The organism is Chromobacterium sp. CCUG 30098, assembly GCF_059916605.1.
On the sequence record NZ_JAUCGS010000009.1, the window covers coordinates 114,314 to 170,628 of the forward strand.

At 64.4% G+C, this 56,315-nt stretch carries 51 protein-coding genes (2 of these 51 running past the window's edge); 28 read left to right on the top strand and 23 right to left on the bottom strand.

The window, feature by feature from the left end:
- The 3 genes in view from QUG03_RS18850 to dhbC are tightly spaced (each overlapping or abutting the next) and all read right to left on the bottom strand, a layout consistent with a single transcriptional unit that may run on beyond the window.
- Positions 1–595, bottom strand: partial view of an isochorismatase family protein gene (locus tag QUG03_RS18850; RefSeq protein WP_107798852.1) — the 5' portion only. The gene continues 296 nt to the left of window position 1, outside the view; only the first 595 of its 891 coding nucleotides appear in the window; it begins with the start codon at positions 593–595; the stop codon falls past the left edge of the window.
- On the bottom strand, positions 592–2,238 hold the full coding sequence (locus QUG03_RS18855; RefSeq protein ID WP_235088450.1) for a (2,3-dihydroxybenzoyl)adenylate synthase: 1,647 nt from the start codon (positions 2,236–2,238) through the stop codon (positions 592–594). The genes QUG03_RS18850 and QUG03_RS18855 overlap by 4 nt, the downstream gene beginning before the upstream one ends.
- Entirely contained in the window at positions 2,235–3,419 is a 1,185-nt protein-coding gene (gene dhbC, locus QUG03_RS18860; RefSeq protein WP_107798854.1) for an isochorismate synthase DhbC, read from the bottom strand. Before dhbC ends, QUG03_RS18855 begins: the two co-directional genes overlap by 4 nt.
- 377 nt (positions 3,420–3,796) lie before the next feature.
- Here dhbC and QUG03_RS18865 point away from each other — a divergent pair, with 377 nt between their 5' ends.
- Positions 3,797–4,642, top strand: a complete 846-nt coding sequence (locus tag QUG03_RS18865) for a hypothetical protein (protein WP_500820660.1) — start codon at positions 3,797–3,799, stop codon at positions 4,640–4,642.
- Between the two features lie 7 nt (positions 4,643–4,649).
- Here QUG03_RS18865 and QUG03_RS18870 read toward each other — a convergent pair whose 3' ends face one another.
- The 10 genes from QUG03_RS18870 to QUG03_RS18915 all read right to left on the bottom strand — a co-directional run bounded on the left by QUG03_RS18870 (position 4,650) and on the right by QUG03_RS18915 (position 14,790).
- Entirely contained in the window at positions 4,650–5,555 is a 906-nt protein-coding gene (locus QUG03_RS18870; RefSeq protein WP_500820661.1) for a GGDEF domain-containing protein, read from the bottom strand.
- Between the two features lie 75 nt (positions 5,556–5,630).
- On the bottom strand, positions 5,631–6,968 hold the full coding sequence (gene gntU, locus QUG03_RS18875; RefSeq protein ID WP_253313630.1) for a gluconate transporter: 1,338 nt from the start codon (positions 6,966–6,968) through the stop codon (positions 5,631–5,633).
- Position 6,969: 1 nt separating this feature from the next.
- Positions 6,970–7,497 (bottom strand): gluconokinase, encoded by a 528-nt coding sequence (gntK, locus tag QUG03_RS18880; RefSeq protein WP_488905594.1) that lies wholly within the window; start codon positions 7,495–7,497, stop codon positions 6,970–6,972.
- A 206-nt stretch (positions 7,498–7,703) separates the two neighbouring features.
- Entirely contained in the window at positions 7,704–8,705 is a 1,002-nt protein-coding gene (locus QUG03_RS18885; RefSeq protein ID WP_227103352.1) for a substrate-binding domain-containing protein, read from the bottom strand.
- Positions 8,706–8,924: 219 nt separating this feature from the next.
- Positions 8,925–10,391 (bottom strand): GDL motif peptide-associated radical SAM/SPASM maturase, encoded by a 1,467-nt coding sequence (locus QUG03_RS18890; protein ID WP_253313631.1) that lies wholly within the window; start codon positions 10,389–10,391, stop codon positions 8,925–8,927.
- A gap of 80 nt (positions 10,392–10,471) precedes the next feature.
- Complete coding sequence (locus tag QUG03_RS18895; protein WP_500820662.1) at positions 10,472–11,074, bottom strand: DUF1842 domain-containing protein; 603 nt, start codon at positions 11,072–11,074, stop codon at positions 10,472–10,474.
- Between the two features lie 45 nt (positions 11,075–11,119).
- Entirely contained in the window at positions 11,120–11,743 is a 624-nt protein-coding gene (locus QUG03_RS18900) for a DUF1842 domain-containing protein (RefSeq protein WP_500820663.1), read from the bottom strand.
- A gap of 47 nt (positions 11,744–11,790) precedes the next feature.
- Positions 11,791–11,979 (bottom strand): DUF1843 domain-containing protein, encoded by a 189-nt coding sequence (locus QUG03_RS18905; protein ID WP_107798863.1) that lies wholly within the window; start codon positions 11,977–11,979, stop codon positions 11,791–11,793.
- 292 nt (positions 11,980–12,271) lie between these two features.
- The gene (locus QUG03_RS18910; RefSeq protein ID WP_500820664.1) at positions 12,272–13,222 is read right to left on the bottom strand and encodes a M14 family metallopeptidase; all 951 of its coding nucleotides are present in this window, start codon (positions 13,220–13,222) and stop codon (positions 12,272–12,274) included.
- Positions 13,210–14,790, bottom strand: coding sequence for an ABC transporter substrate-binding protein (locus tag QUG03_RS18915; protein WP_488877022.1), 1,581 nt, complete (start codon positions 14,788–14,790; stop codon positions 13,210–13,212). The genes QUG03_RS18910 and QUG03_RS18915 overlap by 13 nt, the downstream gene beginning before the upstream one ends.
- A gap of 134 nt (positions 14,791–14,924) precedes the next feature.
- On the opposite strand from QUG03_RS18915, the gene QUG03_RS18920 reads away from it, so the two are divergent.
- From QUG03_RS18920 to QUG03_RS18950, 7 genes are all read left to right on the top strand, one after another.
- Complete coding sequence (locus QUG03_RS18920) at positions 14,925–16,148, top strand: D-amino acid dehydrogenase (protein WP_500820665.1); 1,224 nt, start codon at positions 14,925–14,927, stop codon at positions 16,146–16,148.
- 34 nt (positions 16,149–16,182) lie between these two features.
- A complete protein-coding gene (locus QUG03_RS18925; RefSeq protein WP_227103338.1) occupies positions 16,183–16,794 on the top strand; it encodes a M15 family metallopeptidase in 612 nt (203 codons plus the stop codon).
- A gap of 270 nt (positions 16,795–17,064) precedes the next feature.
- On the top strand, positions 17,065–18,252 hold the full coding sequence (locus tag QUG03_RS18930; protein ID WP_500820666.1) for an O-succinylhomoserine sulfhydrylase: 1,188 nt from the start codon (positions 17,065–17,067) through the stop codon (positions 18,250–18,252).
- 202 nt (positions 18,253–18,454) lie between these two features.
- Positions 18,455–19,102: a TetR/AcrR family transcriptional regulator gene (locus QUG03_RS18935; protein WP_019102939.1), complete on the top strand. Its 648-nt coding sequence runs from the start codon at positions 18,455–18,457 to the stop codon at positions 19,100–19,102.
- 90 nt (positions 19,103–19,192) lie between these two features.
- Positions 19,193–21,646, top strand: a complete 2,454-nt coding sequence (locus QUG03_RS18940) for an acyl-CoA dehydrogenase (protein ID WP_253313636.1) — start codon at positions 19,193–19,195, stop codon at positions 21,644–21,646.
- A 126-nt stretch (positions 21,647–21,772) separates the two neighbouring features.
- The gene (locus QUG03_RS18945) at positions 21,773–22,150 is read left to right on the top strand and encodes an acyl-CoA thioesterase (protein WP_107801726.1); all 378 of its coding nucleotides are present in this window, start codon (positions 21,773–21,775) and stop codon (positions 22,148–22,150) included.
- A gap of 185 nt (positions 22,151–22,335) precedes the next feature.
- Complete coding sequence (locus QUG03_RS18950) at positions 22,336–23,790, top strand: OmpP1/FadL family transporter (RefSeq protein WP_500820667.1); 1,455 nt, start codon at positions 22,336–22,338, stop codon at positions 23,788–23,790.
- On the opposite strand, the gene QUG03_RS18955 is transcribed toward QUG03_RS18950, so the two are convergent.
- A complete protein-coding gene (locus tag QUG03_RS18955) occupies positions 23,787–24,116 on the bottom strand; it encodes a hypothetical protein (RefSeq protein ID WP_486637282.1) in 330 nt (109 codons plus the stop codon). The genes QUG03_RS18950 and QUG03_RS18955 overlap by 4 nt on opposite strands.
- 149 nt (positions 24,117–24,265) lie before the next feature.
- Between QUG03_RS18955 and QUG03_RS18960 the strand changes: the two genes are divergently transcribed.
- Together QUG03_RS18960 and QUG03_RS18965 are read left to right on the top strand one after the other, a co-directional pair.
- Positions 24,266–26,641, top strand: a complete 2,376-nt coding sequence (locus QUG03_RS18960) for a 3-hydroxyacyl-CoA dehydrogenase/enoyl-CoA hydratase family protein (protein WP_500820668.1) — start codon at positions 24,266–24,268, stop codon at positions 26,639–26,641.
- Between the two features lie 193 nt (positions 26,642–26,834).
- Entirely contained in the window at positions 26,835–28,037 is a 1,203-nt protein-coding gene (locus QUG03_RS18965; protein ID WP_500820669.1) for an acetyl-CoA C-acyltransferase, read from the top strand.
- Between the two features lie 81 nt (positions 28,038–28,118).
- On the opposite strand, the gene QUG03_RS18970 is transcribed toward QUG03_RS18965, so the two are convergent.
- Positions 28,119–29,552 carry a cyclic-di-GMP receptor FimW-related protein gene (locus QUG03_RS18970; RefSeq protein WP_227103326.1) on the bottom strand — a complete coding sequence of 478 codons (1,434 nt, stop codon included), beginning with the start codon at positions 29,550–29,552 and terminating at the stop codon, positions 28,119–28,121.
- Positions 29,553–29,863: 311 nt separating this feature from the next.
- Between QUG03_RS18970 and QUG03_RS18975 the strand changes: the two genes are divergently transcribed.
- From QUG03_RS18975 to QUG03_RS18985, 3 genes are all read left to right on the top strand, one after another.
- Entirely contained in the window at positions 29,864–31,999 is a 2,136-nt protein-coding gene (locus tag QUG03_RS18975; RefSeq protein ID WP_500820670.1) for a patatin-like phospholipase family protein, read from the top strand.
- A 297-nt stretch (positions 32,000–32,296) separates the two neighbouring features.
- Positions 32,297–33,226, top strand: coding sequence for an esterase/lipase family protein (locus QUG03_RS18980; RefSeq protein WP_500820671.1), 930 nt, complete (start codon positions 32,297–32,299; stop codon positions 33,224–33,226).
- Positions 33,226–34,137: a lipase secretion chaperone gene (locus QUG03_RS18985; RefSeq protein ID WP_500820672.1), complete on the top strand. Its 912-nt coding sequence runs from the start codon at positions 33,226–33,228 to the stop codon at positions 34,135–34,137. Before QUG03_RS18980 ends, QUG03_RS18985 begins: the two co-directional genes overlap by 1 nt.
- A gap of 11 nt (positions 34,138–34,148) precedes the next feature.
- Here the strand turns inward: QUG03_RS18985 and trpC are convergent, their stop codons facing one another.
- The 3 genes from trpC to bluB form a co-directional block, all read right to left on the bottom strand.
- Positions 34,149–34,955: an indole-3-glycerol phosphate synthase TrpC gene (gene trpC, locus QUG03_RS18990; RefSeq protein ID WP_227103318.1), complete on the bottom strand. Its 807-nt coding sequence runs from the start codon at positions 34,953–34,955 to the stop codon at positions 34,149–34,151.
- Between the two features lie 79 nt (positions 34,956–35,034).
- On the bottom strand, positions 35,035–35,547 hold the full coding sequence (locus QUG03_RS18995; protein ID WP_227103316.1) for a prolyl-tRNA synthetase associated domain-containing protein: 513 nt from the start codon (positions 35,545–35,547) through the stop codon (positions 35,035–35,037).
- A gap of 31 nt (positions 35,548–35,578) precedes the next feature.
- A complete protein-coding gene (bluB, locus tag QUG03_RS19000) occupies positions 35,579–36,220 on the bottom strand; it encodes a 5,6-dimethylbenzimidazole synthase (RefSeq protein ID WP_227103314.1) in 642 nt (213 codons plus the stop codon).
- A 336-nt stretch (positions 36,221–36,556) separates the two neighbouring features.
- Between bluB and QUG03_RS19005 the strand changes: the two genes are divergently transcribed.
- The 6 genes from QUG03_RS19005 to aroF all read left to right on the top strand — a co-directional run bounded on the left by QUG03_RS19005 (position 36,557) and on the right by aroF (position 43,239).
- Complete coding sequence (locus QUG03_RS19005) at positions 36,557–38,011, top strand: aminoacyl-histidine dipeptidase (RefSeq protein WP_500820673.1); 1,455 nt, start codon at positions 36,557–36,559, stop codon at positions 38,009–38,011.
- Between the two features lie 266 nt (positions 38,012–38,277).
- Positions 38,278–39,486 (top strand): MFS transporter, encoded by a 1,209-nt coding sequence (locus QUG03_RS19010; protein ID WP_500820674.1) that lies wholly within the window; start codon positions 38,278–38,280, stop codon positions 39,484–39,486.
- A 395-nt stretch (positions 39,487–39,881) separates the two neighbouring features.
- Positions 39,882–40,955 carry a prephenate dehydratase gene (pheA, locus tag QUG03_RS19015; RefSeq protein ID WP_227103307.1) on the top strand — a complete coding sequence of 358 codons (1,074 nt, stop codon included), beginning with the start codon at positions 39,882–39,884 and terminating at the stop codon, positions 40,953–40,955.
- A gap of 81 nt (positions 40,956–41,036) precedes the next feature.
- Positions 41,037–41,618, top strand: a complete 582-nt coding sequence (locus QUG03_RS19020; protein ID WP_500820675.1) for an LOG family protein — start codon at positions 41,037–41,039, stop codon at positions 41,616–41,618.
- Between the two features lie 18 nt (positions 41,619–41,636).
- Complete coding sequence (locus QUG03_RS19025; protein WP_199225839.1) at positions 41,637–42,200, top strand: hypothetical protein; 564 nt, start codon at positions 41,637–41,639, stop codon at positions 42,198–42,200.
- Between the two features lie 22 nt (positions 42,201–42,222).
- Positions 42,223–43,239 carry a 3-deoxy-7-phosphoheptulonate synthase gene (aroF, locus tag QUG03_RS19030; protein WP_107798883.1) on the top strand — a complete coding sequence of 339 codons (1,017 nt, stop codon included), beginning with the start codon at positions 42,223–42,225 and terminating at the stop codon, positions 43,237–43,239.
- A gap of 73 nt (positions 43,240–43,312) precedes the next feature.
- On the opposite strand, the gene QUG03_RS19035 is transcribed toward aroF, so the two are convergent.
- The 3 genes from QUG03_RS19035 to QUG03_RS19045 all read right to left on the bottom strand — a co-directional run bounded on the left by QUG03_RS19035 (position 43,313) and on the right by QUG03_RS19045 (position 46,551).
- Entirely contained in the window at positions 43,313–43,957 is a 645-nt protein-coding gene (locus QUG03_RS19035; protein WP_107798884.1) for a TetR/AcrR family transcriptional regulator, read from the bottom strand.
- Positions 43,958–44,053: 96 nt separating this feature from the next.
- Positions 44,054–44,920: a mechanosensitive ion channel domain-containing protein gene (locus tag QUG03_RS19040; protein WP_107798885.1), complete on the bottom strand. Its 867-nt coding sequence runs from the start codon at positions 44,918–44,920 to the stop codon at positions 44,054–44,056.
- 20 nt (positions 44,921–44,940) lie between these two features.
- Positions 44,941–46,551, bottom strand: a complete 1,611-nt coding sequence (locus QUG03_RS19045; RefSeq protein WP_227103300.1) for a peptide chain release factor 3 — start codon at positions 46,549–46,551, stop codon at positions 44,941–44,943.
- Between the two features lie 196 nt (positions 46,552–46,747).
- On the opposite strand from QUG03_RS19045, the gene QUG03_RS19050 reads away from it, so the two are divergent.
- The 9 genes from QUG03_RS19050 (at position 46,748) to ypfJ (ending at position 55,169) form a co-directional block, all read left to right on the top strand.
- The gene (locus tag QUG03_RS19050) at positions 46,748–48,907 is read left to right on the top strand and encodes a TonB-dependent receptor domain-containing protein (protein WP_253313645.1); all 2,160 of its coding nucleotides are present in this window, start codon (positions 46,748–46,750) and stop codon (positions 48,905–48,907) included.
- Positions 48,908–49,007: 100 nt separating this feature from the next.
- Positions 49,008–49,625: a riboflavin synthase subunit alpha gene (locus tag QUG03_RS19055; RefSeq protein ID WP_107798888.1), complete on the top strand. Its 618-nt coding sequence runs from the start codon at positions 49,008–49,010 to the stop codon at positions 49,623–49,625.
- Positions 49,622–50,284 carry a Dph6-related ATP pyrophosphatase gene (locus QUG03_RS19060; RefSeq protein WP_474456833.1) on the top strand — a complete coding sequence of 221 codons (663 nt, stop codon included), beginning with the start codon at positions 49,622–49,624 and terminating at the stop codon, positions 50,282–50,284. The genes QUG03_RS19055 and QUG03_RS19060 overlap by 4 nt, the downstream gene beginning before the upstream one ends.
- Positions 50,285–50,473: 189 nt before the next feature.
- Complete coding sequence (ribBA, locus tag QUG03_RS19065) at positions 50,474–51,580, top strand: bifunctional 3,4-dihydroxy-2-butanone-4-phosphate synthase/GTP cyclohydrolase II (protein WP_500820676.1); 1,107 nt, start codon at positions 50,474–50,476, stop codon at positions 51,578–51,580.
- Between the two features lie 79 nt (positions 51,581–51,659).
- Complete coding sequence (gene ribH, locus QUG03_RS19070) at positions 51,660–52,130, top strand: 6,7-dimethyl-8-ribityllumazine synthase (RefSeq protein ID WP_081547190.1); 471 nt, start codon at positions 51,660–51,662, stop codon at positions 52,128–52,130.
- A gap of 64 nt (positions 52,131–52,194) precedes the next feature.
- Positions 52,195–52,641, top strand: coding sequence for a transcription antitermination factor NusB (gene nusB / locus QUG03_RS19075; RefSeq protein ID WP_081547192.1), 447 nt, complete (start codon positions 52,195–52,197; stop codon positions 52,639–52,641).
- Between the two features lie 80 nt (positions 52,642–52,721).
- The gene (thiL, locus tag QUG03_RS19080) at positions 52,722–53,672 is read left to right on the top strand and encodes a thiamine-phosphate kinase (RefSeq protein ID WP_107798891.1); all 951 of its coding nucleotides are present in this window, start codon (positions 52,722–52,724) and stop codon (positions 53,670–53,672) included.
- Entirely contained in the window at positions 53,656–54,168 is a 513-nt protein-coding gene (locus QUG03_RS19085) for a phosphatidylglycerophosphatase A family protein (protein WP_107798892.1), read from the top strand. The genes thiL and QUG03_RS19085 overlap by 17 nt, the downstream gene beginning before the upstream one ends.
- Before the next feature lie 149 nt (positions 54,169–54,317).
- Complete coding sequence (gene ypfJ / locus QUG03_RS19090) at positions 54,318–55,169, top strand: KPN_02809 family neutral zinc metallopeptidase (protein WP_500820677.1); 852 nt, start codon at positions 54,318–54,320, stop codon at positions 55,167–55,169.
- A 64-nt stretch (positions 55,170–55,233) separates the two neighbouring features.
- Here ypfJ and QUG03_RS19095 read toward each other — a convergent pair whose 3' ends face one another.
- Both QUG03_RS19095 and QUG03_RS19100 read right to left on the bottom strand, forming a co-directional pair.
- Positions 55,234–56,091, bottom strand: coding sequence for an efflux RND transporter periplasmic adaptor subunit (locus tag QUG03_RS19095; RefSeq protein ID WP_253313649.1), 858 nt, complete (start codon positions 56,089–56,091; stop codon positions 55,234–55,236).
- 43 nt (positions 56,092–56,134) lie between these two features.
- Positions 56,135–56,315, bottom strand: the 3' portion of a protein-coding gene (locus tag QUG03_RS19100; RefSeq protein ID WP_500820678.1) for a DUF1656 domain-containing protein. The gene runs 17 nt beyond the window's last position; 181 of the gene's 198 nt are visible here — the last part of the coding sequence; its start codon lies beyond the right edge, outside the window; the stop codon is at positions 56,135–56,137.

The window sequence follows — 56,315 nt, forward strand, 5'->3', positions numbered from 1 at the left end:
GGGTCACGCCGCAGCGCTGGGCCACGTATTCCAGCGCCATCGCGTGGCGGTCGGCGGAGAAGTCGGCCAGGCCGTCGGCGACGAAGAAGGGCTGGATGTCGTACATGAAGGCGTCCAGCGCGGTGCTCATGCAGCCGATGTGGGCGTAGATGCCGCAGATGATCAGCTGGTCGCGGCCTTGCTGGCGCAGCAGATTGAGGAAGGGCGAGCGCTGGAAGGCGCTGTAGCGCCACTTGGTCAGCACGGTGTCGTCGGCGGCCGGGCTCAGGCTGGCGACGATGGGATGGCGTTCCGGACGCGCCGGCAGGCCGGGGCCCCACATATCGTTGAGCAGGCCGCGGTCGCTGTCGGCCTGTTCCGCCGGCTGGGCGGTGTAGAACACCGGAATGTTCAGCTCGCGGCAGCGCGCGCGGATGGCGGCGATATTGCGCAGCGCGGTGGCCACCGGTTCGGCCTCGCGGTCATAGAAATCCAGGAAGTATTCCTGCATGTCGTGGATCAGCAGCGCGGCGCGCTGCGGCGCCACCGTCCAGTTGACGCGGTTGTCCGGCAGTTGCGACGGGATGGCGTAGGGGGCGATGCGGGGAATGCTCATGCTTGTGACCTTTGGGTGGACTGCGCGGCCAGTTTCTGTTCCAGCATCTGGCGCAGGGTTTTCTTGCTGACCTTGCCGACGCTGGTTTGCGGCAGGGTGTCGACCAGCTCCAGCCGGTCCGGAATCTTGTAGGCGGCGAGGCCGCGCTCGCGCAGGAAGGCGGCCACCTGGGGCAGGCGGATCGCCTGTTGCTCGCGCGGGATGATGAAGGCGCAGGAGCGTTCGCCCAGATAGGGGTCGCTCATCGCCACGATGGCGACGTCGCGCACCAGCGGGTGAGCCAGCAGGTGGTTTTCCACTTCCTCGGCGGAGATTTTCTCGCCGCCGCGGTTGATCTGGTCCTTGGCGCGGCCTTCCACTGTCAGATAGCCGTCGGCGTTCATGCTGACCAGGTCGCCGGTGCGGTAGAAGCCGTCGGCGGTGAAGGCGCGCTGATTGTGGTCGGCGGCGCGCCAGTAGCCGCGGATGGTGTAGGGGCCGCGCGTCAGCAGGTGGCCGACTTCGCCCGGCGCCACCGGCTGGTCCTCGTCGTCGACGATGCGCACTTCGTCGTCGGCGCTGATCGGCCGGCCTTGTGTGTTCAGCACCTGTTCCGGACCGTCGTCCAGCCGGGTGTAGTTGACCAGGCCTTCGGCCATGCCGAACACCTGCTGCAGCTTGCAGCCCAGCGCGGGCTCGACGCGGGCGGCGAGCTCGGGGCCGAACTTGGCGCCGCCCACTTGCAGCAGGCGCAGGCTGGCCAGCTTGCCCGGCTGCTTGGCGGCGGCGTCCAGCCACAGCGGCACTAGCGGCGGCACCAGGGCGGCGATGGTGACGGCCTCGGTCTCGATCAGCTCGAAGGATTCGTCGACGCTGGGGCCGGAGGCCAGCACCACGGTGCCGCCGGCGTGGAAGACGCCGAAGCTGCCGGGCGAGCTCATCGGGAAGTTGTGGCCGGCCGGCAGCACGCACAGATAGACGCTGTCGCGGCTCAGGCCGCAGATTTCGGCGCTGGCGGCGAAGCTGTACAGATAGTCGTCATGGGTGCGCGGAATCAGCTTGGGTACGCCGGTGCTGCCGCCGGAGAGCTGGAAGAAGGCCAGGCCGCTGGGATCCGGCTCCGCCGGCAAGGGCTGGTCCATCAGGTAGAGGCTGTTGAGCGGGGTGTAGTCGCCGGCGTCGCCGGCCACGATCACCTGCTGCAGCGAGGGCGCCAGCGGCAGCAGCTCGGCCGCCAGCGCGCGGTAGTCGAAGCCGGCGTGCTGGTCGGCGCAGATATAGACCGCGGCGTCGGTGTGCTGGCAGAAGTAGGACACTTCGGCGCGGCGGTGCGCCGGCAAAGCGAACACCGGCAGCATGCCGAGGCGGAACAGCGCGAAGGCGACGATGAAGAACTCGGCGCAATTGGGCAGCTGCACCACGGCGCGCTGGCCGGGACGCAGGCCGCGCGCGTACAGGCCGGCGGCTAGGCGTTCGGCGTAGAGCTTGAGCTCGCGGTAGTTCAGCCGCTGCTTGCCGGCCACCAGCGCCAGCTTTTCCGGCTGCTGCTCGGCCTGGGCCGCCAGCATGGAAAACAGGGTCTGGCCTTGCCAATAGCCGGCCTCGCGGTAGCGGCGGGCGAAGTCTTCAGGCCACGGCGTCCAGTCCAGTTGTTGCTCGCTCATGCCGCCTCCGCCAGATCGGCCAGGCCCATTGCGCGCAGCATGGTGCGGAACTTGGCCGCGGTTTCGGCCAATTCGCTTTCCGGCAGCGAGCCGGTGACGATGCCGGCGCCGGCGAACAGGCGCAGCGTGCGTTCGGCGATTTCGGCGCAGCGGATGGTGACCGCCCATTCGCCGTCGCCCTTGCCGTCGCACCAGCCCACCATGCCGGTGAAGAAGCCGCGATCGAAGGGTTCGATCTCGCGGATCAGGCTGCGCGCCGGGTCCGCCGGGAAGCCGCACACCGCCGGAGTGGGGTGCAGCGCGCGCGCCAGTTCGAAGGAGCCCACCGCCGGATCGATCAGCTCGCCGCTGATGCGGGTGGACAGATGCCACATGGTGGCGGTGGAGACCAGGGACGGGCCGGCCGGCACTTGCAGATCGCGGCAGTACGGCGCCAGCGCCTCGACCACGGCGTCGATCACCAGCTTGTGCTCGAACAAGTCCTTGCCGGACTCCAGCAGCGCGTCGGCGCGGCGGCGGTCTTCCGCCGGGTCCGGGCTGCGCGCGGCGGAGCCGGCCAGCGGATTGGTGATCACTTGCCGGCCGTAGCGGGCCAGCAGCAGTTCCGGGCTGGCGCCCATCAGCGCGCGGCGCGGCGCGCCGTCTTCGCTCAGCTGCACGGCGAAGGTGTAGCCGTGCTGGTTCTGGCTGGCCAGATTGAGCAGCAATTGACGCTGGTCTATGGCCTGCTTGGCGGAAAGCTCTAAGGTGCGCGACAGCACCACCTTGTCCAGCGCGCCGCTGCCGATGCGGGCCAGCGCGTCGCTGACGCCCTGGCAGTAAGCGGCCGGCGCCGGCTGCGGCGTCAATTGGCAATCGGCTTGCAAGGGCTGGCGCAGGGCGCTGCGCTGATCCTGACTCAGCGCGTCGGCGCGGCGCACTTGTTGCGGCACGAACAACCACGGCTGTTGTTCCGGCATGAAGGGGATGGCGCCGACGACCACGGCCTGAGCCGGGTCCGGCTGGGCGGCCAGCGCGGCGGCGATGGCGGCGCTGGGATCGGTGTCGGTGATCACTTGCTGGATGCCTTCGGCCAGCAGGGTGTGGCATGGCGAGGCGAAGAAGAAGGCGGAATCGGCCTGGTAGGCGGCCAACAGATTGTGTTCGCCGCTATAGGCTGGGTCGAGTGAGGTTTGGTTCATCGCTATTCCTGAGTCCACTGGGTAGGTGGGGGATGGCTCGTCTGAGCGTCGAGGGCGAATATAAATGATAATCGTTATCCATTGCAATACGGTGATATTGCGTACAGATGATATTGATTCCACATTTTTGCTCTAGGACTTCGTGGAGGCGCAGGTCCGGATTTGGCGGCGCCGCGTCATGTTGACGTCATCTCAAAGGCGCGCCAGAGGCCGTTCTCAGCTACTTTTTGGCATGCTGAGCAAGGGCGGGAGGCGGTGTCTCATGCCGAGGGATTGGACTAATTTTGGTAAAAACGCAATTGACAATCATTCTCAATAAAAATATCGTAGCCGCCAATTGAACCGCTTGCATGGCAGGCGCAGGATGGAGAACGACAATGTATTTTGAAGGCAGCGACAGCATGGACGGTGTTCCCGATAGTGCGCAGGCGGCGGAGCCGATGGGCTTGCTGCGCTTGCCCTCGCCGCGGGAACTGATGGCCGACGCGATGGCGGACGACAGGGCGCGGGAGACGGTGGCGCGCGGCCGCCGCCTGACTCAGGCCGCGATAGCCGGAGCGGGGACGCGCCGCCTGCTGTTGCTGCGTTTGCCGCTGCCGGCCTTGCTGGAGCAGGCTGAACAGCTGAGCGCCTGGCTGTCGCGGGAGGCGGGCTGGAGCGTGTTGGCCCAGCCGCTTGCCGTCGCGACGACGGGGCGCGGACGACAAGCGCTGTTGGAGCAAAGAAAGGTTTATCTGCAATGCCTGGTCGCGGGCGTTCCCTTGGCGCATGTCTTGATTCAGCCCAATGAGATGGCGTATCTGAGCGATCTGGTCAGCGCGGTGTTGCTGCCGCCCACCGTGATCGAGAGTCAGATTCATCGGGAGCTGGCTTCGGCGCTGCCATGCCCGGTATTGCTGGAGCCCGGCGACGCGGACAAGCTGCAGATCGCTCGCGACGCGCGCCAGGCGGTGGCGGCCAGCCATCGCTTCCCGATGCTGCTGAACGAGGGGCGGGTGGGCCTGGTGGAAAGCGCCGGCAATCCGGACGGCGCGGTGTTGCTGGGCGCGGGCATGGCGGCCGGCGGCGCGCCGCATTTGCTGGCCTTCGACGACGCGCCGGAGCGCGCGGAAGACTGGGCGCCGGCTTGCGGCGGCCTGACGCTGACCGCGTCCAGCGTGGCGGCGGCGCAGCGGCGATTCCAGCGCTGGCAAGCGTCCGAGCTGTTGGCCACGGCCGACTGAGCCGGTTTTAACGCACGCTGCTCACGCAATCCCGCCCGCTGCCCTTGGCGTGGTACAGCGCTTCGTCGGCGCGCGCGTAGCAGCTGGCGATGTCGTCGTCGGGCCGCAGCTCGGTCAGCCCGATCGAGCAGGTGTAGCCCAGCTCGGGCTTGGCCGCCAGGGGGCGGTCCAGCCGCGCGGCGGCGAGAATCCGTTCACAGCATTGCTCGGCCTCCAGCAGCGAGGTTTGCGGCAGCAGCAGCATGAATTCCTCGCCGCCCAAGCGGCCGAAGCCGTCTCTTTGCCGCAGCTGAGCGCGCGCGGTCTGGACGAAGCCGCAGATGACGTGGTCGCCGGCCGGATGGCCCTCCAGGTCGTTGATGCGCTTGAAGTGGTCGAGATCGAGAATGGCGAGACAGGCCGGCGCCGCGTGTTGAAGCCGCTGCTGCAACAGCAGTTGCAATAACTGCATCAGATGGGTGCGGTTGCTGATGCCGGTCATCGGGTCGGTCTGGGCGGCGCGCACGGCCACGTCGCGGGCCTGGCGCAGTTCGCGCTTGTCGGCGCGCAGTTCGGTGATGTCGCTGGCCTGGCACAGCATCCAGCCGTCCGCGCTCATGGTTTCCGTCATCCACATCCAGCGGCCGTCGCATAGATCGGCCTCGAAAGCGCGGTAAGGCAGTTTGCCGCGGCGCGAACAGGCGGAGCGTAGCCAGGCTTCGATATCGTCGGTTTCTATCCGCGAGCCTTGCTTCTGCCGGTAGTTTCGTCGCATGAGTTCCGCCCAACTCAGGTAGTCCTCTTGGGACAGGAAGAAGCTTTGGCGAAAGGCGGTGTTGGCGTAGCGCAGCATGTCTTGCGGGTCGAATAGCGCGATCAGGACCGCGCTGTCGTCCAGCAAGGCAAGCAGGGTGGTGCAGAGGGGGTCCGTCATGGCGGTGGGCTACTCAAGCGTGTTTCAGTGAGTATCGTACCCGGCGGCCATGCTTGCCAAGGCGCATACCGCGCGTCACAGCATGGCGAAGGCCGCCATGCCGACCAGGGCGCCGGTCGTGCCCAATATGGTCTCCATCAGCGACCAGGTTTTCAGCGTCTGAGCCTCGTCGGCGCCGGTGAATTTGCCGAACAGCCAGAAGCCGGAGTCGTTGACGTGGCTGAGCACGATGGAGCCGCCGGCGATGCAGATGGACAGCGCCGCCAGCTGCGCGCCGGACAAGCCCATGGTTTCGATGGCCGGCAGCACCAGGCCCACCGTGGTCAGGCAGGCGACGGTGGCCGAGCCCTGTATGACCCTGACCGCGGCCGCCAGCGCGAAGCAGGCGACGGCGATGGGCAGGCCGGCGCCGATCAGCGCGTTGCCCAGCGCCGGCCCCACGCCCGAATCCACCAGCACCTGCTTGAACACGCCGCCGGCGCCGGTCACCAATAGGATGATGCCGGCCGGTTGCAGCGCGGCGTTGCAGACGCGCATGACCTGTTCCGCGTCCATGCCGCGGCGGATCGCCAGGCCGTAGATGGCGATCAGGCAGGCGGCCAGGATGGCGCTGAACGGGTGGCCGATGAACTGCAGCCAGTGGTAAACGGCCGAGCCCGGCGCGGCCAGATGGCTGCCCAGGGTCTTGCAGGCCACCATGACCAGCGGGAACAGCACCAGGGTCAGGCTGAAGGCGAAGGAGGGCATGCGGCCGCGGTCCAGAGCCGGCTCGCTGATGTCGTCCGGCAGCGCCAGGCTGACGTGCCGGCTGATGAAGCTGCCGAACAGCGGTCCGGCCAGCAGCATGCCGGGAATCGCCGCCGCCAGCCCGATCAGAATCATCCAGCCGAAGTCGGCCTGCATCTGCGAAGCCAGCAGCATGGGCGTGGGGCCGGGCAAGAGGAAGGCCGCCGCCGCGGCCACGCCGGCGAACAGCGGCACCGCCAGCTTGACCACATTGCCGCCGGTGCGGCGCGCCACCGCGAACACCACGCCGATCAACAGCACGATGGCGACGTCGAAGAACAGCGGCAACGCGCAGACCAGTCCAGCTACGCCCAGCGCGTAATGCGCGCGCCGTTCGCCGAAGCGGCTTAGCAGCCGGTCGGCGATCTGATCGAGCGCGCCGGTTTCGTGCAGGATCTTGCCGAACATGGCGCCCAAGGCCACCACCACGGCGAGGAAACCCAGCGTGCCGGCCATGCCTTTTTGCATGGTGTCGGCGATTTTCTCCACGGGCATGCCGGAGGCCACGCCGGCGCCGATCGAGACCAGCATCAGCGCGATGAAGGCGTGCAGGCGCGCCTTCATCACCAGCAACAACAACAGAGCGACCGAGCCCAGCGCGGTCAATACCAGGGTTGCGATGGACATGTCAGCGCTCCTGGCGGGACTGGATCAGGCGCAGCGCGCCGGCGACGACGCTGTCCAGCTCGGGGCGGATGTCCAGGGCGTGGACGTCGGTCTCGTCCGGTCCCGGCTCTTCCAGCGCGGCGAATTGAGAGGCCAGCATATCGGCCTTCTGGAAATGGCCTTGCCGGGCTTGAAGCCGTTGCAGGATCAAGTCGAAATCGCCTTTCAAGTAGAGGAAGGACAGCTGGGGATTGCCGGCGCGCAACTGATCGCGGTATTGCCGTTTCAGCGCGGAGCAGACGATGATGGACAGCGCGTTGCTGCGTTGCATGGCGTAGGCGGCGTCGCTGAGCGCGGCAAGCCAGGGCAGCCTATCGGCGTCGTCCAGCGGCGTTCCGGCGGCCATTTTGTCGATATTGGCGCGCGGATGCAGGAAATCGCCGTCCAGCACGGCGCATGTCAGGTGTTGGGCCAGCCTCGCGGCGAGCGCCGATTTGCCGCAGCCGGAGACGCCCATCAGCACGTAAACCTGATGTGGTGTGGAATTCATGAAGCCACTCCAATGAGTTGTCGCTTTCGTTTGAAGGCGGATCGTGATTGTTACCGGTAACATCATGCCGATGACAATATGTCGGCTTTGCGGCGAGCAGGCAAGCGTTTTGAGCGCCGGGCTTGATCCGGAACCGGCGTCATCGCTTGAGGGCTTGATTGCTAAGGGATTTTACGGGGAGGCCGGTGTCGTATTCCGGCACTGGCTTAGACGCTGCCGCCCAGGCTCAGGGTATAGCCCAGGTCCACGACCGGATCGGCGTAACGCTGGCCGTGGATGCGGCCGAGCAGGCGTTGCGCCGCCAGCCGGCCTATCGCTTCGCGCGGCGTGACCACGCTGGCCAGCCGCGGGTGCAGCGCGGCGCCGATGTCCAGCGCGTTGAAGCCGGCGACGGCGATGCGCTCCGGCACCGCCAGGCCCATGGCCTGGGCCTCCAGCAGCGCGCCGGCGGCGATGTCGTCGTTGGTGCAGAACACGCCGTCCAGATCCGGCGCGGAGGCCATGGCCTGGCGCAGCATTTCGCCGCCAAGCTGAAAGCTGGAATGTTGTTCGGTCTGGATCTCCAGCGGGATCAGCCCGGCCTGCTCCATCGCCGCCCGGTAGCCGGCGGCGCGCAAGCGGGTGCGGCGGTCGAGGCGGGCGGCCAGATAGGCGATGCGCCGCTTGCCGCGCGCGATCATGGCCCGGGTCATGTCCTCGGCGGCGGCCCTATGGTCCAGGCCCACGGCCAGGTCTATGGGCTGGGTCGGCAGCTCCATCACTTCCACCACCGGGATGGCCGCCACCTGCAGCATGCGCAAAGTGCGTTCGGAGTGAACGGTTTCGCACAGGATCAGCCCGTCCACCTGGAAGGACAGCAGCTGCTCCACCTGCCGGGTTTCCTGTTCGATGTCGTAGCAGTAATGGCCGTAAAGCGTGTGGTAGCCGGCCTCGCGGGTCATGGCTTCGACGCCGTGCACTAGGCTGGAGAACACCTGATTGGACATGGACGGCAAGAGCACGCCGATGGCGCGGCTCTTGGCGCGGGCCAGCAGGTCCGGCACCCGGTTGGGGATATAGCCCAGTTGCTCCATCGCGCCGGCGATGCGCTGGCCGGTGGCGTCCGACACCAGGCTGGCGTTGCGCAGATAACGGCTGACCGTCATCTTGGAAGTGCCTACCCGGTCGGCGATGTCCTGCAGCGACGGGCGGCGCGGCTTATCGCTCATGACGCGGGCCCGGCAAGGCGGAAGCGACGGCTTCCGGGGATAGGGCGAACGGCGCGAAACGGTTCATGCGGGCATCGGGCTCCCATGGCGGCGTGGTGAGGCTAGGCAAGCCGCGATTGTAGACCGATTTTCGTCAAATGAGCTATGGCCAGTGGATGGCCGTGGCGGCGGCGCCGAGTTTTTTGGCATAAAACCGCGTTTCGGCGCCGGCGCGGCGCCTTAATCGTCCGGCAAACCCAGCAGGCGGCGCAGATTGTTGATCACCTGCTGGCGTCTGGCCTGTTCTTGCAGGTAATCGCGTTCGGCGGCGGCGACGTCGGCCGCGCAGTGCGGACAACAGGTCTCGTCGGGGTGGATGTATTGCTGGCACTGCCGGCACAGCGCCAGCTTGGCCGGCGGCCGGCCTTCGCGCGGCGCGGTCTTGCCCTTGTTTTTCCAAGTCAGCGCTATCACCTGGCCGCTGCGGCTGATGCGGCCGACTTCCTGGCCGCTGGCGATGTCCTCGGTGATCAGGTCGAAACGCCCGACGGCGAAGGAGGCCGGCGCGGCGTCCTGCAGTTTGACGATGCGTTCGCGCAGGCCCTGTTTTTCCAGTTCCAGCGCGCGGTAATGGCAGTAGGGATTGTTGCCGGGCTTGCCCAGCAGCGAGTGGGAGGTCCAGGTGCAGCCGCCTCGGCAGACGTCGTTGTAGTAGCAGCCGCGGCAATAGCCCCATAAATCGTCCACCGAGCGCAGCCGGCCGAAATGGATGCCCTCGCTGTGATGCCAGATGTCGTCCAGGCTCATATCGCGCACATTGCCGCCGGAAAAGCCGACGGTGGCCAGCGAGGGACAGCCCTTGACGGTGCCGTCCGCCTCCAGCGCCAGCACGGTCTGACCGGCGGCGCAGCCGCTCCAGTGCACCCGCTCGTCGCCGAAGCCGCGCCACAGCCGCTCGTAAGGGCCGTAGTAGCCGATATTGTTGCCCACGTTCATCAACAGGCCGCGTTCCACCCCCTCGCGGTAAAGCCGCGCCAGCAAGGGCATCAGCTCCAGCAATTGGTAGGGCTGCAGCAAGAGTTCGTCGTTGTCCACCGCATTGCCCATCGCCACCGTCAGCTGGATCTGCCAGTGGGTGGCGCCCAGCTCGATGATCTGATCCATCAGCGCCGGCAAGTCCGGCATGGTGGCCGCGCCGATCTGGGTGTTGACGCTGACGGCGAGGCCGGAGGCCTTGGCGCGGCGCAAGGCGTCCACCGCCTTGTCGAAAGCGCCCGGCACATTGCGCACCTTGTCGTGCAGGGGCGCGAGGCCGTCCAGCGACACGCCGACGCCGTTGAGGCCGGCGTCTATCGCCTGTTGCAGCCGGGCGGGGTTCAGATTGCGGCCGCCGGTCTGAATCGCGCAATACATGCCGTGGCCGCGGATGGCGCGGATCAGCTGGGTCCAGTCCTTGCGCAGATAGGCCTCGCCGCCGATCAAGGTGATTTCGCGGGTGCCCAGCGCCGCCAGCGCGTCTATCACTTCCAGGCATTCGGCGGTGGACAGCTCGTTGGGGCGGCGGTGGCCGGCGCGGGAGCCGCAGTGCAGGCATTTCAGATCGCAGGCCAGGGTGATTTCCCAAACCACGTGCACCGGGACGTAGCGCTTGAAGTCTTCGTCGTCCAGATAGCGTGCCGGGCGGACGGCGGGGCTGTCGTCTAGCATGGGCGGGTCCTTGAGAGAGGGCGAGGAGCGCCCGGCGGGCGCTCCTGGGCTTTGAACAAGCGCGGATGAGGCGGGGCGGTTTAGTGCCGGCCTTCGAGGCGGGCGATTTCAGCATGCAGCTGCTTCAGCGCGGCCTCGATATTGTCGTGCTGCTTCAGCTGCTCTTCCGCCTGGCCGGCCAAGGAGTTCATCTGCGCCAGATTGCTGCTGACGCGCGATTGTTGCAGCGCGGCGGCGTACAGCGGGATGGGGTGCGGATAGGGCTTGCTGCCGGCGCGCGGCTCCGGGTGCACGGCCGGCGCTTCGGTGACGATGGCGTGCGCGACGGTGTGCCAGGCTTCCTGGTAGAAGAAGCGGTAGCTGGCGTGGCCGTCCTGCCAGTCCTGATCGAGGATGCCTTGCAGATGGAAGGTTTCGGCGATCTGGCTATTGGGCGAACTGGGGCTGCCGTCCAGCGACAGCACGATGTGATGCTCGGCCGACGGGTCCAGCTTGGCCTGGCTGTAATGGCCCCAGACATTGGCCTGGAACTGCAGCGGCGGACTGACGCTCTGGGTGATGCTGGCGTGGCCGCTGATCTTTTTCTGCGGCGTGTCGACCAGCAAGTCCAGGGTCAGGACCGGCGCGCCCAGCACCGGTTGGGAAATGAGGTAACGGACATGGAACAATCCTGTTGCTGACATGGAGCACTCCTTGACGAATGGGAAGGTATCGGCGCGAGCGCCTGCTTATTTGCGGTCCAGCTTGGTGATTTCCGCCTTCAGCGCATCCAGTTCCTTGCGCAGTTGCGGCTGGGCGTCCAGCTGCTGTTTGGCGTAAGCGGCCAGGGTTTTCATATGGGCCAGGTCGCCGCTGGCGATGGCGCTTTGGATCGGCACGCCGTACAGGGCCATGATGGGCGGATTGGGCAGGATCACCGGGCCGGGTTCCAGCGGCAGCGGGAAATAGCGGGATTTCAGTTCCGGGTTCAGCTTGGCCGGCACATTGTCCACTTCCACCCATGTGGAGCCGTCGAGATAGCTGTAATTGGCGATGCCCTTTTTCCAGTCGTGGCTGAGCACCAGGTGCAATTTGAAGTTGGTGGTGTTGCCGTTGTGGCCTTGGGCGGAGATCAGGATGCGGCCCTCGCTGGTCGGCACCACGCCCAGATAGGCGTATTGGCCGTGAACATGGGAGTGCAGGTTCAGCGGCGGGTGGAGGCTTTGGTTGACGACGTGGGCGCTGCCGGTCACAGAGTGGGTGGGGGGCGCCACCAGCAGGTTCAAGAGCAGCGTCGGCGCGCCCGCCAGATCGTTGCCGATGAGGTAGCTGACGGGGAACAATCCGATTTCAGCCTGAGTATTGCCTGACATAAGACCTCCAAAACTAAAGGTGAGGGATGCCTCGGGCTGCGCGGCGCTCAGCGCCGTTCCAGACGAGTGATTTCCAGCTTCAATTGCTCAATGGCGGCGTGCAGATCGCCGTATTGGTGCAGATGCTGCTCGCCTTGCTCCAGCAAGGTTTTCATCTGCGCCAGGTTGCCTTCGGCGATCGCCTGATGAATGGCGACGCCATAAGGCAGCGTTTGATGCGTGGGAAGATGGCTCATGGTGTTCACTTCCTTGCGCTGAATGATTTGAGGTGGACGCACGGCCAGGGACGACCGGGCGCGGTAGCGGCTGCCGGCCGCGCGGCAGTGCTTATTGGTGTAGCAGTTGGGATGGGGGGGCGTGCTGGCCTAAATGGCGGTTTTTATGAAAAACAAATACTTAAGTGGAAATGCTGAGTCGTGCAGAATGGCGCTGGGAGCCGGTCTTGGAAAGTGAAATGCTCATGCGGCGCATGAGCATTTCGAAGCGGTGGCCGCGCCTCGCTGCGCGCGGCGGATCGTCAACAGCTTCTCAAAAGCGGGAGGACGCCCGGGCCAGATAGAACCACTCCTGGCCGCTAGGGCTGCGGGGGTTGGGGAAGACGATGCGGCCGTCGTCCAGCGCCGTTACCGGGCTGGCGTCGGCGCGCCAGCCTATCAGCTCGCCTCGGCTCACCGGGTCGAAGCTGGTCCAGTCGCGGGCGAAGCGGTCGCCGTCGTCGAGCTTGTCCACCACCTCGTACAGGCTGAGCGCCTCCAAGGGGCCGGCCGCGGGCGGCGGCGCGTCCAACATGCCCAGATGAGCCAAGGTGTTGACGATGGCCTGGTAGGCGACGCTAGGCGCGGCCGGGTCATCGTGCTGGCCGCACTCCAGCGTCAGCGCCCAGCCGCCTTGTTGGCGCATGTACTCGGTGGTGCCGACGCCGTAGCGGACGTCGCCGTCCGGGGCCTTGCCGCGTCGGCTCACGCCCAGCGCGTAAGTGGCGAGCCAGCCGTCCACCGCGCGGGCCACGCCCAGCCTTTGCGCCAGCGCTTCTTCTTGCGCGGCCAGGGCGAAGGACTCCAGCTCGCCGGCGTTGTCGCGCGGTCCCAGGAACACGAAAGCCTGGCCCTGGGACTGGAAGGAGTGCAAGTCCAGCAAAACCTCGTGCTCCGCCAGCAGCGGACATAGCCAGTTGGCGACATGGTCTTCGTAATCGCGCGGCGCGTCGCTGGGGGCGAGATGGCGGTTCAGATTGCGTTCACCGCCGCGCTGGCCCAACTGAAAGGCCAGCGGATTGCTCACCGGGACCAGGGTCAGCCGGCCGGCGCGCAAGGCCAGCGCGCCTTGTTCCAGCTCCGCCATCAGCCGGCGGACGGCGAGCGTGCCGCAGCCCTCGTTGCCGTGCACGGCGGCGGTGACGATCAGGCGGGGGCCGGCCCGCAAGCCCTGATAGCGGTGGCTGACGAAATAGGGCGGCCAGCTTGGGTTTATTTGAGCCATACGTCCTCGAAGTCGAAAGAGCCGTTGGGATTCATCACGAAACCCTGCACATTGTTGCGCAGAGGAATGTAAATGCGGGAATGGGCCATGGTGATCCAGGGACGTTCGTATTTGAAAATCTCCTGGGCTTTCAAATAGTACTGGGCGCGTTGCTTCTGCTCGGTGGCCTGCCGGCCCAGCAGCAGCAGCTTGTCGAACTCGGGGTTGCAAAAGCGCTGGCCGCCCTTGCTGACGCTGCAGGACAGCGAGTTCCACAGGAAATCGTCCGGATCGCCGGAGTTGCTGGTCAGGCCGGACATATAGACATCGTGTTCGCCGGCGGCGGCGCGTTTCAGGTATTCGCCCCATTCGTAGGATCGAATATTGGCCTTGACGCCTATCCTGGCCCAGTCCTGCTGGATCATCTGCGCCATCAGCTTGCCGTTGGGGTTGGTCGGCCTTTGCACCGGCAGCGCCCACAGATCGAGGGCGAAGCCGTTGGGGTAGCCGGCCTGGGCCAGCAGCGCCTTGGCCTTGGCCGGGTTGTATTCATTGCGGGTTTTGGCGTTCCAGCTCCAGGTGGACGGCGGATAGGGGTTGACCGCCTGGGTGGCGCCGCCCTTGGGGAACATCGCCTTGAACAGGGCGTCGCGGTTGATGGCGATGTCCAGCGCCACGCGCACTTCGCGCTTGGCGAATTGCGGCCGTTTCAGATTGTAGGCCAGATAGGAGATGTTGCTGGCGCCGGTGGCGGCGATCTTGATGTTCTTATCGGCGTTCAAGGTGTCCAGATCGGCCTCGCGCACCGCCGCGGCCACCTGGCATTCATTGGCTTTCAGTTTCTGGATGCGCACTTGAGGATCGGTGACGATGGCGAAAATCAGGCTGCGGGTTTTCTGCGGCGCGCCCCAGTACTGGGGGTTGGCCTCGTAGCGCACGGTCGAGTCCTTGGCGTAGCTCTTGAAGCGGTAGGGGCCGGTGCCTATGGGCTGCAGATTGATCTGCGCGGGCTTGCCGGCCTGCAGCAACTGCTGGGCGTACTCCGCCGACTGCATGCCGGCGAAGCCCATCGCGAAGAAGGTCAGGAAGGTGGCGTTGCGTTCTTTCAGCCGGATCTTGACGGTGTTCGGGTCCAGCTTTTGCACCGAGTCTATCAGCTTGACCAGGCCGTAGCCGTCCGGGCCGGTCAGCGGGGTCTTGAACGCCTGGTTGAACGGCAGCTCCGGCCGGATCCAGCGGTTGACGGTGAAAACCACGTCGTCGGCGGAGAAGTCGCGGCTGGGCTTGAAGTAATCGGTTTGATGGAATTTGACGCCGCGGCGCAGCTTGAAAGTGTATTCCAGCCCGTCCGCCGACACGCTCCAGCTTTCCGCCAGCCCAGGGCGCAGCGCCACGCCGCCGCGTTTGAATTCGGTCAGCCCCTGAAAGACGGGCTTGACGATGTTGTAGGTGGAGGCGGTGTCCCACATCGCCGGGTCGAAGCCTTCCGGCGCGGCTTCCGCGCAAAAGACCAGGGGCTTGGCCGCCAGCGCGGCGGCGGGCAGCGCGCCGGCCAGCAACAGGGAAAGGGAGAGGATCGATTTTGTCATTTACGCTATCCTGAGTTCTTGTTCGCGGCAGGCGAATTGTCCGTCATCTACCGCTGTCGGTCCAAGGTCTTGGCGATTGGTTCCCGGCGTCGAAAGCCGGCTTTGCGGTTTGACGGACTTTGCGAGGGGGCGGAATGGACGAGGCGAGGGTGCTGATCGTGGGCGCCGGCGTGATTGGACTGTGCAGCGCGTGGCGGCTGGCGCGGGCGGGCTGGCCGGTCACGGTGCTGGAACGGCGCGGCGAAGCGGCGGCCGGCGCCAGCCACGCCAACGGCGGCCAGCTAAGCTACAGCTATGTGTCGCCGCTGGCCGACGCCGGGGTGCCGGCCAAGGCGCTGGCCTGGCTGCTGAGCGCGGACGCGCCGATGCGTTTGCGCCCGCGTTGGGACGCGGCCCAGTGGCAATGGCTGTGGCGCTTCTACCGCGCCTGCAACCGCGAGGCCAACCGCGCCGGCAGCGCCCAATTGTGGCGTTTGGCGCAAAGCAGCCGCCAGCAGTTGGACGCACTGCGCGCGGAAGGCCTGGACGGTTTCGCCTGGCGGCGCAACGGCAAGCTGGTGCTGTACCGCGGCGCCGCGGCGCTGGAGCATGCGCGACAGGGCGTGGCGGCCTTGAGCGAGCTGGGCGCGCGCCAGCGCTTGCTGGACGCGGACGCCTGCCGCGCGCTGGAGCCGGCCTTGGCCGGCTTGAGCGGGCCGCTGGCCGGCGGGGTGCATACCCCGGACGAGGAGGTGGCGGATTGCCGGCTGTTCTGCCTGGCCATGCAGCGAAGAATGCGCGACGAGGGTCTGGACGTAGAGTTCCGCTTCGGCGAGGAGGTCGTAGGCTTCGAACTGGCCCAGGGGCGGGTACGGCAAGTTTGGCTGCCTGGAGGCGCTCTGCCTTGCTGCCATCTGGTGCTGGCCGCCGGCGTCGGCGGCGCGGGGCTGGCGCGCAAACTGGGCCTGCGGCTGCCGCTCTACCCGCTGAAGGGCTATAGCCTGGACATGCCGGCGGGTGAGGGTTTGCCCGCGCTCAGCGTCACCGATTTCGAGCGCAAGATCTTGTACGCGCCGATAGGCGGCCGTCTGCGGGTGGCGGCGGCGGCGGACCTGGTTGGCTATGACGAAAGCCCGGACCCGCGGCGCGTGGCCGGCTTGCGCCGGCAAGTGATGCGAGATTGGCCGCGGGCGGGCCGCCTGGAACAGGCGGCGGAATGGGCCGGCTTGAGGCCGGCCACGCCGGACGGGGTGCCCTTGATAGGCCGCGCGCCCGGCGGACCGGCCAATCTGTGGCTGAATCTGGGACACGGCGCCTTGGGTTTCACCTTGGCCCTGGGCAGTGCCGAGCGGCTGGCGCGGGAGATGGCGGGGGAGTGAGGGCCGGGGGATGGACGAGGGAAGCGAGGCGAGCATGAAAGCGGTGATCGGGATGGAGGACTTGGCGGCGCATCCGGAATACCTGTCGATAGCGGACATCGACGGGGTGAGACTGGACCTGCGCTATGCCTGCGCCAACAATTTCGTGGGGCGAAACCTTTACGGCGAGGCGGCGCCGGCCTTATTGCACCGCCGCGCGGCCGAAGGCCTGGCCATGGCCGCGCGCGAGCTGCGCCGGCTGCGTCCCGGCTTCCATTTGCTGGTTTTCGACGCGCTGAGGCCGGGACGGGTGCAGCGGGTGCTGTGGGACATCGTCAAGGACACGCCGCAGCGCATCTACGTCGCCGACCCGGCGCGCGGTTCGATCCACAGCTTCGGCATGGCGGTGGACCTGAGCGTGGAGGATGCCGACGGGGGCGAGCTGGACATGGGCACCGGTTTCGACGACTTCACCGAACGGGCGCAGCCGCAGCGCGAGGCGGAGCTGCTGCGGACCGGCAGGCTGAGCGAGGCGCAAGTGGCCAACCGTCAGCTGTTGCGCCATTGCATGAGCCAGGCCGGCTTCAACGGCATCGCCACCGAGTGGTGGCACTTCGAGGCGGCGGATCGCGACTGGGTGCGTGCGCATATGCTGCTGATCGAGTGAGCCGGCCGCCGTCGCCGGCTGGCGCTAATGCCGCCGGGCCGGCGGCTTTATGCCCGGCAGGCATTTAGCAAACCGCGGATTTTCAGGCAATATGGCCGTTGGTCGCCTGTTCATGCTCCTGCGAGGCAAGGCGAGACAAGGCCTTGCGGCTGGGAAAGCGGAGTGTGCGCACGGCGCATGAGCCTTTCGAAGCAGTACTCGCCGCGCCAGGTCTCATGACGCGCAGCCGATCGTGAACAAATTCTTAGAAGCACCCGCAGAGAAACATCAATGGCATCCGACAATACCGAACAAGCCTGTTGGCACCCGGAAACCCAGGCAATCCGCGGCGGCCGCGAAATCAGCGATTATCGCGAGCACAGCCAAAGCCTGCATCTGACTTCCAGCTTCACCTACGATTCGGCGGAACAGGCCGCGGCCATGTTCCTGGGCGAACTGGACGGCTACACCTATTCCCGCTTCACCAATCCCACCGTCGCGGCCTTTCAGCAGCGGCTGGCGCTGATGGAGGGCGGCGAGCGCGCCATCGCCACCGCCACCGGCATGGCGGCGATCCAGGCCATCATGATGAGTCTGCTCAAGGCCGGCGATCACATCCTGTCCTCGCAAAGCCTGTTCGGTTCCACCACCAATCTGTTTGCCGGCCTATTGGCCAAGTTCGGCGTGGAAACCACCTTCGTCGACGCCACCGACCTGCAAGCCTGGCGCGACGCGGCGCGGCCCAATACCCGTTTGTTGTTTCTGGAGACGCCGTCCAATCCTCTGACGGAAATCGCCGACATCGCCGCCATCGCGGCTATTGCCCATCAGCATGAGGCCCTGCTGGTGGTGGACAACAGCTTCTGTTCCCCGGCCTTGCAGCAGCCGCTGAAACTGGGCGCGGACCTGGTGATGCACTCCGCCACCAAATATCTGGACGGCCATGGCCGGGTGATGGGCGGCGCGGTGGTGGGCAGCGACGCGCTGATCGAACAGATCTACCTGCACGTGCGCACCGCCGGCCCCACCTTGGCGCCGTTCAACGCCTGGGCTTTGCTCTCCGGCATGGAAACCCTGCATCTGCGGATGGAAAAGCACAGCGCCAACGCGCTGGAGTTGGCGCGCTGGCTGGAAGCGCAGCCGGCGGTGGAGCGGGTGTTTTATCCAGGGCTGGCCAGCCATCCGCAATATGAACTGGCCTTGCGTCAGCAAAGCGGCGGCGGCGCGGTGGTGTCCTTCGTGGTCAAGGGGGGCAGGGCCGAAGCCTGGCGCGTGGTGGACCGGGTCCAGCTGATTTCCCGCACCGCTAATCTGGGCGACGTCAAGTCCACCATTACGCATCCCGCGTCCACTACCCACGCCCGCATCACGCCGGAAGCCAGGTCCAAGGCCGGCATCGTCGAAGGCCTGTTGCGGGTGGCGGTGGGCCTGGAGCATGTCGAGGATCTGAAGCGGGATTTGGCGCGCGGCCTTGACTAATCGCTTTCAACATGTGTTTCATTCAAACGGCAGTCTAAAATACGGACTGCCGCTTTTGTTGCCACCCTGAGAGTTTGGCCCGAGCGCCGTCGAGACATGTCTTGACATTCGTCAAATTAAAACGTAAGTTTGAAACGCTTGTTCGAAAGCTGAAATGAGCAAGACCATAAAACCAGCAAATACAAAAAAGGCACTGGAGAACATGGAAGCAAGCCGCCCCGATACCGCCACCCGCATTCTGGACGTTGCAGAACGCTTGTTTGTGGAGCACGGTTTCGAAGCGACCTCGCTGCGCATGATCACCCAGCAAGCCGAGGTAAACCTGGCCGCGGTGAATTACCACTTCGGCTCCAAGGACGCGTTGTTCGAGTCCGTGTTCATGCGCAGACTGGCCCCGCTGATAGCGGACTGCCTGGCGGAACTGGACAAGCTGGAGGCGGAGGCCTCGGAGGAGAAACTGTCGGTGGAAGGCTTGGTGCTGTCGTTCATACGGCCCTGCCTGTCGCTGTCCAAGGACCCGTCGCGCGGCGGGGCGATGTTCGTGCGCCTGTTGTCGCGCACCTTGGTGGAGAACCACCGCCTGTTGCGCGAAACCATCTCCCAGCAGTACAGCGTGTTCGTCCAGCGTTACAGTCGCGCGTTTCAGCGCGCCTTGCCCTTGCTGGACACGGAGCAGTTGGCCTGGAGAATGCATCTTGCGTTCAGCGTCATGTTCAATGCCTTCGCCGGCAACGATGTGCTGAAGATCTTCACTCGCAGTCAGATCGTCAGCGCGCGGGATCCGGACATGATCGTCAAATACCTCGTGCCCTTTGTCATGGCTGGCCTGGTCGCGCCCATGGAAGGCTGATTCCGGAGCGCAGGGCAGGACGCGTCGACCAAGGCCGCGTCCCTTGCTGTTGCCGCCGGAATGGAAGGGTCAACACGAGGGTAAAACAAAATGATATCTGCCGTTGTTCTGGTCGTGCTGCTGGGCGCGCTGGCGTATTTCCGCGCGCCTGTTCTGGCCTGGACCGTGGGGCTGGCCGCCTGGCTAGCCGCGCTCCAGTTCGTCTTCCATTGCCCGCTGCCGCCGGCGGCCTGGGCTGTTTTCGCGGTGATCGCCGCCGTTCTCAATCTTCCGCCCTTGCGCCGCGCCGTGTTCACCGGCCCGGTGTTCGGCGTGTTCAAGAAAATCACGCCGGCGATGTCCCAGACCGAGCAGGAAGCCATCAACGCCGGCACGGTCTGGTGGGATCGCGACCTGTTCTCCGGCAAGCCGGACTGGAACCGCCTGCTGTCCTTTCCCGATCCCAAGCTGACGCCGGAAGAACAGGCCTTCATCGACGGCCCCACCGAACAGCTGTGCGCGATGATTGACGATTGGAAGATCACCCACGAGCTGAAGGATCTGCCGCCGGAAGTATGGCAATTCATCAAGGACAACGGCTTCCTGGGCATGATCGTCAAAAAGCAGTACGGCGGTCTGGAGTTCTCCAACTACGCTCATGCCAAAGTGGTCACAAAGATCGCCACCCGCGGCGGCACCGCCGCGGTATCGGTGATGGTGCCCAACTCTCTGGGTCCGGGCGAATTGCTGCAGCACTACGGCACCGAGGAGCAGAAGGATTATTATCTGCCGCGCCTGGCCAAGGGTCTGGAGATTCCCTGCTTCGCGCTGACCAGCCCCTATGCGGGCTCGGACGCCGGCAGCATTCCCGACTACGGCATCGTCTGCCGCGGTTCCTACACCCATCCGCGCACCGGCGAGCGTTTCGACGACGTGCTGGGCCTGCGCGTCAGCTGGGAAAAGCGCTGGATCACCTTGGCCCCGGTGGCCACCATCCTGGGCCTGGCGTTCAAGATGTACGATCCCGAGCATCTGCTGGGCGATAAAGAAGACCTGGGCATCACCTGCGCGCTGGTGCCCACCGAGCACGAGGGCGTGGCCATCGGCCGTCGCCATTTCCCGGGCGGCGCCGCCTTCATGAACGGCCCGACCTGGGGCAAGGATGTGTTCATTCCGCTGGACTGGATCATCGGCGGCCGCGAGTTCGCTGGCCAGGGCTGGCGCATGCTGGTTGAGTGCTTGTCGGTGGGCCGCTGCATTTCCCTGCCGGCGATGTCGGTGGCTTCCGGCAAGATGAGCACCTTCGTCACCGGCGCTTACGCGCGCATCCGCGATCAGTTCGGCCTGCCCATCGGCAAGTTCGAGGGCGTGGACGAGGCGATGGCGCGCATCGGCGGCTACACCTATCAGATGGAGGCCTCGCAGGACCTGGCCTTGACCGGTCTCGATACCGGCGAGAAGCCGTCGGTGCTGTCCGCCATCCTCAAGTACCACAACACCGAGCGCATGCGCAAAGCCATCAACGACGCGATGGACATCCATGGCGGCAAGGCTGTGGTGCTGGGGCCGCGCAACTATCTGGCGCGCGCCTATCAGGCGATTCCGATCGGCATCACTGTGGAAGGCGCCAACATCCTGACCCGTTCGATGATTATCTACGGCCAGGGCGCGATCCGCTGCCATCCCTTCGTGCTGCGCGAAATGAAGGCGGCGATGACAGACGACGGCAAGGAATTCGACGCCGCCATTACCGGTCACATCAACTTCGTGATCAGCAATGTGGTGCGTTCGCTGTGGCTGGGTCTGAGCGGCGCCCGTTTCGTCGGCGCGCCGCGCGGCGGCGAAGTCGGCGCCTACTATCGCCGGCTGACCCGTTTCTCCAGCGCCTTCGCCTTGCTGTCCGATATGGCGATGTTCAGCCTGGGCGGCAGCCTGAAGTTCCGCGAGAAGCTGTCCGCGCGTCTGGGCGACATGCTGTCCGGTCTTTACATCGCCTCCGCCTGCCTGAAGCGTTTCGAGCGCGACGGCGCGCCCAAGGAAGACCTGGCGGTGTTGCAATGGTCGGTGGAAAACGCCTTGTACGATGTGCAGCAGGCGATGGACGGCTTCCTGGCCAACTTGCCCAGCCGCATGCTGGCGGCGGTGCTGCGCAAGCTGATCTTCCCGTGGGGCCTGACGCTCAAGCCGGCGTCCGACCGCGTCGGCACCCAGGTGGCGCGCGCGATGATGGAGCCGGGCGCGACCCGCGAGCGGCTGACGCGCGGCATGTATCTGCCCAAGGAGGAAACCGATGCGGTCGGCGTGCTGGCGCACGCGCTGGAGGCGGTGCTGGCCACCGAGCCGCTGGAGCAGAAGCTGCGCAAGCTGGCGCGCGACGGCAAGTTCGTGTCGGTGACCGCGCGCGAGCGCCTGGCGGAAGCCTTGGCGGCCGGTTTGCTCAATCAGGCCGAGTTCGACGCCGTCAGCCGCGCGCGCAAGCTCAAGCGCGACGTGATCATGGTGGACGATTTCGACAAGATGCTGGAGCAACATGACGATAAGCTGCTGCAACGCTTGATCTTCTGAGCGTAAGGGGTAAGATTTGCCGGGATCCGTCCCGGCATTTCACGCCAGCGGCTGGCAGACGGCCGCTGGCGTGAAATGATGAAAAGTCGCCAAGATCGAGCGATGAACAAGAACAAAGGAGTGAGCATGGACCGCCCTGAAGTCCGGATTCCCACGCTGCGCGTGCGCGCGCTGCCAACCAGCACCAACGCTTACGGCCGAGTCCAGGCCGGTTGGCTGATGAATCAGATCGACATGGCCGGCAGCCTTGACGCCGAGCGCCTGTCGCGCGGCCCGGTGACCACGGTGGCGGTCAACACCTTTCAATTCGCCGCGCCCATCCTGCTGGGCGACGTGGTGGACCTTTATGTGGAACGGCTGAGAATAGGCCAGAAATCCATCACCCTGAAAATCACCGTCGAAGCGGAGCGCATCGATGGCTCGCACGAGGCGATCACCGAAGTGGTGGCCACCTATGTGGCGGTGGATTGCGATGGAAAATCGCGTCTTTTAGGTGTTATTTAGCGCATTTCCATGCTTTTTTGCGTGCTTGTTGCAGAAATGTCTCATTAAACGTTTGTTTGGAACAAACACTCCAAAACCTTGTGGAATTGCTCTAATTCTCTGGTAGCATCAAATATGACCAGTGCTTGTTATTGGTCATCTAACACCTAAGAACACTATAGCAACGCCAAAGAGAGAGGGAGAACATGAAACTCAAGCACCTCAGCCTGTCCGTGATGGTCATGGGCGCAACATTCGGTCTAATGTCCACCCAGGCCGTGGCCTCGGGTTATCAGTTTGGTTCGCAGAGCGTGTCCGGCCAGGGCACGGCGCATGCCAACGGCGCCGAGGCCAACGATCCTTCCACTATTTTCGCCAACCCGGCCGGTCTGTCCCGGCTGGAGGGCACGCAGTTTTCCGGCGGCTTAACCTTTGTGGTGCCACATTCCGAATATACCGACAATGGTTCCACCAATTTTGCCAATAAGCCCACTGGTGGTGGTAATGGGGGCTCTTTTGCGCCTTCGGTGGTAGTTGCGCCTAACTTTTATTTGTCGCACAAGCTGAACGAAAAGATTAACTTGGGCGTGGGCGTCTTTGTTCCGTATGGCGCCAAGTTAGATTATGACAGTGGTTGGGCTGGACGCTATGCCTTGCAAAACGTTGACCTAAAGTCCTTCAATATTAATCCAAGCATGTCATTCAAGTTGGATGATCGTCATGCGTTTGGTTTTGGCATTTCGGCTCAGTATCTTGATGCGACTTTGCAGCAGGCTGCGGATGTGCGTACGGGGATTGGTCAGTTGCTGGCTGGCGCGAATGGAATGAATCCCAATGTCGTTGGCGGTGCATTGGTGCAAGGGCAGCTTAATGCCTTAGGCGTGTCTGGGGATGGTACTGCTCGCATCTCCGGTGACGACTGGGGGTTTGGCTGGAACATAGGCTATATGTTTACTTTGGATGAAAATACCCGATTCGGCCTTGCTTATCGCTCAGCGATCAAGCAGAAGCTAGAGGGAACGGCGGATTGGGATTTCTCTAATGTGAAGGGTAATTTGGCAGGGCTCGGCATTCCCAATCTTCCGGCTTATCTGAGTGCGAAGAAGCACCCTGATACGAGTGCGACTGTAGATGTTACGACCCCTGAGACAGCGTCGGCTAACTTCTTCCATCAGTTGAATCCGAAGTGGGCGGTGATGGGCGATGTGACCTGGGTGGCCAATTCGCAAATGAAGGATATTGTTATCAAGCAGGGTACGGTGAATGGCGTATCTCAGGGGGATATCACAATTCATCAGAACTGGCGTGACACCTGGCGTGTCTCCTTGGGCGCCAATTACCTGTACAACGATGCCTGGCTATTCCGCGGCGGCGTGGCTTGGGAGCAATCGCCGCTGAAGTCCGATAATGACCGTCATCCGGCTATTCCGGATAGTGATCGTCTGTGGCTGTCGCTGGGCGCCAACTACAAGATCAACAAGCAGAGCTCGGTCGACTTCGCCTATAGCTTCATCAACTTTGCAAATGCCAATGTGAACTACACAGATGCGTGCAGCCCTTCTGGTAACAATGGTGCCTGCACCGGCAACGGCGGCACGGTCAAAGGCAGCTACAAGACCTATCTACAGCTGATCGGTCTGCAGTACAACTATCGGTTTTAATTGAATCGGCGCCGTTGGGCGCGCGGATTTCGGGTCGGGCGGGCGCGGTGGCGCTCGCCCGGTTTTTGCGTTTGCGCCGTGCCGGTTTTCCCGCTTGTTTTCTCTCTGTATTTTTCCATGAACCCCCTGTTTTTTTGCCCAAATTGGGTTAGACTTATTTGAGAGAAAAGCGAGTGTTTGATATTTTTCAATGCAGATCTTTTCCAGCTGCGCTTGATCCGCCGCGATAGTGGCTGCCGGCGCGGTTTTTCAGTAGATTGACGGATGTCCGCGGCGGTGGGGAAACCATCTCTCGCCAGGCTTCCGGGCAGGCCGGGCTTCATCATAATCATTCTCCCGGCCGGCCGAGTTGTGCCGGCTGCAGCGGCGGCGCGCCGCCGACTCAGCGCAAGGACGAACAACGCCCGTCCTTGAGGCAGGCTGAGCAGGCGAGAGGGGCCTGTCTCATGTTGTGTTTCAACAAAACGAGGAAACCATGTCTCAAACCAAGTTCAACGTACGCAAGGTAGCCGTGTTAGGCGCTGGCGTGATGGGGGCTCAAATCGCCGCCCATCTGGTGAATGCCAAAGTTCCGACCATCCTGTTCGACTTGCCCGCCAAGGAAGGCGACAAGAACGGCATCGTGCTCAAGGCGCTGGAAGGCTTGAAAAAGCAGAAGCCCGCTCCCTTGGCCAATAAGGATGCCGTCAACCACATTCAGCCGGCCAACTACGACGACCACCTGCACCTCTTGAAGGATTGCGACCTGGTGATCGAAGCCATCGCCGAGCGCATGGACTGGAAAGCGGATCTGTACCACAAAGTGGCGCCGCACCTGGGCGAGCACACCATTTTCGCCACCAATACTTCCGGCCTGTCGATCAACACGCTGGCGCAAAGCTGCCCGGACAATGTGCGCCCGCGTTTCTGCGGCGTGCATTTCTTCAATCCGCCGCGCTATATGCATCTGGTGGAAATCATTCCCTGCCTGACCTCGGACGCGCACATCCTGGATAATCTGGAGCGCTTCCTGGTGTCCAGCCTGGGCAAGGGCGTGGTTCGCGCCAAGGACACCCCCAACTTCGTCGCCAACCGCATCGGCGTATTCTCGATGCTGGCCACCATCGCCAACGCTGACAAGTTCGGCATCCGCTTCGACGTGGTGGACGACCTGACCGGTCCGCGTCTGGGTCGCCCCAAATCGGCCACCTTCCGCACCGCCGACGTGGTGGGCCTGGACACTTTCGCCCACGTGGTCAAAACCATGCAGGACACCCTGCCGCAAGACCCGTGGCACGGCCTGTTCCAGACTCCGGAATGGATGCAGAAGCTGATCGCCGCCGGCGCGCTGGGCGCCAAGACCAAGGCCGGCATCTATAAGAAAGACGGCAAGCGCATGTTGGTGCTGGACCCGGCCAAGGGCGAGTACGTCGGCTCCGGCGAGAAGGGCGACGACGCGGTCAAGGAAATCCTGAAGATCGCCAATCCGGCGGAAAAATTCCAGAAACTGCGCGAGAGCAGCCATCCGCAGGCGCAATTCCTGTGGGCATGTTTCCGCGATGTGTTCCATTACATTTCCCACCATCTGGCCGATATCGCCAATAGCGCGCGCGACGTCGACTTCGCCATCCGCTGGGGCTTCGGCTGGAGCGTGGGTCCGTTTGAAACCTGGCAGGCCGCCGGCTGGCAGCAAGTGGCCAAGTGGCTGGACGAGGACGTGAAAGCCGGCAAGGCGCTGAGCGCCGCCGCGCTGCCGGCCTGGGTGCTGCAGGGCGACCGCGCCGGCGTGCACTTCGCCGAAGGCTCTTACGATCCGGCCGGCAACAAGCTGGTGGGCCGCTCCACGCTGGACGTGTACCAGCGTCAGCTGGCGCCGGCCAAGGTGCTGGGCGAGGCGGCGGCGCCGCTGGGCGAAACCGTGTTCGAAAACGAGGGCGTGCGCGCCTTCACCACCGGCGACGAAGTGCTGGTGGTGTCGTTCAAGTCCAAGGCGCATGTGATCGGCCCGGCCGTGATCGAGGGTCTGAACAAGGCCGTCGACATCGCCGAAGACCGCTTCAAGGGCCTGGTGATCTGGCAGACCGAGGAGCCGTTCTCCGTCGGCGCCGATCTGCAGTCTATGATGCCGGCCTTCATGATGGGCGATTGGGACGCGATCGACGCGACGGTGCGCCGCTTCCAGGAAACCTCGATGCGCCTGCGCTATTGCCAGGTGCCGACGGTGGCGGCGACCCAGGGCTATGTGTTCGGCGGCGGCTGCGAATTCGCCATGCACTGCGACAAGACCGTGGCGGCGCTGGAATCCTATGTCGGTCTGGTGGAAGTGGGCGTCGGCCTGCTGCCGGGCGGCGGCGGCTGCAAAGAATTCGCCTTGCGCGCCGCTCAGGAAGCGCGCGGCGACGTGCTGGCCGCGCTGAAGGACTACTTCATGGCCATCGCCACCGCCAAAGTGGCCACCAGCGGCTTCGAAGCGCAGGAAATCGGCTTCTTCCGCAATGGCGACCCGGTGGTGTTCAACGCTTACGAGTTGTTGCACGTGGCTAAACAGCAGGCGATCGCTCTGGCCGAAGCCGGCTACCGTCCGCCGCTCAAGGTCAAGGGCTTCCCGGTGGCCGGCCGCAGCGGCGCCGCGTCCATCAAGGGCCAGTTGGTGAACATGCTGGAGGGCAACTTCATTTCCAAGCATGACTTCTTCATCGCCGGCCTGATCGCCGACGTGATGACCGGCGGCGACGTCGAAGCCGGCACCCTGGTCAACGAGCAGTGGATTCTGGATCTGGAGCGCAAGGCCTTCATGACCTTGCTGAAAAACTCCAAGACCCAGGATCGCATCGCCAATATGTTGACCACCGGCAAGCCGCTGCGCAACTAAGTGCTTGGGGGTGATTCTGCTGCGCGCGCCGATATCGAATGCTGCGATGCTCGCCGTACCGCATGTACGGCTGCGCTTCTCGCTTCGATCTCGGCCCGCTCGCGACGAATCCTCCCGCAAGCACGGCCAATAGCCAGATGAAAGGCAGCCTGATCGCCGGAGCGCGGGTCAGGCCGCCGACAGGAGAATCAAAATGAGCAAACAAGTACAAGAAGCTTACATCGTCGCCGTCACCCGCACGCCGGTGGGCAAGGCGCCGCGCGGCATGATGCGTCATGTGCGTCCGGACGATATGCTGGCGCACGTGATCACCGGCGCGCTGGCCCAGGTGCCTAATCTGGATCCGAAGCTGATTTCCGACTGCGTGGTGGGCTGCGCCTTCCCGGAAGCGGAACAGGGTCTGAACATGGCGCGCATCGGCGTGTTGCTGGCCGGCCTGCCCAATACCGTGGGCGGCATCACCATCAACCGTTACTGCTCGTCGGGTATCAACGCGGTGCAGATGGCTGCCGACCGTATCCGCCTGGGCGAGGCCGACGTGGTGATCGCCGCGGGCGCCGAGTCGATGTCGCTGGTGCCTATGATGGGCAACAAGGTGTCGCTGAACCCGGAAATCTTCGCCAAGGATGAAAACTACGGCATCGCTTACGGCATGGGCCTGACCGCCGAAAAAGTGGCGCAGCAGTGGGGCGTGTCGCGCGAAGACCAGGACGCGTTCGCGGTGGAATCGCACCGCCGCGCGCTGGCCGCGATCGACGGCGGCAAGTTCAAGAGCGAGATCACGCCGCTAGAGGCGACCTACCGCACGCCCAATCTGGAAACCGGCGAAGTGGCGGTCAAGACCCGCGTGCTGGACACTGACGAAGGCCCGCGCCGCGAGACTACGCAGGAAGGCCTGGCCAAGCTGAAAACGGTGTTCGACGCCAAGGGTTCGGTCACCGCCGGCAATTCCTCGCAGATGTCCGACGGCGCCGGCGCGGTGATTCTGGTGTCCGAGCGCGTGCTCAAGGAGTTCAATCTGACTCCGCTGGGCCGCTACGTCACTTTCGCGGTCAAGGGCGTGCCGCCGGAAATCATGGGCATTGGTCCGAAAGAGGCGATCCCGGCCGCTTTGAGCCAGGCGGGCCTGAAGCAGGACGACCTGAAGTGGATCGAACTGAACGAGGCGTTTGCGGCTCAGGCTTTGGCGGTGATCCGCGATCTGGAGCTGGATACCTCCAAGGTCAACCCGCATGGCGGCGCCATCGCTCTGGGTCACCCTCTGGGCGCCACCGGCGCCATCCGCACCGCTACCTTGGTGCACGGCATGCGCGACGCCGGCCAGAAGGGCTACGGCATGGTGACCATGTGCATCGGCACCGGCATGGGCGCCGCCGGCATCATCGAAGTCTTGTAAGCGGGACGGTTCTCGCGTAAAAAAACCGGCTCGCCATGGCGAGCCGGTTTTTTATTGCCCGCCGCGCGGCGGGGGCGGGGCTTAGTCCACCTTGGACAGCGTGTCGAAGTCGCTGTGGCTGCAGTCCTCGTATTCGTGCTGCGGGGTTTTGAGGCGAATCTGGTAGGACTTGCCTTGCGCCGCCAGCACCAATTGCTTGTCCGGCAGCGTCAGGGCCTTGGGCATCAGGAAGTAGCGCTGGCCTTTGCGGGAGTTGGGCTGGGTGATGTAGATGGCGGTGGAGGGCGGGGATTCCGAGTGCTCGGGGTCCAGCAGCGATACGCCGACGGGGTTTTGCCCGAGGATTTCTATGCCCACCTTGGTGCCGTTGCTTTGGCGCAGGATGCGGCGGATCACGCCCAGCAGCTGCGGGTGATTGTCCGCTTTGACCAGGATGACGCGGCCGATGGCCAGCTGTTCCACCGCCTTGCCGATGAAGGTGAGGCCCATGCCGGTGGAACTGATGTCGTTGATGCGCCAATCGCTGGCGCGCTCGGGGTCCTGCGTCGGCACGTCCTGAACCTTGACCTGATAGGCGACGCGTTCGAAGCCTATGCTGACGTGGGCGTTGGACGCGTGCAGCGAACGCTCCGACTTGCGCAGGGACTTGCCGCCGTCGGTAGACCAGCGAATGGCCAGTTTTTCGCATAGAATGGCCCATTCCTCGCGCTCCAGCCCGCCGTCCATGGCCGCCAGGGCGGGAGGGATCCGCCTGTCCAGATCGAACATCAGATCCGCCAGGCGGCTGGTGATTTCGTAAGCGGACCAGTAGCGGTGCCATTTGCCGGCCATGCCGCGCAGCATGGCTTGCGGCGGTTCGGGCATCGACAGATTGTAGACGAAGATGGGCTCTTCCACCGGCGGCTGTTTGTCCAGCGGAATGCTCTGGCTCAGCATCATCAGCAACTGGTCTACCGCGATGATCTCCTTGTGCAGCATATTGTCGGTCTGCGCCAGGAAGAGCATGCCGGCCTGGATCAGCAGTTGTTCACAGCTGAATTCGTCCGGGCTGTTCAGATAAAGCTTGATCGGGTGCCGGGAAAAACCGCTTTCCTCTGCCTGGCTGAAAAAGCGGAAACCGTTTTGCCAGGCGGCGCCTTCCGGCTTCAGATAGCGCAGGGAGTTCCAGGCGATCAGCCGCATCTGATGATGCAGGCCGCGGATGGTGACGATGCGGATTTCGTCTTCCGGCACCGCGTTGGGGTGGCTTTTGTACAGTCTCAGGCAGATCTGATAGGCGGAGGACAGCTCGTGCCAGTAGGCGAGGATGGTGGGCAGATAGCCTTTGCTGCCGCCTTTGGACTGCAAATAGTCCCGGCACAGCTGGCGGTGGATGTTGTTGGCCTTGTCGTCGACGTAGACCAGTGTCTTGACGCGCTCTTTCAGCGAGATATCGGTGTCGGTATTGATTTTGGCGACGGCTTTGATGATTTCCACCAAGGCGCCGAAATACTCGGTTTCAGGCAGGTCGCGCACTAATAGCGTTGCAGACTGCGCCACTTCGGAGGCAGTCGTGTTTTTGTTCAGTAGGGAACTGACTAGTGATTTGAAGTCAAACATTTAGCCCGGCTTTATAGGAAATTATGTTTTCATTGGCATATCGCTATATCTTACGCCACGCACAGGCGTGGGTGAAACGGTAATTCTCATTATTTACCCATATGCTTACAAATAACAATCGCTGGAATCGGCGACAGCGGCTGACATCGCTGCTGTTGCTCGGGGTTTTGTCGCAAACGGCCTGGGCGGGCAACGGGGAAGAGCTTGGCGCGTATCCGCCGCAAGGCGTGGGTTTGGTGCTGGGCGGCGGCGGCGCGCGCGGTTTCGCCCACCTGGGGGTGCTGAAGGAACTGGAGCGTTTGCGGATTCCCATCGCCTGTATCGCGGGGACCAGCGCCGGCGCCCTGATTGGTGGTATTTATGCAAATGGCTTGCCTTTGGCGCAGATGGAGCACGAGTTCGACGCCGCCGATTGGGACGCCTTGCTTTCCGGCAAGCCGACGCGGGCGGACGTGCCCTACGATCGCAAGCGAGACGATTACAAGAACTATCTGGACGTTACCTTCGGCTTGAAGAAGGACGGCCTGAAAGTGCCGCGCAGTGCGATCAATTCGCAGGAAATCGAGCTGTACATCCACAAGCTGACGCGTGATCGCGTGGTGGGCAGTTTTGATCAGTTGCCGATCCCGTTTCGCGCGGTGGCCACCGATCTGGCCACTGGCGAACCGGTGGTGTTCGCGCAGGGCTCGCTGGCGCGCGCGCTGCGCGCCAGCATGGCGGTGCCGGGCTTGTTCGATCTGATCGAGGACGACGATGGCCGCCTGCTGGTGGACGGCGGCCTGGCGCGCAATCTGCCGATTCAGGATGTCAAAGGCCGCTGCGCCGATCGGGTGATCGTCGTCGACGTGTCCACGCCGCTGATGAAGGCGAAAGAGATCAACAGCCTGTTCGATGTGGTGGCGCAGACTTCCAATCTGATGGTCAGCCGCAACGCCAAGGAGCAGTTGCGGAAGCTGGACAAGCGCGATCTGGTGATCAAGCCGGATTTGAGCGGCTATACTGCGGCCTCTTTCAGCGAACACCAGGCAATCACCCAGCGCGGCGAGGAGGCGGCCAAGGCTCTGGCCAAGCAGCTGTCGGCCTATTCGGTGTCGGAAGAAGAGTACGCGGCGTGGAAGCGCCGCTTGGAGCGGCCGCACTTCCCCTTGATCGACAAGATTCAGGTGGAAGGCAAGCCCGGCCAGTTCACCAAGCCGGAGCAACTGGCCAAATCGCTGGCTTTCTCCTCGGTGGTGGAGCCGATCAGCAGCGCTCAGACCCGTCTGCGCGGCGTGTTCGCCGGCGGCGACTACGACCGGCTGACCTACCGCGTGGACAGTGTGTCCGGCCGCAATGTGATGACGGTGTCGCCGCTGGAGCGCAGCATCGGCCCGAACTTTCTGCGCTTCGGCCTGAATCTGAGCAGCGCGACGCCGGGCGAGAGCAATTTCAACTTTTTGGCTTCGCATGAATGGCGCAACGCCAATAGCGCCGGCGGCGCCTGGCGCAACGATGTGTCCATCGGCCAGAACAAGCTGTTCAAGACCGAGTGGTACCAGCCGCTGTACGAGGGCAGCCCGGTGTTCGGCGCGGCGTCCTTTGGGTATCGACAGGATTTTTTGTCGATTTATAACGCGGACCATTCGTTAAATACGGAGTGGAACAATGATGTGGGCAGCGTGCGTCTGGATGGCGGCGTGGCCTTGGGGCGTTACGGCGAGTGGCGGATTGGCGCGTACCGGGACGATAATCACTTCGGCTCGCGGGTATCTTGGTTTCCTGGCTTGGTGCCGTCAAACTTTCGGGATACCGGGGTGGGCACCAGCTTGGTGGTGGATCAGTTCGACAATCCGCGCTGGCCGCGCTCTGGCTACTTCTTTAGTGGCCGGTTGACCAAGAGCATTCCATCCTGGGGCAGCGATGTCAATCTGACCAACTACGATACGACCATGGAGTATGTCAAGACTCTGGGCAGTGTGACGATGCGCTTGACCGCCAAGAACAAGGGCGCTTTGAATCTCGACGACAGAGAGGATGCCCAGACCTTGCCCAGATCGCTGGGCGGCTTCTTGAATCTGAGCGGTTATCAGGACTCCGAACTGATTGGCGATCGCTCGTCCCTTTTCCGCTCGATGCTGTATTGGCGAGCGTCCAGCCTGCCGTCGGCGATTGGCTCCGGCGTTTACGCCGGTATCTCGATGGAGCTGGGCAAGATTTGGGGCCGAGTGCGAGCTGAAGACCTCTCGTCGCACGATACTAACTGGATTCCCGCCGGATCGGTCTTCCTCGCCGCGGACACCATCATCGGGCCGTTCTTCCTTGGCGTTGGCACCGCCAAGGGCGGCAAACCCACCGCCTATCTGTATCTGGGGTCCGACTACTGAGTCGATTGTGGCTTGGGCCTGAGGCTCATCAAACTAAAAACGCTATATGGCAGCCGCCATATAGCGTTTTGTTTTTATTGACCTGGTGGGGGCGAACGGCTGCTCCAGCCCACGCGTATCGATCTTTCGGACGGTTGAATTTTAAGTTCTTGTATTTTCTGTTGTTGATATGTGACGTAAAAATACAAACGTTTGAATAATTCTGGTGTTTTGGACCGCTTTCTCCTATTACCAATCTTGGGCATGCAAATAAGAGCAAATACTCAGCCCGCATTGATCAACTAGAGGAGAAACACCATGAAGAAGTTGTTACACGGAGCATTGCTGTGTCTGGGCCTGCTGTTGCCCCTGTCCGCCGCCCACGCCGCCGGCGGCTATACCCAGACGCGCTACCCCATCGTGCTGGTGCATGGCTTGTTCGGTTTCGGTCAGTTGTTGGGAGTGGATTATTTTTATCAAGTGCCGGCGGCCTTGCGCGCCGACGGCGCGCAGGTGTTCGTGGCTGAGGTGTCTGCGCTGAACAGCAATGAGGCGCGCGGCGAGCAGTTGCTGCAGCAGGTGCAAAAAATCATCGCCATCACCGGCGCCGCCAAGGTCAATCTGATCGGCCATAGCCAGGGCGTGCCCACGGCGCGCTACGTGGCCGGGGTGCGGCCGGACCTGGTGGCTTCGGTCACTTCGGTGGGCGGGGTCAACAAGGGGTCGGCGGTGGCCGACATCGTGCGCGGCGTCGCGCCTCCGGGATCGGTGTCCGAGGCGGTGGCGTCCGCGGTGGCCAAGGCCTTGACCGCGGTGATGCAGTTCTTCGCCGGCACCACCGGGCAGCCGCAATATCCGGTGGGCGCGTTGGATTCCCTGACCACGGCGGGAGCCTCCGCCTTCAGCGCCAAATTCCCGCAAGGGGTGCCGACCAGCGCTTGCGGCGAGGGCGATTATCAGGTCAACGGCATCCGCTACTATTCATGGACCGGTTCGGCCACCGTCACCAATGTGCTGGATCCGCTGTCGGTGCCGATGGGCGTGCTGGGCTTGGCCTTCGGCTCCACGCCCACCGATGGCCTGGTCAGCGCCTGCTCCGCGCATCTGGGTCAGGTGATCCGCGATAACTACCGGATGAACCACGTCAACGAGATCAATCAGAGCTTTGGTCTGGTCAGCCTGTTCGAGGTCAGCCCGGTGAGCTTGTACCGGCAGCAGGCCAATCGCCTGAAGAACACGGGCCTGTGATGTTGCGGGCCTGGATGGGGTGGGGCTGCGCGCTGCTGCTGGCCGCGCTGGGCTGGCTGTGCGTGTCCGGAGCCGACGACGCGGCGGCGCAAACCGGAGTCGCCGCGCCGGCGGCGGCGCCGTCCTTGCGCGGCACCCAGGCGGATGGCCAAGCGCGCGTGGAGGCGAGCGGGGCGCTGAGAGTGGACGCGGAGCTGCGGCGCTTGTTCGATTACCAGTTGGCGACGCTGGGGGAGAGGGACTTGCCGGCGGTGCGCAAGGCGGTGCAGCAGGCCTTGCAATCGCAATTGGGCGCCGCGGCCTTGGGGCAGGCTTTGGCCTTGTTCGACCGTTACGTCGCCTATCGGCGAGCCTTGAGCGAGACCAAGCTGGCGGCGGGAAACGTGGCCGAGGGTTTACAGCGGATGAGGGCGTTGCGTCTGCAATTCTTGTCCGCAAGCGAGGTGGCGGGCTTGTTTGGCGATGAGGACGTTTACGACGACTTCACCGTCCAGCGGCTGCGCATCGCCGCCGACGCCGGTTTGAGCGCGGAGCAGAAGGCGGCTAGGCTCAAGGCCTTGGAGGCGGCTTTGCCGGCCGAGCTGCGCGCGGCGCGGCAGGAGCCGGTCAAGCATCTGGCGCTGGCGGAGGCGGAGGCGGCTCTGAGGAAGAAGGGCGGCGGCGAGCAGGAGTTGTACGCCTTGCGCGCCGGCATGGTGGGGCAGGCCGCCGCCGACCGTTTGTCGCAGCTGGACCGCGAACAGGCTCAGTGGCAGGCGCGCATAGACGGCTACCGACGGGAGGCGCAGCGCTTGCGGGCGGCGCCTGGTCTGGACGCCGCGCAAAGACAGCAGGCGCTGACCGCCTTGCGCGCGCAACGCTTCAATGCGCAGGAGCAATTGCGGCTGGACGCTTTCCTCCCGCCGCAATAGCCGGCAATGTTTTAGCGGTCCGTCGGGTTTCGAAACAGCCGGGAGAGTCCTTCTCCCGGCTCTTTTTCGCGCATGAAGGCTTCGCCCACCAGGAAGGTGTGCACCTCGTGGCTGCGCATCAGCCTCACGTCGTCGACGGTGGCGATGCCGCTTTCGGTGATGGCGATGCGGCCGTTCTCGATTTGCGGCAGCAGCTTCAGCGTGGTGGCCAGGCTGACTTCGAAGCTGCGCAGATTGCGGTTGTTGACGCCGATCAGCTCGGTTTGGAGTTGCAGCGCCTGTTCCAGTTCCTCGGCGTCGTGCACCTCGGCCAGCACCGCCATGCCCAGTTCCATCGCCAAGGCCTCCAGTTCGCGCATCAGCGGCAGTTCCAGCGCGGCGGCGATCAGCAGAATGCAATCGGCCCCCATCGCGCGGGCTTCGTATACCTGGTAGGGGTCGACGATGAAGTCCTTGCGCAGTACCGGCAGCCGGCAGGCGGCGCGGGCGGCCTGCAGATAGGCGGCGTCGCCCTGGAAATACTGGCGGTCGGTCAGCACCGACAGGCAGGCCGCGCCGTGTTCGGCGTAGCTGGCGGCGATGTCGGCCGGACGGAAGTCCTCGCGGATCACGCCCTTGCTCGGGCTGGCTTTTTTGATCTCGGCGATGACCGCGGCCTGGCCCAGCGCGTGTTTGGCGCGCAGCGCGGCGACAAAATCGCGACGATCGCCGCTGCGCGCTTCCGCGGCGGCGCGGACCGCGCTCAGCGATTGCTGGCGCAAGGCGGCGGCGATTTCTTCACGCTTGGTGGCGATGATGGTGTTGAGTATGTCTGACATGCTTGGGTCTGCAATCCGGGCGAATCGAAAGAAACGACCATCATGCAGGAACTGCCGTGGCCTTGACAAGCCGCGGCGCTCAGGGCCGGCTGGCTTGCTTCTGCCGGCGCGGCACCTCGACGATGCGCGGCGCGTGGCCGGTCAGGTCCAGGAAGCGCATCAGCTCAGCCATCGGCAGCGCCAGCGTGCTGGTATTGACCAGGGGGTGGCAGAGGATGGCGTCCCGGTGGCTCAAGTCCTGATCGACGACGATGGCGACCTGGCGGTCGCGGTCGTTGAAGGCGGCCAATAGCGTCACCGCGCCCGGGGTCAGGCCCAGATAGCGCTGCAGGCGCTCCGGCGAGGCGAAGCGCAGGCCTTTGAGCTCCAGTTGCTCGCCCAGGGCCTTGATGTCGACGCCGGCGTCGGCCGGCACCGCCAGCAACACGTGCTGGCGGCCCTTGGCGTCGCACAGAAACAGGTTTTTGCATTCCGCGCCGGGCAGGCCCGGCGTCAGGCGCGCGGCTTCTTCGCAGGTATAGACCGGCGGGTGGTCGAAGCGCTGATGGCGGATCTGGTGCTGATCGAGAAAGTCGTACAGAGCGTGTTCCATCGCCTCAGGCTAGCATGGCGACGTGGGGGGCTCAATGGTCGCGCCAGCGGTCTTCGAACACCAATTGCTCCAGCGGCTGGCGGCTGGCCCACTTTTCCTGTTCCAGCATCGGTTGGGCGTAGAACTCGGCGACATGGCCGAGGCAGAGCACGGCGATGGGCTTGGCGCCTTCCGGCATGCCCAGCAGCGCGGAGAGCGCGACGGGGTCGAACAGTGACACCCAGCCCATGCCCAGGCCTTCGGCGCGCGCCGCCAGCCACAGGTTCTGGATGGCGCAGGCCACCGAGGCCAGATCCATCTCCGGCAAGGTGCGGCGGCCGAACACATGGCGTTCGCGGCCGTCCATCAGGGCGGCCACCAGCACCTCGCCGCAGTCGCGGATGCCTTCCACTTTCAGGCGCAGGAATTCCGCCTGGCGCTCGCCCAGTTGATCCGCGGTGCGCAAGCGCTCCGCGTCCACCAGCGCGCCTATTTTTTCGCGCAGGCCGCGGTCCGCGATGCGGATGAAGCGCCACGGCTGCATATAGCCGACGCTGGGCGCGTGGTGGGCGGCTTCCAAGAGGCGGCGCAGCAGCGCCGGGTCCACCGGGTCCGGCAGAAAATGGCGCATATCGCGCCGCTGCTCTATCACCCGGTAAATGGCGGCGATGTCTTGATCGGGGTAACGGTGCATGGCGGGCCTTTCTTTAGATGCTGTTCAAGTCTGCGGCGCTCCAGCTCGCCAGCCTTTGAACAGGCTCTGACAAACAGATGCGGGGATTATTCAGTGTCGGAGGATAGCGGCTTTGTCACAGCTGGCAAATAGCATGGCGGCGCTTGCAGGCGGACTCATGACTTCGGTCAAGCGATTCAGCGGATTAGACGCTTTTGGCATGAGTTTCCCACATGACGCGGCGCATGCGGGCGTGATAAAGTGGACAGTCTGAATTCCAACGTCGCCGCGCCTGGCGCGGCGCGTTCGGCCATAGCCCGAACCGCTATCGCATCTTGATGATTTAGAGGACTTTCCGTGACCCGAATTGCAGAACTAGAACCCAAAGTCGTCTGGGAGCACTTCCAGACCCTGTGTGAAATCCCGCGTCCGTCCAAGCATGAGCAGCAATTGCGCGACTACCTGAAAGGCTGGGCGGAACTGCGCGGCCTGGACACCGTGGTGGACGAGGTGGGCAACCTGATTATTCGCAAGCCGGCGACCCCGGGCTACGAAAACCGCGTCGGCGTGGTGCTGCAAGGCCATCTGGACATGGTGTGCCAGGCGAACACCGGCACCGAGCACGACTTCTTCAAAGACCCGATCCGCCCGACGCTGCAAGACGGCTGGCTGGTGGCGGAAAACACCACGCTGGGCGCCGACAACGGCATAGGCGTGGCGCTGGGCATGGCGGTGCTCAATAGCGAGGAGGTGCCGCACGGTCCGATCGAGGTGCTCTTGACGCTGGACGAGGAAGCCGGCATGGGCGGCGCGCTGGGTCTGGGCACCGGCCTGCTGCAAGGCCAGTACCTGATCAATATCGATACCGAGGAGTGGGGCGAGTTCTATATGGGCTGCGCCGGCGGCGTGGACGTCAATGTCAGCCGCGGCTACGCGAGCGAGACGCTGCCCACCGGTTACCAGGCCGCCAGCCTGGTGATCAAGGGGCTGCGCGGTGGCCATTCCGGCGCCGACATCCACCTGGGACGCGGCAACGCCAACAAGATTCTGATCCGCCTGATTCGCGAACTGGAAGCGGAAACCGATCTGCGCGTGGCCTCGTTCAAGGGCGGCACCGCGCGCAATGCCTTGTCGCGCGAGGCTTTCGCCGCCGTGGCCTTCCCGGCCGCCGACGCGGCCAAGGTGGCGGCCAAGCTGGACGCCTTCCAAAGCCTGCTGCGTTTCGAACTGGCCGGCGTCGACGAAGGCGTCACCGTGGTGCAGGAGCGGATTGAGCTGGACAAGGTGCTGGCGCGCGCCGACCAAGGCGCCATCTTCGCCGCGCTGCACGCGGCGCCGCATGGCGTCAAGCGCATGAGCCAGCGCGTTGAGGGCGTGGTGGAAACTTCCAACAATCTGGGCGTGGTGGTGCTGGAGGACGGCAAGCTGTTCGCCAACCTGATGGTGCGCTCCTTGCTGGATTCCGGCACCTGGATGCTGGCGCGCGAAGTGGAAAGCCTGTTCCTGCTGGCCGGCTGCCAGGTGGACATGGAAGGCGGCTACCCGGGCTGGGCGCCTAATCCGCAATCCAAGCTGCTGGCCCTGTTCCAGCAAGTCTACGCCAGCGAGTTCGGCGGCGAGGCCCAGGTGCAGGTGATCCACGCCGGCCTGGAGTGCGGCATCCTGGGCTCCAAGTATCCGGGCATGGACATGGTGTCCTTCGGCCCCAATATCCGCGGCGCGCACGCGCCGGGCGAGCGCGTGGAAGTGGAGTCGGTGGGCAAGGCCTGGCATTTGCTGAAGGCGGTGCTGGCCGCGGTGCCCGCGCGCTAAATCGCGGTCCTTGACGGTTTGAAGCGAACACCGGCCGGCGCCAGCGCTGGCCGGTTTTGTTTTTGCCGTCCTGGTTTTGCCCTATGATCACAACTGATCACGACAGCCGCGCCGCTGTTAGTCCTTGTTCAAAGTCCGCCGCGTAGCGCGAGACGGATGGTAAAGGGGCGTTGAAAACCCGCTCCTCGCTTTTTCAGCCGCAAGGCCTTGCCTCGCCCTGGTGCGCGAGATTTTGAACAGGCTCATCTTTCGCATGGAGACAAGCGATGAACGATTCCATCAAGCGATTATTGCTGACCGGCGGCCTGATCGTGTCGCTGGCCATGGGCATACGCCATGGCTTCGGCTTTTTCATGCCGCCGATGACTCAGGCCTTCGGCTGGAGCCGGGAAGCCTTCGCCTTCGCGCTGGGCCTGCAAAACCTGGTCTGGGGCCTGGCGCAGCCCTTCGCCGGCGCGCTGGCGGATAGGCACGGCTCCGGCAAGGTGTTGCTGGGCGGCGCCTTGTTTTACGTCGCCGGCCTGGCTTTGATGACGGTGTCCGGCACGCCCTTGCTGTTTTCGCTGTCGGCCGGCGTGCTGCTCGGTCTGGCCTTGTCCTGTGTCACCTACAGCGTGATTTTCGGCGTGGTGGCGCGCAGCGTGCCGCCGGCCTATCGCTCGCGGGCGATGGGCATCGTTGCGGCGGCGGGCTCTTTCGGCCAGTTCGCGATGATTCCGGTGGAGCAGGGCTTGATCGACGGCCTGGGCTGGTTGCCGGCCTTGCTGATTCTGGCCGGCTGCGCGGCCTTGATGCTGCCCTTGTCCGGCTGGCTGGCGCGCGAGGACCGGCCGGCGCAAAGCGCTGCGAGCGCGCATTTGTTGCGCAGCATGGCCGATACCTTCGCCGCCGCCTGGGCGGAGCGCGGCTTCCGCCTCTTGATGGCCGGTTATTTCGTCTGCGGCTTCCAGGTGGTGTTCATCGGCGTGCATCTGCCGGCCTATCTGCGCGACCACGGCCTGGGCGGCGGCGTCGCCAGCCTGGCGCTGGCCTTGATCGGCCTGTTCAACATCTTCGGCACCATGGCTTTTGGCGAACTGGGCAGCCGCTGGTCCAAGCCCGGCCTGCTCAGTTTTATTTACCTGGCGCGCAGCGTGGTGATCGCGGCCTTCCTTCTGCTGCCGCTCAGCGGCGTTTCGGTGGCGGTGTTCGCCGCGGCGATGGGCTTTCTGTGGCTGTCCACGGTGCCGCTGACCAATGGGGTGATCGCCGGCATGTTTGGCGTGCGTCACTTGGGCATGCTGTCCGGCGCGGTGTTTTTCTCGCATCAGGTGGGCAGCTTTCTGGGGGTGTGGCTGGGCGGGGCGCTTTACGATCTGCTCGGCAACTACGATCTGGTGTGGATGCTGGCGATAGCGCTGGGCTTGCTGGCCGCCGCCGCCAATCTGCCGGTGCGGGAAACCCCGTCGGCCAGTTTCGCCAAGGAGGATGCGTGAGAACCTGGCTGTTTTCCATCGGCGCGGTCTTGCTGCTGGCCTGGCTGACCGGGATGTATCTGCGCGCGGATTTCGTGGTGGATCTGGCCAACCGGGTGTGGACCTGCTTTGGCTAGGAAACGGTTCAAGGTCCGCGGCGTTTCGGCGATACGGTGTTGAGAGCGTCTTTGGAATGCCGGCGCACTCCGCTTTCTCCGTCGTTTTCGCCTTGTCTCGCTCTAGCTCGCAAGATCGTAAACACGTTCTAAGCGCGGGCCGGTCTCTTGGGTTTTCTCGCGACAAAGGCTTGCGAGCCTGGCCTATCTCGCGGAAACTGAGTGTTTAGAGACGCGCTCGCGGCTAAGCCGGGCGGCGCGTCTTCACAGGATGTGTGCAATAGAGAAAGACTGGAAGCCGTGTCGGAACATTTACTTAAACAGCACCGCGACGCCATCGACAACATCGATGTGGAAATCCTCAATCTGCTGAACCAGCGCGCCACCCATGCGCGCGAAATCGGCGAGATCAAGGGCGGCGGCATCATTTATCGGCCCGAGCGCGAGGCGCAGGTGCTGCGCCGCGTCAAAGAACTGAATCCCGGCCCCTTGCCGGGCGAGTCGGTGGCGCGCTTGTTCCGCGAGGTGATGTCCGAATGCCTGGCGCTGGAAAAGCCCTTGTCCATCGCCTATCTGGGGCCGGAAGGCACGTTCAGCCAGCTGGCCACGCTCAAGCATTTCGGCCACGCGGCGCGCACCGTGGCCTGTAGCTCGATCGACGAGGCCTTCCGCCTGGTGGAGTCGCGCGGCCTGGATTACGTGGTGGCGCCGGTGGAAAACTCCACCGAAGGCGCGGTGGGCCGTACGCTGGACCTGATGGTGACCAGCCCGCTGAAGATTTGCGGCGAAGTGGTGCTGCGCATCCATCACCATTTGCTGCGCAAGGTGGAAGGCCTGGACGGCATCCGCCGCGTGTACGCCCACGCCCAGGCGCTGGCGCAGTGTCACGAGTGGCTGAACAAGAATCTGCCGGAGGCGGTGGAGCGGGTGTCGGTGGCCAGCAACGCCGAAGCGGCGCGGCTGGCGGCCGAAGACGAGGGCGCGGCGGCGATCGCCGGTCAGGCCGCGGCCGAGCGCTACGCCTTGCTGAAGCTGGCGTCCAATATCGAGGACGAGCCCAACAACACCACTCGTTTCCTGGTGCTGGGGCTGCAGGACGTGGGCGTGACCGGTCAGGACAAGACTTCGGTCGTGGTGTCCGCGCCCAACCGCCCGGGCGCGGTGCACCATCTGCTGGCGCCCATCGCCGGCAATGGCGTGTCCATGAGCAAGTTCGAGTCGCGGCCTTCGCGCGCCGGGCTGTGGGACTATGTGTTCTTCATCGATATGGAGGGGCATAGAGACGACGCCAATGTGCGCCAGGCCTTGGCCGGCCTCGCCGAGTGCACTTCCTTCGTCAAGGTATTGGGTTCTTATCCGCTCGCGGTGCTTTGAGCGCCGGAGGGGGATGCAAGCGGGCCGCGCAGCGGCCCGTTGTGTTTTTGACGCTGATGTTTCAATAGGGGAAAAATAAAAATGAAAGCCATCTGTCTGTTTTGCGGCTCCAATAAGGGCGCCAAGCCCGAATACGAAGCGGCCGCGCGCGATTTTGGCCGCACCTTGGCCGAGCAGGGCGTGACCCTGGTTTACGGCGCCGGCAAGGTCGGCCTGATGGGCGTGGCGGCGGACGCCGCGCTGGCGGCCGGCGGCAAGGTCGTCGGCGTGATTCCGGAGTTTCTCAAGGCCAAGGAAGTGGCACATACCGGCCTGACGGAGATTCATGTCACCGAAACCATGCATCAGCGCAAGGCGCTGATGGCGGAGTTGTCCGACGGCTTCATCGCCTTGCCGGGCGGCTTCGGCACCTTCGACGAATTGTTCGAGATCCTGACCTGGGGCCAGCTGTCCTTGCACGGCAAGCCGGTAGGCCTGCTCGACGCCGCCGGCTATTACCAGCCCTTGCACCGGATGATGGAGCACGCGGTGGTCGAAGGCTTCGCCCGTCCCGGCAATATGGACCTGTTCCGCATCGGCGAGGACCTGCCCACGCTGCTGACGGAGATGCGCGCCTACCGGCCGCAAGAGGTGGCCAAGTGGCTGGACCTGGCCAAGGCCTGAGCCGGCGCTGAAACCGAGATGCGCGCAAGGGAAACGGCGGCGCTGGGCTGGCGCCGGCTGAAACGGGTGTTGACCTGGCCGCCGGCCTTGCTGGCGGCCTTGATCATCCTGTTCGAGGAATACGCCTGGGACGAGTTGTCCGCGGCGCTGGGACGCTTGGCGACCTGGCCGCCGCTGGCGGCGCTGGAGCGGCGCATCGCCGCCTTGCCGCCGTGGGCGGCCTTGGCGATGTTCGCGTTGCCGGCCGCCTTGCTGCTGCCGGTCAAGCTGGCGGCGCTGTTCCTGATCGGACGCGGCCACGCGCTGCTGGGCTTGCTGATCATTCTGCTGGCCAAGCTGGGCGGCACCGCGCTGGCGGCGCGGCTGTTTGCGCTGACCCGGCCGGCGCTGATGCGGGTGGCCTGGTTCCTGCGGCTGTATAATGGCTTCGTTTACTGGCGCGGGCGCATTTTCGAACGCTTGCATGCTTCGGCGCCGTGGCGGCTGGCGCATGCGCTGGCCGGCTTTTTCCGGCGTGGCGCGCAGCGTCCGTCGTTCTGGTCGCGGCTGGGGCGGCGTTTGGCCCGGCGCTGGCGGCGATGAAGGGTTTTGAACGGGGTAGCGGATGATCATCATCATGAACCGGCAGGCGCCGGAAAGCGAAGTGGCGGCCGTGGTGGCCAAGATCCGCGGAGCGGGACTCAGCGAGCATGTGTCGCGCGGCGCGGAACGCACCATCATCGGCGCGGTGGGCGACGAGCGCAGCCTGTCGCCGGAAATGTTTGAATCCATGCCTGGCGTGGAGCGGGCGATGCGAGTGGTGCGGGAATACCGCATCGTGTCGCGGGAAACCCATCCGCAGAACAGCGTGGTGCAGGCGCGAGGCCTGGCTTTCGGCGGCGAGGCCTTGCAGGTGATCGCCGGTCCGTCGGCCGTGGAGTCGGCGTCGCAAATCGCTCAGGCCGCGACCGCGGCGCGGGCCGCCGGCTGCCGGCTGCTGCACGGCGGGGTGTTCAAGCAGCATCCCAGCCCTTACGGTTTCCAGGGCTTGGGCGTGGAGGGCATCGAGCAGTTGATCGCCGCCGGCCGCGCCGAAGGTTTGCCGGTGGTGTCCGAATTGGCCGATGTGCGCATGCTGGATGTGTTTCTGGAGCAGGGCGTGGACATCATCCAGATCGGCTCGCGCAGCATGCAGAACGTGGAGTTGTTGAAGGAAGTGGGACGTTTGAACAAACCGGTCATCCTCAAGCGCGGCGTCGCCGCGACCTTGGGTGACTGGCTGATGGCGGCCGAATACATCGCCGCCGGCGGCAACCACAACATTGTGTTCTGCGAGCGCGGCATTCGCAGCTTCGAGCCGGCCTACCGCGCCACGCTGGACGTCAGCGCGATCCCCCTGCTCAAGCGCGAGACCCATTTGCCGGTGATCGTCGATCCCAGCCACGCCGCCGGCAAAGCCTGGCTGGTGCCCGCTCTGGCCAAGGCGGCCCTGGCCGCCGGCGCGGACGGCTTGCTGCTGGACATGCATCCGCAGCCGGAAGCCGCCTTGTGCGAGGCCGATCAGGCCTTGACGCCGGACGGTTTGGCCGCCCTGATGGCGGAATTGCGGCCCTTGGCGGCGGCCTTGGGGCGTAGCCTGTAATCCGCTTTAGAAGCGCCGACGCATGAAAAAAGCCGCGATTACGCGGCTTTGCTCTTTTCGCGGAGGCGGGGCGTCACACTTTGTGGCGCTCGCACAGCGCCTGGAAGGCGCCCATATACTGATCCTGCACATAGGGCTTGAGCAGGGCCAGCACCTGCAGCACGCCGCGGTGGCCGGATTCCTCGGTGATCGGCGCCTTGGGGCGCGCGGTCTGTTCAAAGGCGAACCAGAACTTCACCACCAGCCAGATATTGATGCTGACCGGTTCGATGTCTTCCTCGTCCATTTCCAGCAGGCCCAGGCGGATGAATTCGCGAAAGTGCTCGGCCAGGATGTTTTTCAGCTCGGTGTTGACGAACTGGTGGTACTCCGACTGCATCTGAGGGTTGCGCGCCAGCATGCCCGGCAGGTCGTAGAACATGAAGCGGAACTGCCACATCGCCAGGAAGGCGGTGTCCAGGTAGTTGACCAGATCGTCCACCGTCATTTCGCGGTTTTCCGGCACCGCCAGACGCTGGTTGATGAACTCGCGGTACATCAGGAAGATCTGGTAGACGATTTCTTCCTTGTTGCGGAAGTGGTAGTACAGATTGCCCGGACTGATGCCCAGATGCGCGGCGATGTGATTGGTGGTGATGCTGCGCTCGCCCTGTTCGTTGAACAGCTTGAGGCTCTCCTGGATGATGCGGTCGTAGGTTTTGATTCTGTTTTTGCTCATGATGCGCTTGGGCTGTTCAATGACATTCGCGATGCGCCATTCTAACGCAAATTTGGAGTTCTTGCTCTAATTATTTGCGCGCGATACGCCTTCGCTTCAGGCCAGGGCGGCGTCGTTCTGCTCCGGAAAGCATTGCGCCAGAAAACTGTGCAGGATGGTTTGTTCGATACGATGCCGGTCTCGGGCCGGAATGGCGATGCGCAAGATCAACTGATAGCGTTTTTCATCCACCGGCTGCAAGGCGATGCGCGGCTCCACCGACGGGATGTCCACCAGATTGCGTTTGGCCATGTCTTCCATGTGCTGACGCGCCACTTCCAGGTGGGGTTGGCAGGATTCTTCCGCCGCCGCCATCAAGAGGCGTTCGGCGCGGATGGGCGGCACGGTGTAGGCCATGGGCACGTTGACGATGTGCATCACATAGTCGCCCATATAGTTTTCGCGGATCACCGGCGTGGACAGCAGCAGGCTGTTGGGGAAGGTCAGCGCGCGCCCGGTCATCTGGTGCGAGCTGTGATTGGGTCCGATCTCCATCACCGTGGTGGACAGCAGGCCGATGTCCACCACCCGGCCGCGCACCGCGCCCACTTCGATGTGGTCGCCCAGGCTGTAGCTGTTGGAGGTCTGGCGCACCAGGCCGCCGGACAGGCACATGATCAGTTCCTTGGTGGCCAGGATCAGCGCGGCGGCGAAGGCCAGCATCGACACCGCGATGGTTTGCAGCTCGCTGGCCCAGATCAGGCCGATGCCCGCCAGGCCGGAGATGAACAGGATGTTGCGGGTGTTCACCGACCAGCGCCGTTTCGACTCGATCGCTATGCTGTTGTTGGCCGCCAGCAGCCGGTCCATCACCAGGCGGATGATCAGCAGGGCGGCGATCAGGATCAGCGAGCGCGCTATCTCGTGCGAATAGTTGTCGCGCAGATAGCTTATCAAGTCGAATAGGGTGGCCTTGGGCTCCATGTCGGGCGTCGGTTTCAGCTTCAGTCGTTGAGTTTGACCGCGTGTTCGCGGGTTTCGTGGAATACGATGTCCGGCCAGCGTTCCTGGGTCAGTTGCAGGTTGACGCGGTTGGGGGCCAGGTAGGCGAGGTTGCCGCCGGCGTCGGTGGCGATGTTGATCTGCAGCGCCTTGACGAATTCGTCCAGCTTCTTGCGGTCCTCGCAGCTGAACCAGCGCGCGGACCAGATGCTGGCGGATTCGAACATCGCGTCCACGCCGTATTCGGCGGCCAGGCGCGAGGCCACCACTTCAAACTGCAGCACGCCCACCGCGCCCAGAATCAGGTCGCCGCCGCTGTGCGGCTTGAATACTTGCACCGCGCCTTCCTCGCCCAGTTGCTGCAAGCCTTTCTGCAACTGTTTCAGCTTCAAAGGGTTTTTGATGCGCACGCCGCGAAACAGTTCCGGCGCGAAGAAGGGAATGCCGGTAAAGGTCAGTTCCTCGCCTTCGGAGAAGCTGTCGCCGATCTGGATATTGCCGTGGTTGGGGATGCCGATGATGTCGCCGGCAAACGCTTCTTCCACGATCTCGCGGTCGTGAGACATGAAGGTCACTACGCTGGAGGCGGCGATGTCGCGGTTCAGGCGCAGATGCTTCATCTTCATGCCGCGCTCGAACTGGCCGGAACACACGCGCAGGAAGGCGATGCGGTCGCGGTGCTTGGGATCCATATTGGCCTGGATCTTGAACACGAAGCCGGAGAATTTGCCTTCGGTGGGCGCGACATCGCGCACGGTGGCGTCCCGCAGCTGCGGCGCCGGCGCCCAGTTGATCAGCGCGTCCAGGATTTCGCGCACGCCGAAGTTGTTGATGGCGGAGCCGAAGAACACCGGCGTCAGTTCGCCGGCCAGGAACTGGTCCAGATTCCACTCGTTGGACGCGCCCTTGACCAGCTCGATCTCCATGCGCAGTTGTTCCATTTCCAGCGGGAACAGCTGATCCAGGCGGGGATTGTCTATGCCCTTGATCACTTCCACGTCGGTGATCAGTTTTTCCGCGCCCGGTTCGAACAGGATGACTTCATCGTTCAACAGGCTGTAGACGCCGCGGAAAGCCTTGCCCATGCCGATGGGCCAGGTGATGGGCGCGCAGCGGATCTTCAGCACGTTTTCCACCTCGTCCAGCAGCTCCAGGCTGTCGCGCACCTCGCGGTCGTATTTGTTCATGAAGGTGACGATGGGCGTGCTGCGCAGGCGGCAGACGTTCAGCAGCTTGATGGTCTGCTCCTCCACGCCCTTGGCCGCGTCTATCACCATCAGGGCGCTGTCCACCGCCGTCAGCACGCGGTAGGTGTCTTCGGAGAAGTCCTGGTGGCCCGGGGTGTCCAGCAGGTTGACGGTGTGGTCGCGGTATTCGAACTGCATCACCGAGGACGCCACCGAGATGCCGCGCTGCTTCTCGATCTCCATCCAGTCGGAGGTGGCGAACTTGCCGCCTTTCTTGCCCTTGACGGTGCCGGCCATCTGGATGGCGCCGGAGAACAGCAGCAGCTTTTCGGTCAGCGTGGTCTTGCCGGCGTCAGGGTGGGAAATGATGGCGAAGGTGCGGCGGTGGGACACTTCTTCGGCGATGCGGGCGAGTTCGGCGGACATGGGGATGCTTGTATTGGAATTCGATAAAGCCGGCTATTTTACCGGACTTGCCTTAAGGTGGAAGTTTTATGTTAATATTGAGAATGATTATCATTAATATAACAAAACCGTGATGCCTGGCTGCTACCTTTTCTCGTCTTGCCCCGATTCCATTTCCCCCGCTCAAAATCCGCCGCGTTTCCGCCCCAAGGCGCTCGTGCTCAGCCTGGCTTGCCTGGCCGCGCCCGGCGTCTGGGCCGCCGAGGCGCCGGCGCGCCTGGACACCGTCCACGTTACCGCCGACGGTCCGCAGGCGCGGGTGGGCAGCAATAAGCTGGACCGCGAAGAAATCGAGCGGCCGCAAGCCCGTTCGCTGGCCGAAGTGCTGGACGCTCTGCCCGGCGTCAACGCCGGCGGTTCGCAGCGCCCCGGAGGCCAGACCATCAATGTCTGGGGCTTCGAGTCGGTCGAGCATGTGCAAGTGTCCCTGGACGGCGCGCCGCAAGGCTTCGACAAATACCAGCAGGGGACGTCTTTCATCGATCCGGAATTATTGGGCTCGGTGGAAGTGATGAAGGGGGGGCATTCTCCGTTTTACGGCAACGGCGCGTTTGGCGCCGTGGTCAAGGCGGAAACCAAGACCGTGGCGGAGTTGCTGCAGCCGGGCAAATCGGTGGGCGGCTTCGCCAAGCTGATGTATCAGGACAACGGCAATCAGTTCGGCCAGTCGCTGGCCGCCTACGCCGGCGGTCCGGGCAGCAAGGCCGACATCCTGGCCTATGTGACGCGCTCGCGCGCCGGGGACGGCAAGAAGGGCGACGGCTCCAGCACGATGTTTTCCGGCAACGATCTGGAGGGCGGCATGCTGAAACTGGCTTGGCGCCCGGCGCCCGGCCACAGGCTGCGCCTGGGCTGGGTGAGCCAGGAGGAGGAGCGGCGCACGCCGTGGGCGGCCAAGCGCGGCGATATTCCCGCGCCAAGCGCGGCCGATATCAAGAAGTACGGCTGGGAAGGCGCTTGGTTGCGTCAGAGCGTGTGGCGCGAACAGCAAAACGAGACGGTGAGCGCGGACTGGACTTTTGTCAGCGATTCGCCGTGGCTGGATCTGCAGCTGAGTTACGCCCAGTCGCGGCGTTACCAGCACGATACCCGGCCGCCGACGGCCAGCATCTACGCTTTTTCCTCCTTGTTCGGGAACGAGAGCTGGGTGACTCAGCGCGACCGGCGTCTGGAGCTGCGCAATACCGCCCGCTTTGGTTCCGGCTGGGCGCGTCAGGAAGTCACGATGGGAGTCAGCTGGGCGCACAAAACGCTGGACGCCTTGTTCTATCGCCCGGACAAGGTGAAGGATCCGGCTTACAACTACGGCTATTTGAATCCGCGCTACCAGCCGCCGGGCGAAGAAACCGTGCGATCCGCCTACTGGGTGCATCAATGGCAGCCCTTGGACAGCCTGACGCTGACCCCGTCGCTGCGCTACGACCATGTGTGGATACAGGGGCGGGAAAATCTGGCTTCCGCGTATAACGATCCGGCCAAGGGGCATGATTACAGCGGTCTGGCTTATTCCGGTTGGTCGCCGCGGCTGGGCGCGCGTTGGAACTTCCGCCCGGGCTGGACGCTGGATGCGGGCTATACCCGCACCTGGCGGGCGCCGTCGGTGGACGAAATGTACGATACCCAGACTTTGGGCAGCACGACGGCAAGCAGCCGCCAGCTGCGGCCGGAAACGCTGAACGCGGTCAAGCTGGGCCTGGAGTACGAGCGCGGCAATGTGTTGACGTCCGGGGACAATCTGTCGGCGGCGGTGACCTGGTATCGCCAAACCGTCAAAAACGACATCGCGCAGCGCCTGGGGCCAAACCGGGGAGACGCGCCGGGCGCGCCCTTGCCGCCGGTGATCGGTTTCTATCGCAATATGCCCGGCTACGTGATCCAGGGCTTCGAATTGGAAGGGCGTTATCAGGCCGGAGGCTGGTTCGGCAGCCTGTCCCTGTCATCCACCAAGGGCGAGCGCAACCATAGCCTGATGGACCCATGGGGCAAGGACGAGCCCATCACCAATATTCCGCCGCGCAAGGCGGTGGCCAATCTCGGCTATCGCTGGAACAAGATCGGCCTGTCCCTGAGCGGGCAGGGCAAGTTCGTGCGCAAGCAGGACCGTGTCTTGGTCGACTCGCCCTACGCCTATCCGGCGCAGCACGGCTATTCGCTGTTCGGCCTGTCTCTGGGCTGGCAGCCCAAGGGCAGTCTCAAGGGCTTTGAGGCGCGCTTGGCGGTGGACAATCTGTTCAATGTCCAATACGAGCCCTATCTGACCGAGGGCGCCGAGGGCATGGGACGCGCAATCCGCACCAGCGTGTCCTGGCGTTTCTAATGCCGGGAAAAAGCTTGAGTCCGATTTAAGACCAGGAGGGGCCGCGCGCCCCTCCTTGCGTTACAATGGCGCTCCGAATCCCTAGCAAAGGAGCGTCTTCGTGTTTACCGGTATCGTCCAAGGGGTGGCGGAAGTGATCGCCATCACGGAGAAGCAGGACTTCCGCACTCATACGCTGCGCTTGCCCGACGCGCTGTTGCCCGGTCTGGAACTGGGCGCCTCGGTGGCCCACAACGGCTGCTGCCTTACCGTCACCGCCATCAACGGCGATCAAGTTTCCTTCGACCTGATGCGCGAAACCCTGCGCGTCACCAATCTTGGCCTGCTTCAAGCGGGCGATCTGGTCAATATCGAGCGCGCCGCGCGTTTCGGCGATGAAATCGGCGGCCACGCGATGTCCGGCCATATCTTGTGCCTGGCCAAGGTGTCCCGAGTGATCGATCTGCCCAATAATCGCACCGTTTGGTTCGAATTGCCGGCGGAACACATCAAATACGTGTTCGCCAAGGGCTATATCGGTATTGACGGCATCAGCCTGACCATAGGCGAGGTGACGGACAACCGTTTCTGCGTGCATCTGATTCCGGAAACCCTGGAGCGCACCATCATCAAGTCGCGCAAAGTGGGCGATCTGATCAATATCGAAGTGGACCCGCAAACCCAGGCCATCGTGGAAACGGTGGAGCGGGTGCTGGCCCAGCGCGGAGCCGCTGAGTGAACAGAGCCGGCCGGCGCGTGCTGGCCTCCTGGAGCGGCGGCAAGGACTCTTGCCTGGCCTTGTGGCGCGCGGTGAGCGCCGGCGCCAGCCCGCAGGCCTTGCTGACCATGATGGACGAGGATGGCCGGCGCTCGCGCTCGCATGGGGTGCGTCCGGAAGTGCTGGCGCTGCAAGCCGCGGCGCTGGGCCTGCCCTTGCGGGTGGGCCGCGCGAGCTGGGACGGTTATGAGGCCGAGTTCATCGCCCGGCTGGAGGAGGCGCGCGCCGACGGCTGCGAGGCCGCGGTGTTCGGCGACATCGATCTGGACGCCCATCGCGAGTGGGAGGAGAAGGTTTGCGCCGCCGCCGGCCTGCAAGCTTGGCTGCCGCTGTGGCAGCAGCCGCGCGCCGAGCTGGTGCGCGAATTCATCGACGCGGGCTTCCAAGCCCGCATCGTGGTGGTGAACACCCGGCTGGCGAGCGAAGAGTGGCTGGGTCGCGAGTTGAGCCGCGAGGTGGTGGACCGGATGTTGGCGGAAGGTTTGGACCCTTGCGCCGAGGCCGGCGAGTTTCACACATTGGCGACGGACGGGCCCTTGTTCGCGCGGCCCTTGCGTTTGCGCGACGGCGACATCCATCGCCATGGAGATTATGTCAGCCTGGACCTGTTGCCCGGCTGAGAAGCGGTTCAAAGTCTGTTGCGCTTCGCGAGGGCGCGGCACGGCGAGTAGCGCTGCAGAATGCCGATGCGCCGTATGCGCTCTTCAGTTGTTTTCGCCTTGGCCCGCGAGACTTTGAACAGGTACTGATAACGAATTCAGGCGGGCGGCGGCCCGCGCCAAAAACAAGTGCTTACGAAGGAAGACGGTATGACTATTTCCCCGATTCAGGACGTTATCGCCGACATCAAGGCCGGCAAGATGGTAGTGCTGGTGGACGCCGAAGACCGCGAGAACGAAGGCGATCTGGTGATGGCGGCAGAGTTCGTCACCCCGGAGGCGATCAACTTTATGGCCAAGCACGGCCGCGGGCTGATCTGTCTGACCTTGACCGAGGAGCGTTGCCAGCAATTGAACCTGCCGCTGATGGTCAGCAATAACGGCACTCCGTACAGCACCAACTTCACCGTGTCCATCGAAGCTGCCGAAGGCGTGACCACCGGCATTTCCGCCGCGGACCGCGCTTGCACCGTGCAGGCCGCGGTGGCGCGGCTGGCCAAGCCGGCGGACCTGGTGCAGCCGGGCCACATCTTCCCGCTGAAAGCGCAAAAAGGCGGCGTGCTGATCCGCGCCGGCCACACCGAGGCCGGTTGCGATCTGGCGATGCTGGCCGGCCTGGAGCCGGCCGGCGTGATCTGCGAAATCATGAATGACGACGGCACCATGGCGCGCTTGCCGGAGCTGGTGGAGTTCGCCGGCGAGCACGGTTTGAAGGTGGGCACCATCGCCGACCTGATCCAGTACCGCAGCCGCACCGAATCGCTGGTGGAAAAAGTGGGCCAGCGGCCGGTGGATACGCCGTTCGGCGCATTCGAGCTGCACGTGTTCCGCGACATCACCACCCGCGCCACCCATCTGGCCCTGGTCAAGGGCGAGATCCAGGCGCAGCGCGAAACCCTGGTGCGCGTGCACGAGCCCTTGTCGGTGATCGACGTGCTGGCGCCCTTGTGCAGTCAGCACTCCTGGACTGTGCCCAATGCCTTGGAAATGATCGAGGAGGCCGGTCACGGCGTGGTGGTGCTCTTGTATCGCGACGAAACCGGCGAGGCGCTGGCGCAGCGCGCGCTGGGCCAGGAGCAGCAGAAGCAGCGTTGGGACAGCAAGACCTTCGGCATCGGCGCGCAAATGCTCAAGGCGCTGGGCGTGGGCAAGATGAAGCTGATGACCGCTCCGGTCAGCCTGCCGTCTATGACCGGCTTCGATCTGGAAGTGACCGGCTTTTGCCAGCCGAGCGCCTTCCACGTGGATGAAGAATGAGCGGCTGCGCAATGGCTAAGGCCCGGGGATTGAGGTAGAATCTCCGGTTTTCCGTAGTGATTCCGCCGCGAGGAACAAGATGCTTCAAGCTATCCAGCGTATAGAACCCGATCTGACGGGCAAGGGCCTGAAAATCGGCGTTGTGATGTCGCGTTTCAACACCCCGGTTTGCGAAGGCTTGCGCGACGCCTGCTTGGGCGAGTTGGCCCGGCTGGGCGTGGCCGCCGAGGACGTGACCCTGGCCACGGTGCCGGGCGCGCTGGAAGCGCCGCTGGTGTTGCAGACCATGGCCAAGAGCGGCCGCTTCGACGCGCTGGTGGCGCTGGGAGCGGTGATCCGCGGCGAAACCTACCATTTCGAACTGGTGTCGAACGAATCCGGCGCGGGCGTGACCCGCGTCGGCCTGGACTTCGACATCCCGATCGCCAACGCGATTCTGACCACCGAAACCGACGAGCAGGCCGAAGTGCGCATGGAAGTCAAAGGCCGCGAGGCCGCTGCCGTGGCGGTGGAGATGGCGAATCTGCGCAAGCGCATTCAGCGCGGCTGATCGGCTCCCGCCAAGATACCGGAGCCGGGCGTGCCCGGCTCACCGCTCTTTACAAGGAACCTCTATGAAAACCGCTCGCCGCCGCGCCCGCGAATTTGCCATCCAAGGCATTTACGAATGGGAGCTGAACCCGGATCGTCCGGCCTCCCTGATCGAAAAGCATCTGCGCGAGAATGAATACTTCGCCAAGGCCGATGAAGCCCTGTTCCGCGAAATCCTGTACGGCGTGCTGAAAGACGTGGGCGCGCTGTCCAAGCAGATCGGCCACTATTACGAACGCGCCGAAGACGAAGTCAGCCCGGTGGAGCGCGCCGTGCTGTTGATGGCCGCGCTGGAACTGACCCAGCATCCGGAAACCCCGTATCCGGTGATCATCAACGAAGCCATTGAAATCACCAAGACCTTCGGCGGCACCGACGGTCATAAGTTCGTCAACGGCGTGCTGGACAAGCTGGCCGCCGAAGTGCGCGCCGACGAAGTGGCGTCGCAGAAGGCGCGTCGTCAGAACTAAGGCCTTGTCGCCGGCGCCGTCAGACCAGAACACACCCGCTGCCGCGGGTGTTTTCATATCGGCCGGGCAGAAAGATCGTGATGAATGAATTTGAATTGATCCGCCGTTATTTCACGCGGCCGGCCGGCGGCGCGGTCCTGGGCGTCGGCGACGACGCCGCCATCCTGCGGCCGACGCCGGGCTGCGATCTGCATGTCTCGGTGGACATGCTGGTGGAAGGGCGGCATTTCTTCGCCGACGTCGCGCCGGAGGCCTTGGGCCATAAGACGCTGGCGGTGAACTTGTCCGATATGGCGGCAATGGGCGCCGCGCCGCGCTGGGTGGTGCTGTCGCTGGCCTTGCCGGCGATGGACGAGGCCTGGGCCGCCGGGTTTTCCCAAGGGTTCTTCGCATTGGCGGAGCGTTACGGCGTTGACGTGATAGGCGGCGACACCACGCGCGGCCCCTTGACGCTGTCGGTGACCGTGGGCGGGGAGACGCCGGGCGGTCAGGCGCTGCGCCGCGCCGCCGCCCGCGCGGGCGACGATGTCTGGGTCAGCGGCGAGCTGGGTCTGGGCGCGATGGCGGTGCGCAGCCGGCTGGGCAAGCTCGCGCCCTTGCCGGACGGTTTGCGCGAGGCGGCCTGGCGCAAGCTGGAATACCCGGAGCCGCGCATTGCCCTGGGGCGGGCTTTGCTGCCCTTGGCGCACGCCGCCGCCGACGTGTCCGACGGCCTGCTGTCGGATCTCGGCCATATCGCCGCCGCCTCCCGGGTGGGCGCGGAAGTCTGGGCCGAGGCCTTGCCGTCCCACCCGCTGGCGGAGGCCGCGCGCGGGCAATGGCTGGATTGCCTGGCCGCGGGCGGCGACGATTACGAACTGGTATTCACCGCGCCGGCCGAGCGCCGGGCGCAGATCGAGGCCTGCGCCGCGACGGCGGGCTGCCGTCTCAGCCGCATCGGCCGCATCGTTGCCGGCCAGGGCGTCAGCCTGCTGGACGGCGAGGGCAACATCATTCAACTGGAAAGCACCGGCTATGACCATTTCAAATGAGACCGAAACCCTGAAACTGCAGCCGGACTGGCGCTTCGTCCTGAGCCATCCCGCCCATTTCCTGGCCTTCGGCTTCGGCAGCGGCCTGGCGCGCAAGGCGCCCGGCACCTGGGGCACGGTGGCCGCCTATCCCTTGTTCTTTGTGCTGAACGCGCTGGGGGTGCAGGGACTGGCGCTGGCGGCGCTGTGCCTGCCGCTGTTCATCGCCGGGATCTGGATCTGCGGCTACAGCGGCCGGGCGCTGGGCGTGCACGATTACGGCGGCATCGTCTGGGACGAGATCGTCGCCATGTTGCTGGTGCTGGCCTTCGCGCCGGCTACGCCCTTGGCCTGGTTGCTGGCCTTTGTCTTGTTCCGCTTTTTCGACATTCTCAAGCCCTGGCCTATCCGCTGGCTGGACCGTCATGTGGGCGGCGGTTTCGGCGTGATGGTGGACGATTTGCTGGCGGCCTTGTTCGCGCTGGCGGTGCAGTGGGGCATTTGGCGTCTGCTGTAAGAACGGGTTCAGGGTCCGCTGCGTTCGCCGGGCGGGTCTGGCCGGTTTCAAGTCAAACGCGTAGCATGCGGGACTTTTTGATGTCCTTGTTCTAAGGCTCCGCGGCGAAGCGGCCTGAGCGGGCGAGAATGGACTTGGGGGAATTGGGCATGCGTTGGGATGGGAACCGGGAAAGCGATAATGTGGAAGACCGCCGCGGCGAACGCGGCGGGGGCGGGGCGTTCGGCATCGGCGCGGTCTTGATCGGCCTAGTGGCCTGGCTGGTGTTCGACGTCAATCCGATAACGGTGATCAATCTGATCAGCGAGATGGAGCCGGCGGCCGAACAGCAGGCGCCGGCCAGGGCCAGCGCGCCGGACGACCGCGACGCCAAGTTCATCCGCGTGATGCTGGCGGACACCGAAGACGTGTGGCGGCCCTTGCTCCAGGCGCAAGGCGAGCGTTACCGGCCGCCCAAGCTGGTGATGTTCACCGGCGCGACGCCGACGGCTTGCGGCCGCGGCGACGCGGCCATCGGTCCCTTCTATTGCCCCGGCGACGAGAAAATCTACATCGATCTGTCTTTCTTCCAGACCCTGGGCCGAGAGTTGGGCGCGCCGGGCGAATTCGCCCAGGCGTATGTGATCGCGCATGAAGTCGGCCACCATGTCCAGCATCAGCTCGGCATTTCCGCCAAGGTGGACGAGGAAATGGCGCGCAGCGACGAGCGGCGCGCCAAGGCCTTGTCGGTACGGCAGGAGTTGCAGGCGGATTGCCTGGCCGGGGTATGGGGGCATCACGCCGATCAGGCGAGGAGGATTCTGGAGCCGGGCGATCTGGAAACGGCGCTGACCGCCGCGGCCAGGATAGGCGACGACGCCTTGCAGCGTTCGGCCGGCCGCGAAGTGGTGCCGGACTCCTTCACTCACGGCAGCGGCGAGCAGCGGGTGCGCTGGTTCCGCCGCGGCTTCGACAGCGGCGACATGGCGCAGTGCGATACCTTCCGCGCGCGGCGGCTGTAACAGCGGCTCAGTGGGGAAATGAAAAATGGGGCCAACGGCCCCATTTTTCATGCTTGTCGCGGAGCTAGCGCACCACCACGGTGCAGGTGGTGCCGGCCACCAGCAGCTGCCCGGCCGGCAGCGCGTCCAGTTCGATGCGCACCGGCACCCGCTGCGCCAGCCGCACCCAGTTGAAAGTGGGATTGACGTCGGCCAGCAGTTCGCGGCCGGTGCCGGCGTCGCGGTCGGTGATGCCGCGGGCGATGCTGGCGACGCGGCCGCTCAAGGTCGGGCCGCCGCTGAGCAGGGTGATCTCCACTTTGGCGCCGGGTTTGAGCATCGGCAGCTTGGTTTCCTCGAAATAGCCTTCCACGCGATAGGAGTTGCGGTCTATCAGCGCCAGCTTGGGCGCGCCGACGGCGGCGAAGTCGCCGGCATGGACATTGAGATTGGTCACATAGCCGTCCACCGGGGCGCGCACCACGGTGCGCTCCAGATTGAGCCGGGCCAGATCGCGCGCCGCCAGCGCCGCCTGGTATTGGGAGCCGGCCGCGGCGGCGGCGAAGGCCGCGGTTTCGCGGTTTTCGGCGGACACCACGGCGCTGTCCAGGCCGTCGCGACGCGCCGCCTCCTTGCCGCGGCGGTTTTTCTCGGTGCGCTGCCCCTCCAGCGCGGCCTCGGCCTGGGTTAGCGCCGCCGCGTAGCGGCTGCGGTCGACGACGAAGAGCACGTCGCCCTTGCGCACCGGCTGGTTGTCCTTGACCGCTACCTGGGTCACCAGGCCGGCCACGTCGGCGGAGAGCGTGATCACGTCGGCGCGCACGCGGCCGTCGCGGGTCCACGGCGAGTGCATGTAGTGGTCCCATAGCGCCTTGCCCAGCCAGACGGCGAGCGCCAGCAGCAGCAAGGTGATCAGGTAGCGGATGAGTGTGTTGATTCGCATATTGATTATCCGGAAGGGTGTTCGGGGTGGGCCGGAGGCGTATTCAGTACAGCAGCAGAGCCAGGCCGCTGAACACGCAGATCAGCAGGCTGAGACGGAACAAGGCCGGGTGCCAGACCCGGCGGTAAAGACCGGCCCGGCCCAGCAGCCAGTCCAGCCCGGCCTGGCACAGCAGGCTGAACAGGAACAACGGCAGCAGGGTGGGGATCAGGGTGCCGAATACG

Excerpts from the sequence above, each read along its gene's own strand:
- QUG03_RS18855 (WP_235088450.1), bottom strand. The coding sequence starts at position 2,238 with ATGAGCGAGCAACAACTGGACTGGACGCCGTGGCCTGAAGACTTCGCC.
- dhbC (WP_107798854.1), bottom strand. The coding sequence starts at position 3,419 with ATGAACCAAACCTCACTCGACCCAGCCTATAGCGGCGAACACAATCTG.
- QUG03_RS18865 (WP_500820660.1), top strand. The coding sequence starts at position 3,797 with ATGTATTTTGAAGGCAGCGACAGCATGGACGGTGTTCCCGATAGTGCG.
- QUG03_RS18870 (WP_500820661.1), bottom strand. The coding sequence starts at position 5,555 with ATGACGGACCCCCTCTGCACCACCCTGCTTGCCTTGCTGGACGACAGC.
- gntU (WP_253313630.1), bottom strand. The coding sequence starts at position 6,968 with ATGTCCATCGCAACCCTGGTATTGACCGCGCTGGGCTCGGTCGCTCTG.
- gntK (WP_488905594.1), bottom strand. The coding sequence starts at position 7,497 with ATGAATTCCACACCACATCAGGTTTACGTGCTGATGGGCGTCTCCGGC.
- QUG03_RS18885 (WP_227103352.1), bottom strand. The coding sequence starts at position 8,705 with ATGAGCGATAAGCCGCGCCGCCCGTCGCTGCAGGACATCGCCGACCGG.
- QUG03_RS18890 (WP_253313631.1), bottom strand. The coding sequence starts at position 10,391 with ATGCTAGACGACAGCCCCGCCGTCCGCCCGGCACGCTATCTGGACGAC.
- QUG03_RS18895 (WP_500820662.1), bottom strand. The coding sequence starts at position 11,074 with ATGTCAGCAACAGGATTGTTCCATGTCCGTTACCTCATTTCCCAACCG.
- QUG03_RS18900 (WP_500820663.1), bottom strand. The coding sequence starts at position 11,743 with ATGTCAGGCAATACTCAGGCTGAAATCGGATTGTTCCCCGTCAGCTAC.
- QUG03_RS18905 (WP_107798863.1), bottom strand. The coding sequence starts at position 11,979 with ATGAGCCATCTTCCCACGCATCAAACGCTGCCTTATGGCGTCGCCATT.
- QUG03_RS18910 (WP_500820664.1), bottom strand. The coding sequence starts at position 13,222 with ATGGCTCAAATAAACCCAAGCTGGCCGCCCTATTTCGTCAGCCACCGC.
- QUG03_RS18915 (WP_488877022.1), bottom strand. The coding sequence starts at position 14,790 with ATGACAAAATCGATCCTCTCCCTTTCCCTGTTGCTGGCCGGCGCGCTG.
- QUG03_RS18920 (WP_500820665.1), top strand. The coding sequence starts at position 14,925 with ATGGACGAGGCGAGGGTGCTGATCGTGGGCGCCGGCGTGATTGGACTG.
- QUG03_RS18925 (WP_227103338.1), top strand. The coding sequence starts at position 16,183 with ATGAAAGCGGTGATCGGGATGGAGGACTTGGCGGCGCATCCGGAATAC.
- QUG03_RS18930 (WP_500820666.1), top strand. The coding sequence starts at position 17,065 with ATGGCATCCGACAATACCGAACAAGCCTGTTGGCACCCGGAAACCCAG.
- QUG03_RS18935 (WP_019102939.1), top strand. The coding sequence starts at position 18,455 with ATGGAAGCAAGCCGCCCCGATACCGCCACCCGCATTCTGGACGTTGCA.
- QUG03_RS18940 (WP_253313636.1), top strand. The coding sequence starts at position 19,193 with ATGATATCTGCCGTTGTTCTGGTCGTGCTGCTGGGCGCGCTGGCGTAT.
- QUG03_RS18945 (WP_107801726.1), top strand. The coding sequence starts at position 21,773 with ATGGACCGCCCTGAAGTCCGGATTCCCACGCTGCGCGTGCGCGCGCTG.
- QUG03_RS18950 (WP_500820667.1), top strand. The coding sequence starts at position 22,336 with ATGAAACTCAAGCACCTCAGCCTGTCCGTGATGGTCATGGGCGCAACA.
- QUG03_RS18955 (WP_486637282.1), bottom strand. The coding sequence starts at position 24,116 with ATGATGAAGCCCGGCCTGCCCGGAAGCCTGGCGAGAGATGGTTTCCCC.
- QUG03_RS18960 (WP_500820668.1), top strand. The coding sequence starts at position 24,266 with ATGTCTCAAACCAAGTTCAACGTACGCAAGGTAGCCGTGTTAGGCGCT.
- QUG03_RS18965 (WP_500820669.1), top strand. The coding sequence starts at position 26,835 with ATGAGCAAACAAGTACAAGAAGCTTACATCGTCGCCGTCACCCGCACG.
- QUG03_RS18980 (WP_500820671.1), top strand. The coding sequence starts at position 32,297 with ATGAAGAAGTTGTTACACGGAGCATTGCTGTGTCTGGGCCTGCTGTTG.
- QUG03_RS18985 (WP_500820672.1), top strand. The coding sequence starts at position 33,226 with ATGTTGCGGGCCTGGATGGGGTGGGGCTGCGCGCTGCTGCTGGCCGCG.
- trpC (WP_227103318.1), bottom strand. The coding sequence starts at position 34,955 with ATGTCAGACATACTCAACACCATCATCGCCACCAAGCGTGAAGAAATC.
- QUG03_RS18995 (WP_227103316.1), bottom strand. The coding sequence starts at position 35,547 with ATGGAACACGCTCTGTACGACTTTCTCGATCAGCACCAGATCCGCCAT.
- bluB (WP_227103314.1), bottom strand. The coding sequence starts at position 36,220 with ATGCACCGTTACCCCGATCAAGACATCGCCGCCATTTACCGGGTGATA.
- QUG03_RS19010 (WP_500820674.1), top strand. The coding sequence starts at position 38,278 with ATGAACGATTCCATCAAGCGATTATTGCTGACCGGCGGCCTGATCGTG.
- QUG03_RS19020 (WP_500820675.1), top strand. The coding sequence starts at position 41,037 with ATGAAAGCCATCTGTCTGTTTTGCGGCTCCAATAAGGGCGCCAAGCCC.
- QUG03_RS19025 (WP_199225839.1), top strand. The coding sequence starts at position 41,637 with ATGCGCGCAAGGGAAACGGCGGCGCTGGGCTGGCGCCGGCTGAAACGG.
- aroF (WP_107798883.1), top strand. The coding sequence starts at position 42,223 with ATGATCATCATCATGAACCGGCAGGCGCCGGAAAGCGAAGTGGCGGCC.
- QUG03_RS19035 (WP_107798884.1), bottom strand. The coding sequence starts at position 43,957 with ATGAGCAAAAACAGAATCAAAACCTACGACCGCATCATCCAGGAGAGC.
- QUG03_RS19040 (WP_107798885.1), bottom strand. The coding sequence starts at position 44,920 with ATGGAGCCCAAGGCCACCCTATTCGACTTGATAAGCTATCTGCGCGAC.
- QUG03_RS19045 (WP_227103300.1), bottom strand. The coding sequence starts at position 46,551 with ATGTCCGCCGAACTCGCCCGCATCGCCGAAGAAGTGTCCCACCGCCGC.
- ribBA (WP_500820676.1), top strand. The coding sequence starts at position 50,474 with ATGACTATTTCCCCGATTCAGGACGTTATCGCCGACATCAAGGCCGGC.
- ribH (WP_081547190.1), top strand. The coding sequence starts at position 51,660 with ATGCTTCAAGCTATCCAGCGTATAGAACCCGATCTGACGGGCAAGGGC.
- nusB (WP_081547192.1), top strand. The coding sequence starts at position 52,195 with ATGAAAACCGCTCGCCGCCGCGCCCGCGAATTTGCCATCCAAGGCATT.
- thiL (WP_107798891.1), top strand. The coding sequence starts at position 52,722 with ATGAATGAATTTGAATTGATCCGCCGTTATTTCACGCGGCCGGCCGGC.
- QUG03_RS19085 (WP_107798892.1), top strand. The coding sequence starts at position 53,656 with ATGACCATTTCAAATGAGACCGAAACCCTGAAACTGCAGCCGGACTGG.
- ypfJ (WP_500820677.1), top strand. The coding sequence starts at position 54,318 with ATGCGTTGGGATGGGAACCGGGAAAGCGATAATGTGGAAGACCGCCGC.
- QUG03_RS19095 (WP_253313649.1), bottom strand. The coding sequence starts at position 56,091 with ATGCGAATCAACACACTCATCCGCTACCTGATCACCTTGCTGCTGCTG.